General features: G+C 53.3%; 55 protein-coding genes and 2 tRNA genes (2 of these 57 only partly in view). 23 read left to right on the forward strand and 34 right to left on the reverse strand.

The features are described from left to right. The 3 genes from GOX75_RS12335 to GOX75_RS12345 all read right to left on the reverse strand — a co-directional run. Positions 1 to 662 (reverse strand): IS3 family transposase gene (locus GOX75_RS12335; protein ID WP_171123504.1). Its coding sequence is split into 2 segments (ribosomal slippage): positions 1 to 398 and positions 398 to 662, totalling 1,128 coding nucleotides (it extends 465 nt beyond the left edge of the window); the frame shifts between segments, so codons are not numbered across the junction. A gap of 220 nt (positions 663 to 882) precedes the next feature. Further along, positions 883 to 1,896, reverse strand: coding sequence for a hypothetical protein (locus tag GOX75_RS12340; RefSeq protein WP_171123506.1), 1,014 nt, complete (start codon positions 1,894 to 1,896; stop codon positions 883 to 885). Continuing rightward, entirely contained in the window at positions 1,893 to 2,567 is a 675-nt protein-coding gene (locus GOX75_RS12345; protein ID WP_170778345.1) for a hypothetical protein, read from the reverse strand. Before GOX75_RS12345 ends, GOX75_RS12340 begins: the two co-directional genes overlap by 4 nt. An 867-nt stretch (positions 2,568 to 3,434) precedes the next feature. Here GOX75_RS12345 and GOX75_RS12350 point away from each other — a divergent pair. Then, complete coding sequence (locus tag GOX75_RS12350; RefSeq protein WP_171123508.1) at positions 3,435 to 5,021, forward strand: hypothetical protein; 1,587 nt, start codon at positions 3,435 to 3,437, stop codon at positions 5,019 to 5,021. Positions 5,022 to 5,347: 326 nt separating this feature from the next. Here the strand turns inward: GOX75_RS12350 and GOX75_RS20580 are convergent, their stop codons facing one another. The 4 genes from GOX75_RS20580 to GOX75_RS12370 all read right to left on the reverse strand — a co-directional run bounded on the left by GOX75_RS20580 (position 5,348) and on the right by GOX75_RS12370 (position 8,355). Then, the gene (locus tag GOX75_RS20580) at positions 5,348 to 5,719 is read right to left on the reverse strand and encodes a cupin domain-containing protein (RefSeq protein WP_171123510.1); all 372 of its coding nucleotides are present in this window, start codon (positions 5,717 to 5,719) and stop codon (positions 5,348 to 5,350) included. A gap of 157 nt (positions 5,720 to 5,876) precedes the next feature. Next, positions 5,877 to 6,167 carry a thermonuclease family protein gene (locus GOX75_RS12360; RefSeq protein WP_371808176.1) on the reverse strand — a complete coding sequence of 97 codons (291 nt, stop codon included), beginning with the start codon at positions 6,165 to 6,167 and terminating at the stop codon, positions 5,877 to 5,879. 128 nt (positions 6,168 to 6,295) lie between these two features. Then, entirely contained in the window at positions 6,296 to 7,075 is a 780-nt protein-coding gene (locus GOX75_RS12365) for a hypothetical protein (RefSeq protein WP_171123514.1), read from the reverse strand. Next, entirely contained in the window at positions 7,075 to 8,355 is a 1,281-nt protein-coding gene (locus tag GOX75_RS12370; RefSeq protein ID WP_152457318.1) for a hypothetical protein, read from the reverse strand. The genes GOX75_RS12365 and GOX75_RS12370 overlap by 1 nt, the downstream gene beginning before the upstream one ends. Before the next feature lie 391 nt (positions 8,356 to 8,746). Between GOX75_RS12370 and GOX75_RS12375 the strand changes: the two genes are divergently transcribed. The 4 genes from GOX75_RS12375 (at position 8,747) to GOX75_RS12390 (ending at position 11,552) form a co-directional block, all read left to right on the forward strand. Further along, on the forward strand, positions 8,747 to 9,367 hold the full coding sequence (locus tag GOX75_RS12375) for a thermonuclease family protein (protein WP_171123516.1): 621 nt from the start codon (positions 8,747 to 8,749) through the stop codon (positions 9,365 to 9,367). A gap of 253 nt (positions 9,368 to 9,620) precedes the next feature. Further along, positions 9,621 to 10,499 carry a helix-turn-helix transcriptional regulator gene (locus GOX75_RS12380; protein WP_171123518.1) on the forward strand — a complete coding sequence of 293 codons (879 nt, stop codon included), beginning with the start codon at positions 9,621 to 9,623 and terminating at the stop codon, positions 10,497 to 10,499. A gap of 358 nt (positions 10,500 to 10,857) precedes the next feature. Then, positions 10,858 to 11,352 (forward strand): single-stranded DNA-binding protein, encoded by a 495-nt coding sequence (gene ssb / locus GOX75_RS12385; RefSeq protein ID WP_217354432.1) that lies wholly within the window; start codon positions 10,858 to 10,860, stop codon positions 11,350 to 11,352. Between the two features lie 20 nt (positions 11,353 to 11,372). Then, the gene (locus GOX75_RS12390; RefSeq protein ID WP_141138502.1) at positions 11,373 to 11,552 is read left to right on the forward strand and encodes a hypothetical protein; all 180 of its coding nucleotides are present in this window, start codon (positions 11,373 to 11,375) and stop codon (positions 11,550 to 11,552) included. 3 nt (positions 11,553 to 11,555) lie between these two features. Here GOX75_RS12390 and GOX75_RS12395 read toward each other — a convergent pair whose 3' ends face one another. The 3 genes from GOX75_RS12395 to GOX75_RS12405 form a co-directional block, all read right to left on the reverse strand. Beyond that, entirely contained in the window at positions 11,556 to 13,007 is a 1,452-nt protein-coding gene (locus GOX75_RS12395; RefSeq protein WP_171123519.1) for a DUF2779 domain-containing protein, read from the reverse strand. Between the two features lie 238 nt (positions 13,008 to 13,245). Further along, complete coding sequence (locus tag GOX75_RS12400; protein WP_171123521.1) at positions 13,246 to 13,500, reverse strand: hypothetical protein; 255 nt, start codon at positions 13,498 to 13,500, stop codon at positions 13,246 to 13,248. A 39-nt stretch (positions 13,501 to 13,539) separates the two neighbouring features. Next, positions 13,540 to 15,339, reverse strand: coding sequence for an inositol monophosphatase family protein (locus GOX75_RS12405; protein WP_171123523.1), 1,800 nt, complete (start codon positions 15,337 to 15,339; stop codon positions 13,540 to 13,542). 108 nt (positions 15,340 to 15,447) lie between these two features. Between GOX75_RS12405 and GOX75_RS12410 the strand changes: the two genes are divergently transcribed. Next, positions 15,448 to 16,068 carry a recombinase family protein gene (locus GOX75_RS12410; RefSeq protein WP_171123525.1) on the forward strand — a complete coding sequence of 207 codons (621 nt, stop codon included), beginning with the start codon at positions 15,448 to 15,450 and terminating at the stop codon, positions 16,066 to 16,068. A 29-nt stretch (positions 16,069 to 16,097) separates the two neighbouring features. On the opposite strand, the gene GOX75_RS12415 is transcribed toward GOX75_RS12410, so the two are convergent. After that, positions 16,098 to 19,400, reverse strand: coding sequence for a hypothetical protein (locus tag GOX75_RS12415; RefSeq protein WP_171123527.1), 3,303 nt, complete (start codon positions 19,398 to 19,400; stop codon positions 16,098 to 16,100). Between the two features lie 418 nt (positions 19,401 to 19,818). Between GOX75_RS12415 and GOX75_RS12420 the strand changes: the two genes are divergently transcribed. Together GOX75_RS12420 and GOX75_RS12425 are read left to right on the forward strand one after the other, a co-directional pair. Continuing rightward, positions 19,819 to 20,502, forward strand: coding sequence for a ParA family protein (locus tag GOX75_RS12420; RefSeq protein WP_171123529.1), 684 nt, complete (start codon positions 19,819 to 19,821; stop codon positions 20,500 to 20,502). 10 nt (positions 20,503 to 20,512) lie between these two features. After that, positions 20,513 to 20,806, forward strand: a complete 294-nt coding sequence (locus GOX75_RS12425; RefSeq protein WP_171123531.1) for a hypothetical protein — start codon at positions 20,513 to 20,515, stop codon at positions 20,804 to 20,806. 174 nt (positions 20,807 to 20,980) lie between these two features. Here GOX75_RS12425 and GOX75_RS12430 read toward each other — a convergent pair whose 3' ends face one another. Beyond that, positions 20,981 to 21,985, reverse strand: a complete 1,005-nt coding sequence (locus GOX75_RS12430; protein ID WP_371808170.1) for a hypothetical protein — start codon at positions 21,983 to 21,985, stop codon at positions 20,981 to 20,983. 423 nt (positions 21,986 to 22,408) lie between these two features. Between GOX75_RS12430 and GOX75_RS12435 the strand changes: the two genes are divergently transcribed. After that, positions 22,409 to 23,503 carry a hypothetical protein gene (locus tag GOX75_RS12435; protein ID WP_171123533.1) on the forward strand — a complete coding sequence of 365 codons (1,095 nt, stop codon included), beginning with the start codon at positions 22,409 to 22,411 and terminating at the stop codon, positions 23,501 to 23,503. Between the two features lie 502 nt (positions 23,504 to 24,005). Here the strand turns inward: GOX75_RS12435 and GOX75_RS12440 are convergent. After that, the gene (locus GOX75_RS12440) at positions 24,006 to 24,425 is read right to left on the reverse strand and encodes a hypothetical protein (RefSeq protein WP_171123535.1); all 420 of its coding nucleotides are present in this window, start codon (positions 24,423 to 24,425) and stop codon (positions 24,006 to 24,008) included. A 166-nt stretch (positions 24,426 to 24,591) separates the two neighbouring features. Between GOX75_RS12440 and GOX75_RS12445 the strand changes: the two genes are divergently transcribed. Both GOX75_RS12445 and GOX75_RS12450 read left to right on the forward strand, forming a co-directional pair. Further along, the gene (locus GOX75_RS12445; RefSeq protein WP_171123537.1) at positions 24,592 to 24,999 is read left to right on the forward strand and encodes a hypothetical protein; all 408 of its coding nucleotides are present in this window, start codon (positions 24,592 to 24,594) and stop codon (positions 24,997 to 24,999) included. Beyond that, the gene (locus GOX75_RS12450) at positions 24,996 to 25,688 is read left to right on the forward strand and encodes a hypothetical protein (protein WP_171123539.1); all 693 of its coding nucleotides are present in this window, start codon (positions 24,996 to 24,998) and stop codon (positions 25,686 to 25,688) included. The genes GOX75_RS12445 and GOX75_RS12450 overlap by 4 nt, the downstream gene beginning before the upstream one ends. Here GOX75_RS12450 and GOX75_RS12455 read toward each other — a convergent pair. After that, a complete protein-coding gene (locus GOX75_RS12455) occupies positions 25,616 to 27,718 on the reverse strand; it encodes an AAA family ATPase (RefSeq protein WP_171123541.1) in 2,103 nt (700 codons plus the stop codon). The two genes, GOX75_RS12450 and GOX75_RS12455, sit on opposite strands and share 73 nt — an antisense overlap. Before the next feature lie 670 nt (positions 27,719 to 28,388). On the opposite strand from GOX75_RS12455, the gene GOX75_RS12460 reads away from it, so the two are divergent. The 7 genes from GOX75_RS12460 to brxL all read left to right on the forward strand — a co-directional run bounded on the left by GOX75_RS12460 (position 28,389) and on the right by brxL (position 41,837). After that, the gene (locus GOX75_RS12460; protein WP_171123543.1) at positions 28,389 to 28,769 is read left to right on the forward strand and encodes a hypothetical protein; all 381 of its coding nucleotides are present in this window, start codon (positions 28,389 to 28,391) and stop codon (positions 28,767 to 28,769) included. A gap of 242 nt (positions 28,770 to 29,011) precedes the next feature. Then, a complete protein-coding gene (locus GOX75_RS12465; RefSeq protein WP_171123546.1) occupies positions 29,012 to 29,596 on the forward strand; it encodes a DUF1819 family protein in 585 nt (194 codons plus the stop codon). Positions 29,597 to 29,598: 2 nt separating this feature from the next. Continuing rightward, positions 29,599 to 30,198 (forward strand): DUF1788 domain-containing protein, encoded by a 600-nt coding sequence (locus tag GOX75_RS12470; RefSeq protein ID WP_171123548.1) that lies wholly within the window; start codon positions 29,599 to 29,601, stop codon positions 30,196 to 30,198. A gap of 15 nt (positions 30,199 to 30,213) precedes the next feature. Next, a complete protein-coding gene (gene brxC / locus GOX75_RS12475; protein WP_254429641.1) occupies positions 30,214 to 33,726 on the forward strand; it encodes a BREX system P-loop protein BrxC in 3,513 nt (1,170 codons plus the stop codon). Next, a complete protein-coding gene (gene pglX, locus GOX75_RS12480) occupies positions 33,726 to 37,223 on the forward strand; it encodes a BREX-1 system adenine-specific DNA-methyltransferase PglX (RefSeq protein WP_171123553.1) in 3,498 nt (1,165 codons plus the stop codon). Before brxC ends, pglX begins: the two co-directional genes overlap by 1 nt. Positions 37,224 to 37,239: 16 nt before the next feature. Then, a complete protein-coding gene (pglZ, locus tag GOX75_RS12485; RefSeq protein ID WP_171123555.1) occupies positions 37,240 to 39,741 on the forward strand; it encodes a BREX-1 system phosphatase PglZ type A in 2,502 nt (833 codons plus the stop codon). A gap of 11 nt (positions 39,742 to 39,752) precedes the next feature. Continuing rightward, entirely contained in the window at positions 39,753 to 41,837 is a 2,085-nt protein-coding gene (gene brxL, locus GOX75_RS12490) for a BREX system Lon protease-like protein BrxL (protein ID WP_170385551.1), read from the forward strand. A 55-nt stretch (positions 41,838 to 41,892) separates the two neighbouring features. Here the strand turns inward: brxL and GOX75_RS12495 are convergent, their stop codons facing one another. Then, positions 41,893 to 42,471 carry a hypothetical protein gene (locus GOX75_RS12495; RefSeq protein WP_171123557.1) on the reverse strand — a complete coding sequence of 193 codons (579 nt, stop codon included), beginning with the start codon at positions 42,469 to 42,471 and terminating at the stop codon, positions 41,893 to 41,895. 451 nt (positions 42,472 to 42,922) lie between these two features. Between GOX75_RS12495 and GOX75_RS20585 the strand changes: the two genes are divergently transcribed. Both GOX75_RS20585 and GOX75_RS12505 read left to right on the forward strand, forming a co-directional pair. Beyond that, complete coding sequence (locus GOX75_RS20585) at positions 42,923 to 43,126, forward strand: DUF2779 domain-containing protein (protein WP_171123559.1); 204 nt, start codon at positions 42,923 to 42,925, stop codon at positions 43,124 to 43,126. Between the two features lie 21 nt (positions 43,127 to 43,147). Next, positions 43,148 to 43,438: a hypothetical protein gene (locus GOX75_RS12505; protein WP_171123561.1), complete on the forward strand. Its 291-nt coding sequence runs from the start codon at positions 43,148 to 43,150 to the stop codon at positions 43,436 to 43,438. 274 nt (positions 43,439 to 43,712) lie between these two features. Here GOX75_RS12505 and GOX75_RS12510 read toward each other — a convergent pair. The 6 genes from GOX75_RS12510 to GOX75_RS12535 all read right to left on the reverse strand — a co-directional run bounded on the left by GOX75_RS12510 (position 43,713) and on the right by GOX75_RS12535 (position 46,839). Next, positions 43,713 to 43,787: transfer RNA gene (locus tag GOX75_RS12510), tRNA-Phe, on the reverse strand. Positions 43,788 to 43,866: 79 nt separating this feature from the next. Further along, positions 43,867 to 44,049 carry a DNA gyrase inhibitor YacG gene (locus tag GOX75_RS12515; protein ID WP_171123563.1) on the reverse strand — a complete coding sequence of 61 codons (183 nt, stop codon included), beginning with the start codon at positions 44,047 to 44,049 and terminating at the stop codon, positions 43,867 to 43,869. Next, a complete protein-coding gene (locus tag GOX75_RS12520; protein WP_171123565.1) occupies positions 44,046 to 45,068 on the reverse strand; it encodes a ribonuclease E/G in 1,023 nt (340 codons plus the stop codon). The genes GOX75_RS12515 and GOX75_RS12520 overlap by 4 nt, the downstream gene beginning before the upstream one ends. Beyond that, on the reverse strand, positions 45,065 to 45,643 hold the full coding sequence (locus GOX75_RS12525) for a nucleoside triphosphate pyrophosphatase (RefSeq protein ID WP_171123567.1): 579 nt from the start codon (positions 45,641 to 45,643) through the stop codon (positions 45,065 to 45,067). The genes GOX75_RS12520 and GOX75_RS12525 overlap by 4 nt, the downstream gene beginning before the upstream one ends. Before the next feature lie 11 nt (positions 45,644 to 45,654). After that, complete coding sequence (infA, locus tag GOX75_RS12530) at positions 45,655 to 45,873, reverse strand: translation initiation factor IF-1 (RefSeq protein WP_005978431.1); 219 nt, start codon at positions 45,871 to 45,873, stop codon at positions 45,655 to 45,657. A gap of 90 nt (positions 45,874 to 45,963) precedes the next feature. Continuing rightward, a complete protein-coding gene (locus tag GOX75_RS12535) occupies positions 45,964 to 46,839 on the reverse strand; it encodes a carbon-nitrogen hydrolase family protein (RefSeq protein WP_171123569.1) in 876 nt (291 codons plus the stop codon). Between the two features lie 138 nt (positions 46,840 to 46,977). Here GOX75_RS12535 and GOX75_RS12540 point away from each other — a divergent pair, with 138 nt between their 5' ends. Further along, complete coding sequence (locus tag GOX75_RS12540) at positions 46,978 to 47,193, forward strand: hypothetical protein (protein WP_171123570.1); 216 nt, start codon at positions 46,978 to 46,980, stop codon at positions 47,191 to 47,193. Between the two features lie 15 nt (positions 47,194 to 47,208). Here GOX75_RS12540 and GOX75_RS12545 read toward each other — a convergent pair whose 3' ends face one another. The 9 genes from GOX75_RS12545 to GOX75_RS12585 all read right to left on the reverse strand — a co-directional run bounded on the left by GOX75_RS12545 (position 47,209) and on the right by GOX75_RS12585 (position 53,098). Continuing rightward, positions 47,209 to 47,808, reverse strand: a complete 600-nt coding sequence (locus tag GOX75_RS12545) for a GNAT family N-acetyltransferase (RefSeq protein WP_171123572.1) — start codon at positions 47,806 to 47,808, stop codon at positions 47,209 to 47,211. Continuing rightward, positions 47,801 to 48,199 (reverse strand): ketosteroid isomerase-related protein, encoded by a 399-nt coding sequence (locus tag GOX75_RS12550; protein ID WP_171123574.1) that lies wholly within the window; start codon positions 48,197 to 48,199, stop codon positions 47,801 to 47,803. Before GOX75_RS12550 ends, GOX75_RS12545 begins: the two co-directional genes overlap by 8 nt. 2 nt (positions 48,200 to 48,201) lie before the next feature. Then, positions 48,202 to 48,654: a low molecular weight phosphatase family protein gene (locus GOX75_RS12555; protein ID WP_171123576.1), complete on the reverse strand. Its 453-nt coding sequence runs from the start codon at positions 48,652 to 48,654 to the stop codon at positions 48,202 to 48,204. 3 nt (positions 48,655 to 48,657) lie between these two features. After that, positions 48,658 to 49,137: a UPF0262 family protein gene (locus GOX75_RS12560; protein WP_171123578.1), complete on the reverse strand. Its 480-nt coding sequence runs from the start codon at positions 49,135 to 49,137 to the stop codon at positions 48,658 to 48,660. A 185-nt stretch (positions 49,138 to 49,322) separates the two neighbouring features. Beyond that, positions 49,323 to 50,624 (reverse strand): histidinol dehydrogenase, encoded by a 1,302-nt coding sequence (gene hisD, locus GOX75_RS12565; protein WP_171123579.1) that lies wholly within the window; start codon positions 50,622 to 50,624, stop codon positions 49,323 to 49,325. A gap of 20 nt (positions 50,625 to 50,644) precedes the next feature. Continuing rightward, a complete protein-coding gene (locus GOX75_RS12570; protein ID WP_174825841.1) occupies positions 50,645 to 51,250 on the reverse strand; it encodes a GNAT family N-acetyltransferase in 606 nt (201 codons plus the stop codon). Then, on the reverse strand, positions 51,195 to 51,671 hold the full coding sequence (locus GOX75_RS12575) for a DUF2948 family protein (RefSeq protein ID WP_171123581.1): 477 nt from the start codon (positions 51,669 to 51,671) through the stop codon (positions 51,195 to 51,197). Before GOX75_RS12575 ends, GOX75_RS12570 begins: the two co-directional genes overlap by 56 nt. After that, entirely contained in the window at positions 51,668 to 52,936 is a 1,269-nt protein-coding gene (murA, locus tag GOX75_RS12580) for a UDP-N-acetylglucosamine 1-carboxyvinyltransferase (RefSeq protein WP_171123583.1), read from the reverse strand. The genes GOX75_RS12575 and murA overlap by 4 nt, the downstream gene beginning before the upstream one ends. Positions 52,937 to 52,942: 6 nt before the next feature. Further along, complete coding sequence (locus GOX75_RS12585; protein WP_171123585.1) at positions 52,943 to 53,098, reverse strand: hypothetical protein; 156 nt, start codon at positions 53,096 to 53,098, stop codon at positions 52,943 to 52,945. 83 nt (positions 53,099 to 53,181) lie between these two features. On the opposite strand from GOX75_RS12585, the gene GOX75_RS12590 reads away from it, so the two are divergent. Then, positions 53,182 to 53,256: transfer RNA gene (locus tag GOX75_RS12590), tRNA-Thr, on the forward strand. A 715-nt stretch (positions 53,257 to 53,971) separates the two neighbouring features. Continuing rightward, a complete protein-coding gene (locus tag GOX75_RS12595; protein ID WP_171123587.1) occupies positions 53,972 to 54,577 on the forward strand; it encodes a histidine phosphatase family protein in 606 nt (201 codons plus the stop codon). A 146-nt stretch (positions 54,578 to 54,723) separates the two neighbouring features. Here the strand turns inward: GOX75_RS12595 and GOX75_RS12600 are convergent, their stop codons facing one another. The 4 genes from GOX75_RS12600 to ugpE all read right to left on the reverse strand — a co-directional run. After that, entirely contained in the window at positions 54,724 to 55,173 is a 450-nt protein-coding gene (locus GOX75_RS12600) for an NUDIX hydrolase (protein ID WP_171123589.1), read from the reverse strand. Between the two features lie 105 nt (positions 55,174 to 55,278). Beyond that, positions 55,279 to 56,226: a glycerophosphodiester phosphodiesterase family protein gene (locus GOX75_RS12605; protein ID WP_171123591.1), complete on the reverse strand. Its 948-nt coding sequence runs from the start codon at positions 56,224 to 56,226 to the stop codon at positions 55,279 to 55,281. Next, positions 56,226 to 57,281, reverse strand: coding sequence for a sn-glycerol-3-phosphate ABC transporter ATP-binding protein UgpC (gene ugpC, locus GOX75_RS12610; RefSeq protein ID WP_171123593.1), 1,056 nt, complete (start codon positions 57,279 to 57,281; stop codon positions 56,226 to 56,228). Before ugpC ends, GOX75_RS12605 begins: the two co-directional genes overlap by 1 nt. Before the next feature lie 3 nt (positions 57,282 to 57,284). After that, positions 57,285 to 57,303, reverse strand: the 3' portion of a protein-coding gene (ugpE, locus tag GOX75_RS12615; protein ID WP_171123913.1) for a sn-glycerol-3-phosphate ABC transporter permease UgpE. It continues 818 nt past the right edge of the window; 19 of the gene's 837 nt are visible here — the last part of the coding sequence; the start codon falls outside the window, past its right edge — the gene reads right to left on this strand; it ends in the stop codon at positions 57,285 to 57,287.

The following is a 57,303-nucleotide window of genomic DNA, read 5'->3' on the forward strand; positions in this document are numbered from 1 at the left end:
ATGAACGAAGTCATAGCTCCATACGTGATTGCGATACTCCGGCCTCAGCCGAACACACGAGCCATCGTTCAGCCAGAGCCGTCCTTTCTTCGGTTGTTTCACTGGCACTTTCAGCCCCTCTCGTCGCCAAAGCCGTTCAATTCGCCCATCACTGACAGACCATCCAGCCTCTCTCAGCAGCGCGGCGATCCTGCGATAGCCATATCGGCCGTATTGACGGGTCAACTCAATCATGTCGGCCACCAATCGGTCTTCGTCTGCGCGACCTCTTGGGACGCGCCGTTGCGTGGACCGGTGTTGTCCAAGCACTCGGCAGGCGCGTCTCTCGGAAACTTTCAGCTGGTTGCGAACATGGCCAATACAAGCACGACGACGAGCGGGGCTCAGTAGTTTCCCTTGGCCGCCTCCGTCAGGATCAGCTTGTCCAACGTCAGATCGGATACCGCACGTCGCAGTCGCTCATTCTCTTTCTGAAGCCGTTTCAGTTCTTTCAACTGATCTACGCCCATTCCGCCGTACTTCTTGCGCCAGCGGTAATAGGTTTGTTCAACAACGCCGATCTGCCTGATCGCATCAAGACGGGACATGCCTTGCCCCATTAGAACTTCAACCTGCCGTAACTTCGAGACAATCTCTTCGGGCTTCGGTCGCTTGTTTGCCATTCGTGGTCCTCCGTTTCCTAAACATAGCGGTGGACCAGTTCAGTTGGGGAGGCTCAACCTCAGCGAGAACTCCGAACGAAATACCCGTCACAATTGCGGTGAGTGGAACCGTCACGTTTTTCCGTTTCTCTGATATTGTTCGGATCCAGGCTCGCATCACCGAAACCAAGCTTGGCACGCCCCCCCGAAAAAACTGCGGGCACACTCAGCTTCTCAGGGATTAACCTGGCAAATAGAGCAAGGGGGCTTCAGTTTCCGTTTCCAACTCCTCGAGATATTGCCGCCCTGATGCTCCGCGCTCGATGAGTATAGATGCAAGTGATGCCTGACTTTCTGCCTGAATTGCAGACTGCCGTAGCCCTCCAACCAAGACTTGAGCTGCTGGTAGGGCCATATTTCGCATATCGCTCATCATTTCGACGTTCTCGGCGGATTGGGCACAAAGCCGTGCCAGGCGGTCAGCTGACAACGGCGCACTGAGTTGAGCAAATCGCTCGGCTTGTTTTCTGGCAATTTCACCAGCTACAGCCAGTTCATCTATGTGAAACAAAGCTTTAAAGCTTGCGTCGGAGCATAGCCTTATTGCTGCGGCCAGTGACCATAGCAAGTCCAAGTCTTCATTAGTCATGTCCTCGTGATTCTCGGATACGCGTGAAAAATGAGGCTGTAGCCGAGAAGCTGAACGTGAAAGGGAAATCTGAACCTCTTCAGCGACCCGGCTCGCATCTCGCCGGGCATGCAGAGTATCGACGGTTTCCAAGTCGGCCGTAATAACCGAAAAAATTCCCTGTATGTCGTCACTTCGCCGTTCAGCAGTGGCTAGGTCTATCCGTTCCTTCAGATCAACCAGATGCGCCTCAATGCCCTTAAGTCTGTGTAGCATCATTGCAAATCCGGCAACCGAAACGCCCAGGCCCAAGCCAGAGACTGCCAGCGTGCCGATCTGAAGGTTCTGCATCAGGCCCAACGAAGTTTGGATATTGGCGAGCCGAGACTTGATCTGCTCATTCTGAACCGCTGTGAGCACACCTAACGGGTTAAAGCCCTGGGATATAGTTGAGCTGACACCTTGAAGAGCGCTCCCAAGTATCTTTTCAAATGCACTGGTCGGCTGTACATGAGCCAAAACTTGGCCGGTTAATTTGTCTTTTATCAGGGCTCCCACAACTTTGGCTTGGCCGCCAGAAACTTGAGAGACAAATTTCTCGGGAATTTCGTAGAGAAGAGTATTCATTGTGGGTCCATGCTGTTGGCTGCCGCATTAATGGCCAGCGTTTGAATGTCTTCGAGAATTGTGCGTTGGTCCACAGGTGCGCCCAAGCCAAAAACTATCTCACCTGCGTGCGTGTGTGCACGAGCGCGTAGTGACTCCCTCCAATTCTCGACCGCGGTATCGAAAAGACTTCGACTTACTAGTGCGGTCGCGCCAAGCGCCACCGCGCCGACAGTGAAAAGAGGCCAACTGACATAAGAAACACCTACAATAGCCAAGACGCTGGTAGAAACAGTAGCAAATGAAACAACCGTTGGGATGGCGGCGATTGATGCCGCAGCCAAGCCCGCGCTCGCGAGAGCGGGTGCAATCGCTGCCAATCGGTCGTTTAGATCGGGGTCGCGCGTAAATTCAGGGGCAAGTTTTTCCTTTAGGTCACTCAATGCTTCTTCGGTGTGGGCGAGGGCTTTTTGGGCCTGCTCTTCCGCCCAAGTGCTACAGATTTCAGAAATTTCGTCACGGATTTTAAATTCGGACCATGCAAGATCAGTCGTGCCAGCTTCGTCGATCTTCGCGTCGATGGTTTTGAGCAGTTTAGGAAAGGCCGTTTCCGCCTGAAGCGTGATCTCTTCCAGCTGCGAGTCACGCCAATTTAGAAAATCCACTCGGGTGAAAAGATCGCTGCCTGTCATTGGGTGCTCAAATCAAATTGACGTGCGGTCCAAGGATGAAGCATTTTCGAAGATCTTTGAAGCCTCTGAATGTTGTTTTTCCGCTGGCCTGTTCAACAATCCTAAGTTTCCGCCACGGTTTCAACTTTTTTGGTGGACCAGAGCTCAGGTGGGAGCACTGAGAAGAGTTTAATCCACTTCAGTTTCTGAAGAAAACCTTATCATGCCGCATCTTACGGATGCCAGCTTGAATGTGCTGCCGCTCAAACCGGACGCAAAAAACAGACCAATCGGATGGGCCAAACGAACTTTACGATACAAGTCCACGGTGAAGATCCTCCCCCCCCCTCCCTCCTTCAAAAGAAAGGGCAAAGATGGACGACTTTTACGCCGCCCGCAGCAGGCTCATCCCAGCGCTACCGTGGTCGACTTTCTCACCGCCGTTCTCAGACATAGCGGTCGTAGTTCCGCTCACCTGTTAGCTCGCACTCGACTGCTTTGCCGCGAAGGTAGTTCACCATCCAACGTCGTGCATTGCGTCCTGCTAACGTTCCCAGTTCAGGTGCTTCCACTCCCTGAAGTCGCACAGGCGTACTATCCACAATTATCGTGTCTGCGTCGCGAACCTGGACGCCGCTGGCCGTGGCGGTGGTGGCAAAGAACGCCAAACACTGACGGCCTGGACTATCCTTTGCAGCGTACCTTCATCGACGCAACCCAAGCGCGAACCCCTCGACCGTAACAAAATGCGAACACCGCAGTACGGGTGTTATGTAAACAACCTTAAAGCTGAGTGATTGGTTACAAGCAGCTTGGCCGGTCGTGCCTTCATGCCAGAAATCGACAGCTGTTAACCAGTCTTTAACGACATAGGCCCTGGAGCATGAAATGCCCTTCACATCATTATTTGAAGGACAAATCATGCCGACAGAAGCGTGCGAAATTGACAGACGCATTGTAAATAGAGCCGAGAAGATGGCTGAAGCCGGATATAACGGCACATACACATTCAAAGACTACGGTAAGCTGGGCTTGTTGTTGCGCGTGCGAGGCCATCGCGCCGTCTGGCTTACAAAATACAAGCAAAGCACCAAAACCATCGGGCAACTTTACCCGCGCCCCACAGAACGGCCGATCACAAGCGTGAAAGCCGCCCGGGAGAGAGCGGCCAACGTGAGGTCTGTACTCATGTCTCAGCCAGACAAATTTGATGAGTACATGACACATCGAGATCAAGGGCACGATCACGAGGCAGCGGTGGTAAAACTGGTGGAAATTCCATCAGGATGGACCTTGCGGCAGTGCTTTGAAGCAACTCTGGAAGACAAGCAATCTCTAAATGGCAAAAAACAGATCAAGTCCTCAACCGTCAAAGATATCAGATCCATGATGTCACGCCCCACCTGGGGAAACATCTTGGACCAGGAAGTCACCCGCCTCACCCAGGGCGATCTTGAGAAAGTCAGGGATGACACCCGAAGAGCTCACGGTGTTTCCACCTCGCTTAAAGTCGTGACTTATACAAGAGAAGCTCTCACTTGGTGTGCCAGGGAGCACAACGGCGCAAGCTGTCTTGGAGAAGTAAACCGTTGGTGGCCCAACTTGTCATCGCCAGTGATTGTGAAACCCAAAACTCGGATGCCGGCGCTGGACAAAGCGGTGAGAACCCTATGGATCGCCGAGCAGTTTCTGAACCATCCATTGCCCAAACGCCAATGTAGGAAAAATGGGGTACACCCTTGGACACTTGCCGCCTTGTGGTGGGCCGTCCTGACCTGTCAAAGAACCGGAGCGGCGTTCTCGCCGCTGAAAAGCGACCTCCTGACGGACACCTTTGCGCCGGAGAAATGGCAACTGGCGTCCTGGGACGTGGAAAGGGTTAAAGGAAAGCAACGCGTCATCCTGCCTGTACCGAAACAAGCCCTTGACCACCTGAACAGGTTCTTGAGGATGTCCAAACATTACGATGGCTCCGCAGTGTTTCTGCCTTCCGCGCAAGACCTGACCAAAAACGTCACTGGGTCAGGGGCGTATCAAATCCTGTCCCGCCTGGCCGGCAGAGACCGAAACAAGCCCGAGACCGATAGACGGGTGAGCCCGAAAAGGGAGCCCTGGCCGGATTTGCTGACGGAAGAAGGGATCGACTGGTGGTCGCCACATGATATCAGGCGAACCCTTTCGGACTTTCTCAGCGACGCAGGATATCCCGGTGGCGCCTCAGCAGTTCTGACACATTCCATCAAAGATCCCGCGATCCTCGCTTTCAGCCAAAACGACCAGCGTGTTTTTGATCGAATGAGGCAAAGCCCGGCAAATGTAACCGAGAAGTCATATGGTGCGCATTCAGCTTACATGGAACTGAAGAAAGACTCGATGGAACTCTGGGTCAATGCCGTCTTGCAAACCTACGAGGAGCAGAAGCAAATTCCATGGAAAGGGACGTCTCTAAAGAAGATGCAGAAATCCCGAAAATAGAGACCACTTGACCTAAGAAACTCTTTCAGTGCTGTCGTATGGGTTGCAACGTGTCGCCCAGATCCAGTTTAAGAACCAAGTGTAACTCCCTTTGGCCATCGCGAGAGGAGCCTTGATTGAAGACCAAACCTGACCAGGTCAGTCGAGATGCATAACGGCGCGTTTCACAAAGGCCCGTTTGAAGGCTTTTTGTTTGAGTTGGTCCTAGAGATCCGTTGCTTTCTGCAAATTTCAACGTGAGAAGCGCCGCCAGCAAAAAGGGAAAACGCCAAAATTGGGGTAATCATTGGTCTGCTGGCGAAACTCGATCACATTCGATGTGCGCCTCAATACCCATCCGTTTTATGTCCGAAGAATACCTTTGTCACATCCTCGATAATGTGCCAGGTAACACGGCTTCCATCCCGAACGAAAAGACTGTCTCCCGGTTCAAGCACACTGACCTGACCGCTCTGCATATCAATCAAACGACAGCTCCCGGATAAGATAGTCATCAATTCATCCCCCTGTTCCGTGCACTCAAAAGAACCCTTTGTGCATCGCCAAATACCGGCACGGGTCGCATGTCCAGGACCTCCAGCATCCACACGACCTGAAGCACGTGGGTGGCCTTCCTTGATTTGATAGTCACTAAGAGGGTTATCGAAGGGCCAGTCATCTAGGTGCCCCACATCATCCCCGGGCTTGTATTCAAACATCTCTAAACCCAATCGTCCTCATGTCCTGCTCCGGATATCCAATGTAAGTTGCACTAGGTCGCGCACTTCGTTGTCGGTTAACAATGGTCTTGTTTGTCTGTGACAGTGGCGTTACGTGCTTCGGCCAAATGAGCGCTCCCCACGGCGCGCTTGCACATTACCGGCAATAACCGGCCCGCTTTAGACGCGACCTCGCCGCCGAGGTCTCCAATTGCCTGTAGCGCCCTTTCGAGTACCTCGCGCAATCCAGAGCATGCCCAGCCGCTATCACGGCCGCCCCAATGTCTTCCCCGTCCGCAAAACAAACACCGACCCAGCGATCATGCGTGCGCTCACCATTTAGTTTGCACTCTACGTCCTTGCCTCGAAGGAAATTTACCATCCAGCGTTTTGCGTCTTGACCAGAACGAGTGCCAAGTTCGGGCGCATCCACGCCGTTCAAGCGCACGGGAGTGCCATCGACAACAATTGTGTCTGCGTCACGTACTTGGAGACCACCCGCAGTGGCAGTCGTAGCGAACAGCGCCGCGGCAATGGTTAGCTTCTTGAACAAGGCAAAGTCCTCGGTGTCTGGTGTTAATCGATTATTTGGGTTGCTATGCGGGTATCTACGAGTTCATCCTCGACAAGCGCATAGATCTCCTCCGGAGGAGTATTCAGCGAATACAACATGAGCGCCGGTTCCACACCCATGTCGATGAGATGCTGCATAGTTTCTCCTTGCCCTTTTTGGATACCCTCGACGGCGAAAACGACTGGAATCAGGCGGGGCTGCTCGTAGTAGTGTTGGTGCATACCCACAAGGCCGCGCAGCGAGACAATGCGATCTTCTCCGCCTGCTAGGATGTAAGGGCATGAGGACACGCACATCGCGCCAGCGAGAACGGCAGAAGCCAGCTCAGCCTCTCTAACTTTCTTACCGATGGACAATGCCTCTGAAACCACTCCTCCCGGGCTGTGAAGAGCTACCAGGTCAGGCTTCTCCTGCATGTCCGACAAGTACGAAGCGAAGCGAGACGAGTCATCCACCTCTATCTGACCGCTGAGTAGAAGTACCCTCCCCAGTCCTTCGACTTCCTGAACCGTGAAGTCCAATCGGCTTGGAAATGCTTCAGGTACGGGGACGTCTAGTGGCCCGTCTTGAGGCACAAGCGATGGATCACTGCGGTCAGTGCGATACTCTCGACGTTGATCGCCGGGGGTTATCGGACCAGTCGGGAGTTGAACACGCTTCTTGAACGGGCTTGGTATTACACCAAGAACGTCCGACGCTATCAGAACGCCTGCAATAGCAAGCTGTAGGATGAGAACGTAGCGCAGCCCTGAACGAGGATCGAGACGACTTAACAGGCTCATCACGTTTCATCTTTTTGTGGAGTGGCGCGGTTGAGGATAGCTGCGTCTGCCACGCCCATAGTCGCCTCTACGTCCTTCATGGCGTTCATTGCCGCTCTAAGGTCAGAAAGCGTCAGAGTATCCTCAATGCTCATGCCGTCCTTACCACTGCGGATTGCGGCTTGAGTGATAGCCAGCACAAACACCAACACGGCGGGCAACAAGTCGATGGCTATGGCTCCAGCCCAAGAAGGTACGAAGTTGTGCGCGTACTTGATTACTGCATCGGCGCTGGAAATCGGGTTATATGCCGTCTCGATGGGCGGCTCCATGTCCAATACCTCGTCAGCGGCGTTCTTGAGTGTCTTGCTGCGCTGGTCCAGCGCATTCAAAACGGAGTTGATTGTGGACGATTGCGCGTCTCGCACGTCGGAACTGCGCCCATCAAGCTCTGGAAGTACGACCGAGGATGGCAGGTCCTCAGCAGCACGAGCAACAAGTGGTGCTACGCTGTACTGGTTGAGGCGCGAGATAACACCCGCCAGCTTCACGCTTTCCTCGGAAAACTGAACCGAACGGCGATCCACTGGACCGGGGGCTACAGTAAGCTCGCGCATCTTTGCGAGGATTTCGTTGCCTTGTTGGAAGGCTTCCTCGATAGGTTCTTGCTGCGCCGCGATCTGCTCTTCAAGGTTCCGCAACTCCTCAGCTTTTTGTGTCAGAACACGAAACACGGCACCCCGACCGGCGGTGCCTGAGAGGTCTCCGGACTGCTCGAGTTCCGCCAGTTCTTCAAAACTCTGGCGGGCGCGTTCCACTTCGCGACCCAACGCTTGACCGCTGAGGGCTATGTCGTGGGCTTGCTCGAGAGCAGCTTGGTAGTCACGAACAGTATTCTCCAAGTGTTGTTCGACTGCCGCCGAGCCTGCGAGTGCGGCTGCGTTCAGCCAGCTAGACATGGCGATAATTGCGACAGAGCCAACAATCGTGGAGATCGTCAAACCAATGAAGCCACTAGCCGTACGCATTGAAGGCAGCAGACGGAGCATGTAGCTCCAAAACACGAAGATGCCCACAGAGACAGCGATTGAGTACGCGACCGCAGCGAAGAAAGAAACCGCACCGTTGTCTTCGAGCAATGAGGACACGCCGAGATAGGTGTAGATACCAGATGCGATGGCTAGGACACCCAAGGCTGCGGGGGTAAACGTGTCCAACCACGCAAGATGACCTTCTAGTTCTTTTGCGGTCCTAAGTCCCTTAGCTTCCTCAGCCGTCAAGCGATCCTTGTTCTCCGTCATACTACAACAGGCTCCACACTCATCACGCGATAGTTCGTCACTTAATCATTTATTAAGACTTTTCACCCTGGGTTGCACATCTGGACGATACGAATTGATTGCTTTTGCGAAGCTGCCACTCTTCTGCGATTTTCTGCCAAACTGCGCCGCCAGCTCTAGAAGACGAGAAAAACATCAACCAATTGAAATTCCGATAGCCATTCAGGGAGTGGCAATGAGCATGGATCATATGCCTCGTTGTCACACGCGTGAATTCGCTCAGCGGGGTAAATCCGTCACATCTCCCTGCGTGAATATGATGTGTCCCTAGCGTATCAACCCGAACGTGTGCTTGGTTCGATCCTGATCCAGAGCAAAAATTTGATTGACCTAACTCTTGGAGACCTAGCTCATGGAAATCTTGATAGTTTTGGGTTTGGTTTTGGCTGTTGCAGTGTATTTGGCAATTCGCAGTAACAGGCCAGGCGATACAACTACTTCGTCGAGTCAGTCAGGTGTGAATGAGAAACCTAGATTGACCACGAACCAACGGCAGCGCACAACGCCGCCACAGAGTTTTGATCCAGACCATACGCTACCGAAACCCGACGTCACGATACTGGCGGGTTCAGCGTACGTTGTAGATGGCGATACATTGGTCATTAAGAAAACACAGGTCCGTCTGTTTGGTGTCGATGCTCCCGAGATGAACCACCCCTATGGCAAGAAGGCAAAATGGGCGCTCGTTTCGCTCTGCAAGGGTCAAAAAATTAGGGCGGAAGTGACCGAGCAAGATACCCACGGACGGACTGTTGCAAAGTGCTACCTCGAGGATGGCCGTGATCTATCCGCAGAAATGGTCAAACTCGGCCTAGCGATAGATTGGCCAAAATTCTCAGGCGGAAAGTATCGATCAATGGAAATGCCTGATGCCCGAAAGAAGCTGTGGCTGGCAAATGCACGGCAAAATGGACACATGGGTCTGTGGAAGCAATATGAAGCAAAGCAAATGGCTCGGAAGATGAACGATTGAAACTATCTGCCAGCAAACCTTAACGCACAGCGGTCACGGCACAGAATCACCGGATGCAAGCTTTTCATTGGTTCTCTGCTTAACAAAGCTGGCAGCATCGCGCGATCTAAATTTGCCCTATTTTGCGTCCTATTTTCCCCGAATTAATGCAAGTGGCATAGCTTAGACGACAAAATAGGGCAAAATAGTGCCATCTTGATACACCAGGATATGCCCTTCATTATATGTCCAATAGGTAAGCAAAGGACAATGTATGGCACTCGATCACAAGCTGCTGAAAGAAACACTAAAGAGCAGAAAACTCACGCAGTCTCTAATTGAAGACTGGACTGGGAAAAATATCCGAACTGTCAGGAGGTGGTTGTCTGGGCAGAACCAACCTGGAGAAGAAGACATCAGGACAATTGCGTCCAAACTAAATATCGAACCCGAAAAACTCGACCCTCGGCTGGAAGAGCAAAGTGCTGGTAAGATTCAAGTGAGCGCCAGGCTGTCTGTGGCTTCCCACAATGCTTATCAAATATTGAAGAACCGTTACGGCGTAAGCCAGACGGAAGTAATCGAGTTGGCACCCATAATGTTCGCGGCAATCGCAAAGTTTTCTGACACGCTTGCAAGGCAAGAGGCCAGCGAACTCGAGAAGGTGAGCCAACGCTACCCGATTGATCCAAGTTCTGTACAACATGTCGTGGTTGAACTGGCGTTTGCAGAAAGCGGACTGATATTTGGAACGGACAGTGAAACCGGCGACTACTTAGACTGCATTGGAGTTGGTAACCCGTTCGCGAATTGCATTGACTATTTGGCAGGTGGTTCGTCTAGAACTCGGGTTACTCCTCTGGGTGAATGTCCTGGAAGCAAAGACTTTGTTGTCGACGAAACCGCTCTCCTTGAATTGACCAGCGGAGACAAAGAGCTCGCGACTGCAATAGCAGACGGTAAGATTAGGCTCGATTTGATGCACAAAGATTTGTGGAACGAGAACCGCACCGATGAAAGGTTAAAGTGGCTGAAGGACAACTTGCCGCCCAAGGCCGACATGAAGAAATTCATTGAGCGTTTTAAAGACAGGGACCCAAAAGCAGCGGCAACATTCGAGAATTTGCTGTTTGAGGAAGGGGATGAAGGATGAACCACTCACGCTCAAATCCAATTGCCCTCACAAAACACGCAAAACAACGTGCTGCTCAACGCTGTATAACAAGCAAAGCGCTTTTGTTGCTGCTCAACTTCGGGGACGAATCTGACACACGTGACGGCTGTTATAGCTACAGGCTGAGCAGAAAAGTGGCGAGAGAATTGGTTGCGGAAATGGCAGACCAAGCTGTCCTTGATGAAGCATGCAAGCTGCGAGTGATCGTGTCACCATCCGGGGACGTAGTCACTTGCTACCATTGTTCTGAGCGCACGCTGCGCGCGCACAAGCGTCGTAGCAGGGTGGCCAAGCGCAAGCGAAACTTGCGCTAAGCCCAAAACCTACAACGAATTCAATGAAATACTTCAAGGGCGGCGCTCTGCGTGGTCAGGAGACAGGTATGTTCCGGGAGGAAAAAATGTCATCAAGTAACAAAGCAATTCTTATCGGAAATCTGGGTGCAAAGCCTGAGGTCAAGATCTTCGAAAATGGCGAATCCATTTGTCGGTTTTCGCTCGCCACGAATTCAAGCTGGAAAGACAAGAAAACCAACACGTGGCGAGAGCTGACGCAGTGGCATCAAATCGTTCTACGAGACGAATACCTGGTGGACCTAGCCAAACGGCGGCTAACCAAAGGTACGAAAGTGTATGTCGAGGGAGCGATTGAGACGCGTACCTGGGAAAATCTTGAAGGTCAGACCGTGCACACCGTCGAGATAGTTCTCCGAAAATTTCGAGGCGAGATGAAAGTGCTGAGCGGAGGTATTCATCAATCGGACCTAGTGAGCGGCTGGCCTAAGCCCGCTGACTCACCAATGCGTAACCTGGATGACGACATCCCTTTCTAAGTTCTAACAGGTGGAGAACAATGGCTAAACTGACCCAAACGGAAAAACAGGCTATTGCAGAATACGAAGCAAGCCATGAGGTGAAAAAACTACCAGACGGAGAAGCGGACTGCGCCAAAGCATTGAGAAAATGGAGAGTTTGGCCGCTTGGTGGAGGATGCGTACCATCTTACAGAGAGGAAATAAACGATTGTCACTAAACCTCACATCGCCAGCAATTCCCGATGAATTGCGACCATTGCCCAGGTGTCGCGCGTGCAATAGGCCACAAGATCAGAATAGACCTTCTCGCGCGCTGGATCGTCCGGTTGGGTCAGTGTCACTCCCTTCCAAAGACGAGACGCGCTTGCCCCCTCTTTGATATCCAGATCATCGTATGAAAGTTCTGGCAAAAACGCAGGAAGAACGGCCTTGATAGAGGCGCTTCCCTTGAGCGCGGGATCGTTGATCACTTCATCCGCAAACGGCTTCATCAAATCTACAACACGAGCATTTAGGCCTTCCAGAAACTCAGCGTGCTCTGGATAAGTTTCCGCCATTTCCGTATTGCGCGATTTTTCGAACGGCGCATACCAAACCACAACGGAGCCAACGTCACCCATGTCCTCACGAAGTCTTTTAAGCAAGGCTGGCATCGGATTACTGGAGGCGCGGTGGAGATATTCCCTGTGCTCGATTTCTCCGCCAGGCTCATGCTGGATATGCAAGGAATACTGGAAAGCCACTTGCTGATAGGGACGCGTTCCGTCCCAGGGTGGCAGCAAACTCTGAGAAGTCTCGTAGTCAAAATAATAAACCGGATAGACAATCTCGCTCAGAAACCTGCTTAACTCCTGATGATCGATAGTGCGTGCACCGTTCGCCACTGCTCTCAAGTAGCGTTGCGTCGACTTGCCCAACACAGATGGATCACTGATCTCGTCAATCTTTGTGATCCCGTCTGCGATGAGTTCGGAGGCTTTTTCCGCGTTCATGAACGGAAGGCGGTGGATGCTGTCCGGCGCGATTGGAGGGTCTAGCTTCTCGCGGATCTCCAGCCATTCACTATAGGATTTAAGGCGCGCACGTTCGGGGGACGGATCAGGCATCGTACCGCTGGCAACGACGCTCAATGCCTGATCGATACGCGTGCGTGTTTTTTCGAGCTGCTCAGTCACAGCATCCGTGATGTCAGTGATGCCAACAAGCTCTTGCGGATTGATTTCGCCGTTTCTGACGTAATCACGGTTCACATGTGCCACTTCGCAGCGCGCAATGGGGAACCCGGCCGCCTCAAGCACCACACGCTGGAATGCGAGATCAAACGCATGTTCGGGCTTTGCAGAAGTCCCGCTCTTGATCTCTGTCAGAACGTACCCATCGTCACTGCGGCTCACGATGTCGGAGATGCAAGTTAAGGTTCCATCTTCAAAGCGTCCCTGCGCCACGGCGTTCGCACCATCTCTCCAAGCATCCAGAGTACGCGCGGGCAGAGCCTGGTATTCTGAAAAATCTGAAAAACCGAGGCGAACGAGATCACCAAATAGCTCCTCTGCATAAGGCTCAAACGCGTGCCCCTCGTCAAAGCGTGCTTGCAATGAGGGGTCAATTGGCGGCAACAGATGCCTGGCGTGTTTTTTGATCCATAGCCAGGCGGGGTGCCTGAGAAACATCATGTAATCTGATTTGGATAGCATCGTATTATTTGCATTCCAGAGTGGGCCCTACAGGTAAACGAACACCATAACCCTCATTTGTCTACGCCTGGCTTTTCGGAGCGATACCGCGACCACGTTCGTTCCTGAAGGAAATAGCACTCAATCACACCAACGACCGACCGAAGTTCCTCCTAACTTTCGAGACGGCTACGCATTACAGCGGAAAACAGTGATTTCTTTAGACTGCAAAAAGCCGTCAGTGGGTTGCGACGCGCGCGTGGTGTTCGGGAAAGGCACTCTTAAATGCAGCATCCATTAGGAGGCGCGCCTTGTCTTTCTCAATAGACTGCGCCGCCATCTCCCTGATCAAACCCTGTGTGGTGAGAAACACTGCTTCGCTCAAACCAATGTTATTTGTTTTTGCGGCCAAAATGGCCGCTTCGATATATCCATCAATTTTGATTTTCAGCAGAGTCTGGCGCTGCTTGTTCAAGTTTTTGAAGTCGTTCATCGATCAATCCTCCAACTTTTGCTCAATTTCGATTTGCAATCAAATTGCATCTTGGTTGGCCGCCGCGCCTGCAACTAACAGCGCCTCAGCAAGGTCTAGTGCATCGTCCGGCCAATAGGTTTTGGCTCGTGGGTGATGGATGTCATCCGCTATAACTGGTCGACAGGTCAAAACGGCATTTCGCCATTGCAACGGTACGGCATCGCGTCCCTGCAACGCTCCGACAAGAGCACCGCAAATTGCAGCATTTGTATCGGTGTCTCCGCCACAAGCGACAGTTCCAACCACCGCATCCCGAAGCGATTGCTCGGCCATCAAGCAATAGAATGCGTTCTGAAACGCCGTGAGTACCCAACCCATTTGATGCTGGAACTCGGTGGGACGTTTCGTTCGTGCTGCCAGAAGCCGGCCGCGTACAATAGCCGCGCCTTCATCTTGACCCGCATTGGCATAAGCGGACGACCACATGTCTTCCTTGCTCCCTCCAGCCACTCCCGTAGATACCGCCGCAGCAAAGGCAGCATTGGCAGCAACGGTCACCTCATTCGGATGGGTGAGAGAAGCGTCTTGGCGTGCGATCTCTGCGGCCAGCGCAGGCGTTCCGCTTGCAAAGACCCCTATAGGGCTCACACGCATCAATGCCCCGTTTGCTTGGCTATCTGAGGCGACGGGGTCACCTTGTGCCAGCGCAGATATTGCACTGCTGGTTGTCATTCCAATGTCGAAGGGTCGGGACGTCCGCCATTCGACATAAGCATTCGCCACGTGATCTCTGTCGAAACGATCCATTGCGCACAGGCTCCGGGCCAGTGCCAAAGCCATTTCACTGTCATCTGTGGGTTGGCCAGCAATCAGGTTCCAAGTGCCGCCATCCTGAAGACTGTCGACACCACCCGGATGCCTGCGGGCAATCGTTTCTGCCTCCTGAAATTCCACGAATGACCCCAACGCATCGCCTGCCAATTGTCCCAACAAGACACCATGTGCACGCGAGAGGCTAACGGGCAGATTTGTGCGTTTGCAGGGAACGGCAGGGCAGCGGGCGGATTTCGGGTGCGCGGTCATTTGGGCACCGGACAATCCGCGTACCAAAGCTTCCGCGCCTGCGACAACACCATCGAAGGAGGTTTGACTGTAGTCGATAGGACTTCCGTTCCTCTGTGCGATGACCTTGCCAGCACCAATTATCAGGGCGTGTCCACCAGCAATATCCCAAGAAGACAACCCACCTACCAAACTCATGGCAGCGTCGAGCTCCCCTACAGCGGCGAGCGCCAATCTGTAGGCGGGGCTAGGCAGTGTGCGCACACGGAGCCCTTTGAGGCTAACGTGGTTGGCCAGGGCAAAATCTGCTGCGTCTGCATTTAGTCCAACAATTGGCTTATCTTGGGAACCGGACGGATTGATAACCTTTCCATTGCGTTTCAGGTTGCCTCCTTTTGCCCACGTGATCAGATCGCCCGCATCGTCCGGAGCTGTGGGTGCATACACCACGCCCAGTATGGGCGTATTGTTTTCAAGCAGCGCCACGGACACAGCGGACCCGCGCAAGCCCTTCATAAAGTCCGCCGTCCCGTCATGAGGATCAATCACCCATGTCAGAGACCCGCCGATCAACGAGCTTTCAGTCTCTTCTCCAAGCCAGCTTGCCGGCTGAAGGCGCATCAGATTTGTTTTCAAAAAGGCTTCTACTTCGGCGTCGACGATGGCCTTGTGAAGGGTTCCGCGCGGCCCCTCTGGTCGATGAAACTCGGCTCGGATCATTGCACCGGCCGTTTTTACCAATTGGATGATTGCTGGCAGTTTTTTAGAAATCGGGTTTTTGGTCTTATTGATCATTGAAGGTTCTCCGTGGATTCTTTCGATTGACGCCAACTTAACCAACCGTCAGACCTGAATTTGGATCCCTCGGGATTTTGCGGAATTCGAACTAAGGGAGTGTAACGCTTGGAAAACGCTGTAGGTTTCTATTGGACACTACCTGTTACTTGGGCGCATTTTGTAGAACTACCGAAAGATATGGAAGCTGCGGCCACTGTCAGCAAAACTATTCGCTATCAGATGGAACTGATCAGACGATACGCGAAAAACCATGACTACAATCTCATACATGAAGAGATTTTTCTCGAAATCGAACCTGACAGGGGCAGCGTACATATCCAATCAGCTCTGGACTTCATTGAGCGCACGTGTCGAACCAGTAGTGCAACCATTCTAGTCGTCGATTTTTCAGTTGTGCAGAACTGGCGTCGGAATGGGTACATGGACGAATGGTTTGAAAACACTGACATGCCATTTATTCGCATCCCACCTGATCCGCTCCTGTCTGCTGAATGGACTTTCGATCCCGGCCAGCATTTTGGCGATTGGCGCAAGCGGCACTCGGACTGGATGAACTCCAAGCGTGAACGAGAAGCGTTTGCATTGCGTCGAAGTTTAAAGCTTCAGGAAACCGGTCTGAGCGTGAACGCAATAGCCGAACAATTGAACATGGAAAAAACTCCCTCACCAACAGGGAAACCATGGCGTGAGAGCAATCTCAGAGCCTTCATGAAAAAGCACAAATGAGGTTGCTCCCGTTCTTCCTTGAGTCGGAGTTAAGCGCCATAAAACTTTTGAAATGATGTCAGGGGTCCTGTGACCGCTTCCAATTTTGCTCGTGCCTTTCTGTCGTCGCCGAAAACCAGGGCTGACTTTTCCCGCGATGTACGCCCAGCATTGTTTTTTAATCGAAACGTGACTTGGATCGCGCACTTACCGTCAAAGCCCCCACCATAGATAAATCTATATGGGTCTTTTGACATTTCTTTCGCGGTGGGGAGGTCTTGCGCAGCGAGCTGTTTGGAAGCCCAGATATCCGGCATGAACCTGGCACAGTCAGTCGGTGAAAGAAATATCACATCATGGGATTGAACGGCACGTTGGATCCGTGTGCCGCCCTTTTTGAAACTCCGCCATTGTTCAATGCGGTCAACAGTGGCATCCACAACCACGGGTGAAAGCAGATACACGTTTTTGGGGCATTCATTGTGGATCAACCGGATGCGATCCATCGCCTGTAATATCTCCATTTCCCGGATTTGCCTGAGAATCCTATCCCCCCAAGCATCGGGATGTGCAACGACCTCTAAGGGCGAAACCCCTCCTTTCAGCCGGATACCTCTAGATACTTTAGTGTACTCCCCACTTTGGAAGGCATCACCTGTAGCGGCAGCATAGGCTCGCGCGATGCGCTCTATGTCCTGACAAGCCGGTTGCTCACGGCCAATTACAAGTGCTGAAGGGCAACCCTCCCATCTGTTCTGCCCCCTTAGAGCACCAAAGTGCCCTGCTCGTTCGGTGTTGATACTGTCGAGTGACTGGAGAACACTTTTGTTTGCAAACACCGCGGCGTTAGGCTGGCGTGCAATGACTTGTTCAACCCAGGCTTTGAGTCTTTGGTTTTCTTCTAGGATCTTTGAGCTTAATCCTTGCCGAACTTGGCTCACCTCACACAGTCGACGCTTGGAAAAATTGCATCCCACAACCTGAGTAATTTTGGCGTTTCGCTCCACCGGATGGTGATGGCATTCAAGATCCGACCCAAAAGCTACACGAGACAAATCTTGATCTGCCGTTCCATCAAGGTACAGAAAGGGGACGTCGTCTCCATGCTTAAGCGACTTAACCCTAACAGCTGTCAAACTCGGCTCGAGTTTTGGGTCGCGCCAATCAGGGCCTTGTTTGAAAACGCCCACGGCTTCTTCAAGACCATTATCGATTTCGGAGCGAAGGCACTCGAGCAAAAACTGAAGCGACTGAGCTTCTTCGGTGGGCAGTCTTTGCAGCCTATTGCGCAAGCGCGCAATGTCCCGCGTGTTCCATGTTTGAGTGCCATAGCCCAGAGCCTTTCGAAGAATCACTGACACCGATTTCGAGTTAAAGGCTTCGAGTGCCGCGATAGCTTGTTCGAGGAGTATGGACGTTATGCCAGAGGCTCTGAGTGCATTCAGAGACACACTGAAAGACTGCCCAAGCGAACTTAAAAGGGCTCGTTGAACACGGGTAACGGGATGCTCATCGACAACGGGAGCAACTCCTTTCGTAGCGCCGCGTTCTTCCGAAAATGACCGGGCCTCAGGAAGAATGAAGTCACCGAGTTCTTCCAATGTGACATCTACACATTCAACGGCGAAATCTCTCGGGCGCTCATCAAAGATGACAAGGTCAGGTTTCGCTTCACCAGGCAGCGGCAAATAGCCAAATTCGTGTGGGGCAAAGATAATTAGACCGGTCTTGTCCCTCAAAGCCCGTTTGATCTCGGCCTCTTGGCGAAGATATCCGCAAGTGTCTTGATGTGGACATCGTTTGCACAGTGATGAACGAACCGACCAACCTCGAGCCGACACGTGCCGGGCTGTCTCAAATACCCGGCACATTTTTACCCCGTTTTCCATTGGGTCGGGCTGACCCCGCCCACGTAGGCCTATCACGAGGGGAGCACCAGCCGGCGCATTGACGATATAGTCGTCGAGCGCTTCTTGAACTTTTGCATGATCCGGCAAGAGCATCAGTGAAACCAGGCCATGTGTTTTGTGAAGAAAGCCTGGCGCTCCCTCTCTGCCAACGAGGAACGCTGTCTTCCCAACGCCTTGCGCCCCGGACAGAAGAACACGCGGCGCTGTTACAGGTTGAGGGCCATCTGTGAATTGCCAAGACTTGGCATGGTAAGCCAAGGCTTGTCTTCCCCAGTCTTCCAAAACCTGGGCATGCTTTGCGATGGCCTCTTCACGATGGAGGGTCGGCGCTGGATAGAAAGGTACTGTCGCGACTTTAATGTCGCTTTGGCCGAGCGGCCGCTCCAAGCCAGTTTTGAGACCGTTCTCAACTACTTCGTCCGCACGTTTGTATCCAACAGATCGCGCAGCTTCGACAAGGCTTTCTCGAGCTTCGTCGAAGGAAATGTGTCCACCTGCTACGTAGCCGCCAACGAGTTGAACTTCGTCGAAAATCCGAGGGTTGGATGCCCCCTTCAGCACAATTCGTTTGCAGGCCTTGGACAACTGCTGTCGTCCAAAATTGGATGTCGATGTGCATCCTTTTGAAGGCTTGGTAAGAGAACCCTTGTCGTTTCTTCTATTGGACTGCCTTGGATTGGCATGCCTTTTCTTGGCTTTGATTGGGAAGGCAATGACTGAGGCATCGACAGCATCTTTGTGCCCTCTAAACACTCCTGATCTGGGGCACCCTGCGAGTGGATCAGATACGCCCTGAAAGATCGGGAAGGCCGTATAATTGGGTTGAGCAATGCCCGCAAGAGATTTGTCGCTTCCGGCATGTTCGAACAAAAATCGACGCTCGTGTGCAAACAGAGGACGGTCTGCCAAGCACCAGAAATGAAACTTGGCCAAGTCATCTTTCCCGGGGGCTGCCGCGCTGGAAGACGCTTGCCAAACTACGGATACGCCTTGCAGCACAGGTATTTTGCGACAAAGTTCGCTCCAGGCCCATTGCGCTAAGGCCGCCGGATCTTCCCATCCCAAATGGCCGGGACGTACCAGATCATCCACATCGAAATGTAAAAGACAGGATCCTCTGTCTTCGAGCGTCGCAGGCACCCCGTCAAGTGGATTGGCCAATCTTCGTATTTTCTGTTGATTGCGGCATACCTCGGTGACAGAGCCCATCACGACCACTTTGGACGGCTCGTGAGCCAGCTCTGCGAGCAAAGCTGCCAGACCATCAAACCCTGAGATTTCGGCTTCATGAGGTTTGAAGTGTTTTGCTCGACTGCTGCGCTCCACCCCGCCTGGATGAAACACCTTCGTTTGAGGTTTGTTGGTGCTGGCCTCTAAGACAGTTACTTTGAAGACATTAGTTTTGGCGGCGACCTTAGTTGTCCGCTTGGCATCAATTGCCATATTTCTTTCTCCTGGAGCACTTGGCCAGGCGCGTTAAGTTTCCGCAAAAGGACTTTCAAAAAGTCAGTCGTACCGCTCGGACCCAACCTTTGTGGCTCTCTTCCATTGGCCAGCGAAATTGCTGACATGCGGAGTGTCCCGACCTTTGGTTTAGCGGTGGTTTCTAAATCCGACATTCAAGGCTGGCGTTCAGGTTTCGTTAACTTCACGCAACACCAAGGCTTACCCGAGCTTAGGAAGGGCTTGGAAAGGCAAACCTAAAAAAGCCAAGTCTTGGTATGGCAATCCTCGTAGACCCAAGACAAGGAATGCCAATCTGAGACTTGGATTCTTAATTCTTGGTTTTCCAAAGCATCCTTAAATTTTCCGAAAGGTCGATCTGCCAATATGGAACCAGGCAAGAAAAAGGAGTCTATAAGTGCCTGTTATTTCGTTTCTTTCTGCAAAAGGCGGATGTGGAAAATCAACCACCTGTGCGTTGATTTCACAAGAACTCTCGAGGCTAGACCTGTCCTCAATCATTCTGGACACTGATCCAAAACGTTGGATTTCCAGTTGGGCGAACCTGAAACCGCTAAACCGCAATATCGATGTGCGCCCCATTGACCAAGAGAACCTTACGGATGCCGTCTTCAAATCCGCGGTAGAGGCGGATTTTGTACTGGTGGATGTTGAGGGTTCAAATGATGCCAGTTTGATTGACGCAGTCTTGGTTTCTGACTTTGTAGTTGTACCATGCCGGGCAAGCAGGATGGATGCGTTAGGAGCTGTACAGGTTCTCAAGCAAGTAGGTCAAAAAAGCCAGGTTCTGGGTCGGAAAATTCCGGCTGGTGTACTGCTCAACCAGACTGAACCCGGGGCAGTAGAGTTCCGGATCACAGGCGCTATTAAGGCCATTCTCGAAGAAGCCGGTGCGCCAATTTTCAAAACGCAATTGGCGGCTCGACCCGTTTTTCAGGCGATGATGAGTCTGGGTGGAGACTACGTCGATCTACCGCGTGCGTTTCAAGGATCCTCACCAAAATCAGCTTACGAAAATGCGAGGGCACTGGCTCGCGAGGTTCTACTGCGTGCCACAACACCTGCTTACGAATATGAATAAGGACCGCAAGATGAGCACGCACACAAAAGTACCAAGTATTGGCAGCATTCAGGAACACAGATCAGACGACATGACTTTCGAACGCAAGGCACCAGTATCGCCGTCACAGCTGAAATTGGCCCAGATGAGCCCGAGTCGACGAAGAGCAGCGCTTCGGACAAAGACGTTTACTTCGGATGTGAACCCAGCGCTTTATGCGGCATGGGACGAACTACGTGAGGCTAAGGAGCTCACCGTCGTTCGAGCTTTCGAGCTGTCCCTGATTTCTTTCCTGAATGACAGCGGCACAGATTTTAAGCTGTAATTTCAATCTCCGGAGCTTTCTGCTTCGGAGATCACTTCAGTCGGTCGCAACTACTCTTCTGAACCCGCGCATAAATTTTTGAGTAGAGACATCTATAGGGCAAGGTAACGCCTCGAGGAGTGACCCTGCTTACGCGACATTCCATCGAGGCAATATCTTAGGGTAGCTATTCAATTATGGCACACGCCGTTGAAGAGTCCTGAGCAAAGCAATTGCTCCCACAAACAGAAGGACTGGCATTATGAGCAATCGCAGCGCGAAGATGCCAATTATAGTCAAAGACGCTTCGAGGATGGTGTCTGCTTCATCAACAAAGACTTGAGCTGCGTCCAAATACTGAGTGCTTTGTTCAAATACGCTGCTCACGCCATCGCGGACCCCCGCAAACTGATCACTCAGCCAAGCTAAAACTCCTGTAGCTTCGGCGTCCGCTTCAGAAATCTCCTGTGTATCGGTCGCGCCCGCCCCTATGAGAACGCTGGCTTGTCTGGCGACGGAGTCAAGCTCCTCCACGGCCGCATTCATTTGTGCCGCAGTTGCTCGTTCTCCGATCCAAACGCCGAGTACAAACATCAAGGGTATGGCGAGGCCGACAGCGAGACCAATTGTTACTCCTTTATCGCATATGGGTCTCAACACCCTTGCAAAGGTGGGATAATTTCGGAAGCCAAGTTTTCCAAGCAGTCCGGCTCCAAGAACGATCAACCCTACAGATACCACTGGGGCCAATCCGACTCCCGCGAGTGCTGCCCCGGTTGCCACGAGAAACACGACATCAGCAACGCGCTCTACCGTATCATCGACGGGTTCCAACACCTTAAGTGGCTGGAGGCTGGCCTGCCCAACAACTGATGCGCCCACCTCGATTTCTTGGGCAGTGGAAAGTGCTGCGTTGATCGCCCGCAACGAAACATACACGCCAATTGAGGCCTTCGCTATATCTTGCGCAGTTCCCTCAGCCGCTGAAACAAATGGGTTCCAATCGCTTTTCCCAAACAAGCCAAAAATTCCAAGGAGTATGGTCAACAGCCCTGCAATCGTAAAAGCGACGATTCCAATATTTTTTCTCTCGGAACTATCGGTGGGATGGGCCATTTGTCGTATACCATACTCCAGGTGCGCATTAAGCGGTTTCAGCACTTTGATATCATGGAAAGTCTTGGGTGCAACAAGGCCCACAACCTGATGCGGATCTCCCGGGCCGATGCGGTTCTTGCAACCCCTGAAATTTACTTGTTTTGGGATGCGAAGGGCCGTTTCTAAAATATCCGCCGGAAGTGCTATGCTGTGCTTTAGTTAGTTGCCTTGCGTCTTCCCAAGCACCCAGAGACGCGCAAGAAGGTCATCGCTAAAAACAGACAAACTCTGCTCGATAGCGATTTTCCGAAAAGGTCAGAATCGCGTCAATTGCCGGCTAAGGACGTTCTGCGGTGACTCCCTGGTAGTCACTTTTAGCGTTCTAGAAAGACTTGACGCAGGGATGCTTGAAAATCAATTTTTGTTCCTGACAGGACTTAAGGTCAGAGCGGCTTTGTTGCATCAATCACGACGGAGATTCTCTTTGTAAAGCCAGCAGTAAACTATTCTCGAAAGTGATCGCACGTGAGCAAACCCAAATTTGACCTTGATCTGGATGCGGTTAAGGAGCTGTCTCTTTTTGTGTTGAACAGCCTCGCAGATCAGCCAAAAGAGTGGGTAGCGGTCGGAAAAGCTTACCAGGAACTGCACGGCTTTTTCGAAGATCCGGTCTTCAATAAAGTCTTCGTGCGCCTCTTCACAGTGATGCGCGAAGAAATGTGGGTCGACTCTGCAAAGGAAGGTCCAAAATTCACGGTTGGCTTAACTTTCAAAGGGCAAACCGTGATCCGCCATCCAGCAGAAATAGACGCAATCTTCCGACAGCACTTTCGTTTGCTCGCCAAGAGTATCAAAGCAGCTGAAAGAAAGCAGCGGCATCTCAATCAACAGAGGGCAGCCAAAGAGAGAAAAGCCCAAAAAATACTGGAGAAGCGAAAAACAAAAGAAGCTCGAAGAGATGAAGAGCTGAAACGGCAAGCACAAGCTCGGGAGAAGCAAGCACAAACCCGTCAAAAGCGAGAAATGTCGTCGCTAGTTGCGAGTGGAAAAAGAATTCGCTCTTCCCTATCAAAGTCCAATAATGAGCAACTCCTGAATTTGTGGAAAGCGAACACATCACGCGCAGCTAATTCGACAGGTCAAAAGAAGCATGAACACCTTTTGATTGTTACCGCTGTTGAAAAGGAGTGGCGGCGAAGAATCCGTGAACTACCCGAAGTGGAAGCCTTTAAATGGCCCACCACAGATGCTGGTAGTGGTCACGGTGGCGGAGACTTTGAAAGGGCTGACGAGAGCTTTCTAAAAGTACTCGGATACACCGTCGGGAAAACAAACGGCTTACCGGCGTCCACGCGGCAGTTAATCCTGGATCGCTGTTTCTCGGGGCATCTCCCGCCAGTCGAGGGGATTTTAGCGCTTCGAACATGGGGCGAACCAAATTCGGCGTTGAGACTTAGAAAAATCGCCTATCACATTGCGGGTTTGGCTAAAAATTTCAAGAAGATGCAGTCACGCGGCTATGAGGATGCGATTTCCGATTGGGAAGATGATCTGAAGTACATGCATGACAAACACTACGTCCGGCATTTTGGTTTCAGTTGGCCAGTCCGTGGTCGCTAGGTCTGTTTCCCGACACGCCATCACCAAAAGCGCAGAACCAGTTCGGTTGCTAGCATAATGTCCTCACTGCCGTGTTAAAAAATGCTGTGCATAGTCCAGCGGCGTCAGACGCGATGTTGGCTCAGCTTCAACACAAAAACACATCTATATTTTCTCTTTTCTACAGTTTTTCATTTCTATCTTTTTTGCCTTACGGATTCAGATTTGACCACAAGCGGATATCTTAAAAAATATAATATTTTCAATATGTTATGTCGTTTTTTCGTTGACATGTAGTTTTAGACATGTCAAAAGAACCGCGTGATAACAATCAAATGGAGATGCTCATGCTTGAGTATATTCGAACCGCCTACCATCAACTTCACGTCGCAGCAGTTATCATTCATGTTCTGCTTGTTTTCGGCGAACTGCTTCACATTCTGCCACATGCATAAGGACCCCCAAGTGACCTGTACGCACTTTGATATAGCCATGCAGGTGCAGCCTCTCCTTCGACACCGTATTATTTCAGCCTAACGGGCTTGATACGCGGTCGGCGTCGAATGAAAGGCTGCACCTGCTTCTGCTCCTCGATCATAGAAAAAGTCAAAAGAAAGTACCTTTTCCCGTTCGTATCGCGGCACATCCAACATCCGACCGCAAAGCGTTGCTGGTGGATTATTGCCACTCCAAAAAGGTGTGGCTCGCTCTCCTCGGTTCTTTTGTGAAAGACCTCAAGCTTTGCTTTTTGGCTGGTTCGCACACCAGAGCGCCTTTCATGAATCTCCAAAAAAAGTGCTGCGTCGGATGGAGAAAAAATCTCTACAAATCCTGTAACAAGATATCTTTTGCCGCAAATATCCAGCACGCCAAGCCAAGCAGAGCATTCATTGTGATTGGGGATCCCATTTGGGTACAGCTTTGCAGATCCTGTCTTTGTCATATTGCATAACCTCATTTGCTCGATGGCAAATGTATGTGCGGACGCAAGCAACAACGGCCCGTCCCGCGGTTGTTGGTAAGTTGTTTGTTGCAATGTCGTTACCAAACTTCTGGCTACGCGAACGTCCAACAACAAGTTGTGCCGCTAGCCAAATGGAGTTTACGCGATGGGAAAAGCTGCCCGGAGTTCAAAGACCCGACAAACTGAACTCATTGGAGTTAGGTTGAACTCGGATTTGAAAAGCCTGTTGGATGAACGGGCCAAGGAAAATGGTATCTCACCTACTTCACAGGCTCGCGTCCTGCTTGCACGTTCACTCGGGTTCTCAAACGAAGTGGAAACGCGGCCACCATCTCGGCGTTGCAGTCAAAAAACGATCTCACAAGATCTAAAACGCGCCGTCTGTTTTCTGGATCTTTTGCAGGACATGCGCAGGGAACTTCAATACCTCGCGCATACCCTAACGCGCACTCATAACGATCCTTCTGAAAGCCGCGCCATTGCTGCTGCTCTGGCCAAAATATCTGCTTCCCTACATGGCATCCAAATCCACGTGACAGGAGGCAACACATGATCATCAAAACATTTCGTGTCCCTACCGGTCATACCAACAAGATTGCCAAATACCTTGCCGCCAAAGGCGAAAACGAGCGGGTTGATTGGCTTTGCGGTCATCCCGATGACATCCAAATAATGGGTGAGATTTCGAAGCTCTCGGGAAAAGCTTTTTCCGCACGACACGTGGTTCTAGCACCCCAGGTCCGTTTAGATCACACTCAGCTCGCGCAAGTGATCAAGGCATATTGCCAAGAGTATCGAGTACCCAATTCCAGCGTAAGACGCCTTTGCCTGATCAGGCATATGAAACCGCGTGCTTCCATAGAGTGCACAAATGTTCACTGGCATCTTGCGATACCGGAGACAGATCCCCTCAGTTTGAGAGTACTCAACAGTTCCTTCACGCGAATCCGAGACGAGAAGTTGTCCCGAATGTCCGAATTAATGCTCGGCCACCCTATTGTGCCAGGGCGTTTCACAAAGCAGGTTTCGGAAGCTTTGAAGAAGGAGCAGCCGAACCTTGATCTTGCTCCTTACTGGAAAGCTCTAGAAGGAATTGGTCGTGGCGCAAATTTTTCGATCATCCAAGACAAACCTATCGGACGCGCCCAAGACGAAGAAAACAGTCCGTCTCACCCCACCGGCACAAGCTTCGGTGAGGTAACAAGTGCTCCCGATTGGGACGCGACATGTGTCCCATTTTGACAAAAAACTGTTTCGATCTCTGCTTTGTAGATCTCGCGTTTCTCAACCAGAAGAGCGCTCAAATTTTCGATGACAGCTCGGTTTTTCTCAATCACAACTTTTGCCCGAGCACTGGCCGCTTCCAAACGTCGCGACACGTTGTGCCGAATTTGTTCATCCTGAAGGATGTTAGTGAGGTTCGTCACTTCGACTGGCCGCCACAGCAAAGGATTTGCGCCAAGTCCAAACATCTCTTCTAGGCGCGTCGCAAGAAGTGTCGCTTGCGCAAGGTCACTTTGCGCACTGCCGCCAGAGCCAGTAGAAACCGATCCAAGAAAAGCCATTTCCGCTTCGCGCCCTGCAAGAAGCATTGCCAGCTTCGCTTCAAGCTCAGCGAGCAAAGGAAATGGGCTCTTGTTCGCAAAGGACACGACCCCACCTCCAGCTCGGATCTCGGCACGATCAGGCACGCCAAGCCCGAGAACGCTCCCCGCAACAATGTGACCCGCTTCATGATAAGCTGCCCTAAGCAAATCCGATTGCGAACTCTCAGGTACAATATTCTCCGCGGCGGCCCACAGATGAGCATCTTCTAACGTGGCTCCGTTGTATCTCGCCAAACTGCGGGCTTGTCGCACAATCGCCGCCGCATCCGCGCCTGTGCAGCCAATAATATGTGCAGCCACGTCCTTAATCGTGCGCAGCGTAATTTCGTCGCCGCAATGATCCAATAGAATGTCGGCAAGTGTGTCTTTACCGGGCAGTGACATCTCAATTTTCAGATCAAAACGCCCCGAGCGCACCAACGCTGCATCCAGTTTTTCTGGATGGTTACACGCCCCAACAACCAAGACACCCTGACATTGATTAGCTTTATCCATTGCCTCAAGGAGGCCATTGAGGGCCGATCTGGTATAGTTTGCATTCTCACCGCTGGCGGTTGCACGATCCTCAAAAGAGTCGATTTCATCGATGAACAGTACCGTCGGCGACCTTCTGCACGCTTCATCGAAGGACTTGTTCATTGCCGCCAGAAAATCACCGAGGTGGCCATATTGCTGCCAGTCGGCGTAGCTCGTCGCAATGAAGTGCGCGCCGATCTGACTGGCAAGCCTCGAAGCGGCAAAAGTCTTACCTGTGCCCGGGGCACCAAACATGAGAACACCCCTGGGAATTTCCGACCAATCCAATTGACCGCCTCTCCATGTTTGAATGTCGGCAGACAGTTGCTTCAGAACCGCTTTGGTCGAACCCAGGCCCTTTACTGCGTCAAGCGCTGACTCATCGGCAGCAATCGAGTTGTCATCGGCAAATCGAACAAGCGCTTCCACCATCTTCTTGGTGTCCGACTGTCTCACTGCGGTGGTCAGCTGTTCCAGCGTCAAACACTGCAACGCCTGTGCTTGAGGCAGTTGCCCCAGGATCGGTTGGGATTCCGGGTTACAGCATGGACGGTGCAGTACTTGATGGAGTTTTAGAACGATTTGCTGAGAGACATCCGCTAGCCGCACAACTTGTGTTGCCGCCTGTCGGATTGTGTCAGGAATTTCCTCCAAACACTCGACAATGCACAGGAGCGGCAGTGGCTCCGCCATGCGATCAGACAAGTTTTTCTCAAACTCATCTTTTCCTTTGGCCCGGCGCGATGAATAGGTCCTAGAATTCCGAGTAACAAGGCTGATCTTTGGAAGGTGTTTCTGAGCTTTCTTTGTTGCCGGCATGAGGCCGCGTTCGAAAGCGTCCTCGACATGCTCAACCCATACCGGATCACCGGTTTCAACGACGGTGAAACCATAGGGAGCATACAAGCTTTCAATGACGGTCTTTTGGTTCTTGGGGAAGCTTGCAAACAGCCGGATCAAAGCTGCCGCAGTGTGGATATCGAGTTTTGATGAGCAAGCGAACCACTTCGTCCCCGCGCCCGCTTTTCCCTCATCTGCTCCCCAAGCATTTTCTTGAAAATCGGTAGAGCATAGTTCACGCAGCGCGTCATCGAACCAGGTGTTGAGTTGTTTTAAACAATTGGAAGAAGTCTTAGATCCTCGTGGCATCGAGCACCCCTTTTGTCGGATTCAATCTGAAGCAGCTTGGAACGGTCGAACTACGACCAGAGACTATCCAAGCGATATCAGCCGCACGCTGGGGCGGCAGAACAGTTCAGGTTGTTTCACAACAAAAGCCATCAATATTTCCAATTTTAGATCAGCAACTTAGCGCCGTTTTACAACGAGCACAAGACCCGATTAACTAACTTCTTCAGAGCTCGAGCTTACGGATTTTTGTCCATAATTTTGTCTCATTGTTTAGATACCCGGACATGGTGCCCGAACCAGGTTAACTTGGGATTAACGTTTTTAGCCGAGTTCGTCGTTGACTGTAGACAGAGGCGATAAGGCTCAAGCCTTTTGGGATGTTTTGAAGAAGCCATGCACAGCCCAAATGGCACTTCCAGTGTATACTTTTTATATAAAAACTATATAATATATTGCATTCAAATTTTCTCCGGCTAGTATCACTTCGAGATTGAAGGGTTGGAATCCTATGCCTACGGCCATGGTCATTTTTACAAGCAAGAAGCCAGAAGACGTCGCGAATTTGGGTGGGACGGGGTGGTGGAAAGTTGACCCCGTAAAGGCCAGGGGTTCAACGCATGTTGTCCTTACTCACAACGCCTTCGACAAGAGGCGACCTGGGGATCCAGAGCATCATGGTGAATCGTTCATGGTAGCAACGATAAAAGATGTCTTGCAGGATGAGGACGGTCGTTGGCTTATTCAGTTTGATCAGTATGCAATGACAAGTGCAGGGCTGAAGTGGCCCGGCTATAGAAACCCTGTCAACTATACGGACACTGAGATAATTCTCGATCAGCTTGAGATCGGCGATTGGCAAAAGGTGCAAGAGGTCTCATTTAAGGACGCGCAGGCAATAAGGCGGCGTGACGATGCCTCCGCGACGCGCATGCAAGCGAGGCAGGCTGCAACATCAGGCACCGGCGAGCTGACATTTGGCGAGATCATCGAACTGTACCGTGATCGTATTGCAGTTGATCTCGGTGTCGAGCCGACAGCCGTAAAAATCACGATAGAGACCTCAAAATGAACCACTTTGGCATAAATTCACAAGTTCCTGGCGTTAAAAAATACTCGCGGATCTCCTCCAAACTTATATCAAGTCCAACTTCTCATGATCCAACAACAAATTGGGTTATTTGAGGGCTCAAGCCATATCCTGCTGCTTCGGCGACGCCGCGGCATCTATGGCTTCTTGGTAGCGAACACCAAAAAACTGAAACGCATAGTAAAATTGTGAGGGAACGAGTGGAAGGACCAAACGACTACCGAATGTCTTTTTCCACAGGTGGGCTGTTTCTCAACGAAAGCGTTGAGTTTGCCTCGCTGCACCGTAAAGATGAGGCTTGGGAGGAAACCCAGGCACGGGCCGTGAAAGAAGGCACCACCCAACTGCCGAAAGATGCCTCCAATACTCGCAGCATTCGAGAAATCAAAAACAGGGTGTCTACCCTCACCGCCGAAGAGCTTGCCTACTTTGTGAATGAGGCCGACCGCGCAGACCAAAAGGCGCTTTTGTGGTTAGCCTGTTGCCGCGCCTACCGTTTTGTGCGCGAGTTTGCCGTCGACGTTCTTCAAGATCGGTATCTGTCCTACCAATTGGACCTGTCGCTGGAGTCGTTTGACATCTTTTTTGATGCTAAAGCAGAATGGCATAAAGAGCTGTCAGAACTGAGCACGTCCACCAGACTAAAGCTGCGCCAGATTCTGTTTCGGATGATGCGTGAGGCGGACATTCTGTCCGAGCACAAGGAGATCCAAACTTATCTCCTGTCTTCAAAGCTGATTGCAATGATCCAGTCTAACACCCCGGAAGAGCTAAACTATTTCCCCGGCCAAACATGGGAGGGATCGTGACGATGCGAGCACCCATTAGCCGTAAAGACCGCCTCGAGCATGTTCTGAACGCCATCACCAGCCCACGGTTTCTCGACATGCAGGGCTACAACGAGGTTCCGTTTTTCATCTGTGATTATCCGGCCTCTGACGGGTTGACGATCAATGAAGATCGCGAAGACATCATCAAGCGCGCAGGTCATGCTGGCGTTCGTGTGTTGGATTTGAACCTCTATGATCTGTGCCTTGAAATTCTGGATGAGCGGGACGTCCTCGATCAGGTGTTGGAAGCAGAGGCGGAGTTGGGGAAGTCCGAGCTTCTGGAATTGCTGCAAAACGTTCTGGATCCTTCTGAACATCTCATTCCCAAGATCGCTGGAAAGATTAAAGAAGCAGACCACGACGTCATCTTCTTGTCCGGAGTTGGTGAGATCTATCCCTATATCCGATCCCACAATGTGCTGAACAATCTGCAAAGCACCGCAAAACACGTGCCCACGGTGATGTTCTTCCCCGGCACTTATACACATGCCCTGGCAACCGGTGCGTCACTGGATCTCTTCGGATTGCTCCATGACGACAAGTATTACCGTGCCTTCAATCTCATGACTTACGAGGTCTGACCAATGACCACCTTGATGCGTGACATCTTCCAAAAACCCGTTGATCGCCCAATTGATGCAGTGATCAAGGCCGATGACGATGAAAGCCTGCTGATCGAGCTGGAAGAATACGTCATCACCGGCGAAATCGGCCAGCGGTTGGAGCGGTTCCTTGAGGAATACAACAACTACCAGAAGTCGAACGGTGTCTGGATCTCTGGCTTCTATGGATCAGGTAAGTCGCACCTTTTAAAGATGCTGGCGTTGCTTCTTGAAAACACCCCTATGAATGGCAAGACGCCATTGGAGATTTTCGAAGACAAGCTCACGGATCAACCGATGCTGGCAGGCGCGCTACGCAAAGCCGTCTCGGTGCCATCCAAATCGATCCTATTTAACATCGACCAGAAGGCAGACGTTATCTCGAAGGGCGATGTGGATGCGCTTCTGTCTGTGTTCCAGAAGGTGTTTGATGAGGCCTGCGGGTATTTTGGCAAACAGGCACACATTGCGCAATTCGAGCGCGATCTCGATGAACGGGGTCAGCTCGATGCGTTCAGGGTTGCCTATGAGACGGCTGCCGGGAAGCCTTGGGTGCGCGGACGCGAGCAAGCCGTTCTTGAAGGAAAGAACATTGGCAAGGCTTATGCGTCTGTTTCCGGAAACGATGTCGATGATGCGAATGGCATCCTGACGCAGTACCGCGCCGATACACGGGTATCCATCGAGGATTTCGCCAATCAGGTGAAAGCCTGGATTGATCGTCAGGGCTCGAAGTTTCGTCTGAACTTCTTTGTTGATGAAGTTGGTCAATACATTGCCGACAACGTTAAGCTGATGACCAACCTACAAACGATTGCTGAAAGCCTGAACACCAAGTGCAAGGGTCAGGCCTGGGTCATCGTAACCTCTCAGCAGGACATGGAAGCCATCATCGGCGACAACCAAGCGTTTCAAGCGCAGGACTTTTCCAAGATTATGGCCCGCTTTGATGTGCGGATGCCGTTGAACTCCGCGGATGTGGCGGAGGTCATTCAGCGCAGGCTCTTGGCCAAAACGGACGCCGGCACGATCACGCTTGGTCATCTTCATGACCGCGAAGAAAACAATCTCAAAACGCTCTTTGATTTCGCTGACGGCTCCATCAAGCTGAAGAACTTCAAAGATAAGGACCATTTCATCGCGAGCTATCCGTTCCCCGGATATCAATACGATTTGTTCCAAATGGCCATTCAGGGTCTGTCGCAACACAATGCCTTCGAAGGCAAGCACAGCTCGGTTGGGGAGCGGTCGATGCTGGGCGTATTCCAGGACGTCTCCAAAGCGATGGCGGATCAGCCGGTTAAGGGCTTTGCCACCTTTGACATGATGTTCGAAGGCATCCGCTCTGCGCTGAAATCCGCTGCGCAAAGCTCTATTCTTGTGGCAGAGCGTAACCTGACGGATCCCTTCACGGTGCGCATTCTGAAGGCACTCTTCCTCGTCAAATATGTGAAAGAGTTCAAACCGACTGTGCGCAACATCAGCATTCTGATGCTATCGGAGCTCGATACCGATCAAACCGTTCTGAAACGCAATGTTGAGCAGGCGCTGTCGGAACTTGAACGCAATACGTTGATCCAGCGTAACGGGGATGTGTACGAGTTTCTGACGAATGAAGAAAAAGACGTCGAAGACGAGATCAAGAATGTCGACATTGACCCCTCTGAGCTCTCCACTGAACTGGAAACCCTGGTTTTTGACTCAATCGTAAAGCTTCGGAAAATTCGGCATACGGCAACGGGGTTCGAGTATCCCTACACGCGCATGCTGGATGACAGCGCGCTGGGGCGGACATATGAGATGGCCATCAACGCGATCAGCCCTTTTCACGACGATGTCGACAACCCTGACGCCATTCGCATGCGCAGCATGGGCAATGACGAGCTTTCGGTGGTGATGTCCGCTGACCAGCGATTTATCCGTGACCTGACTTTGTTCAAGCAGACCGACAAGTTTGTCCGCCAGGCGCGCACTGGATCCCCGCAACCAGGTCGCGACAGGATCGTCAGCGACAAGGGCGAGCAAAACCGCCGTCGCCAAAAAGATCTAGAGTTGCGGTTGCGCAAGCTTCTCGGCTCTGCAAGCCTTTTCGTGCGCGGCGAAGAATTGGATATCGGGGGCGAGGAACCGCAAGACCGGATATTCAAGGCATTCCAGACCCTCGTCGACAAGATCTACGTCAACCTCGGCATGTTGCGCGGCGTGACCTATACGGAAGTGGATCTTAAGAAAGCCGCCAATCCAGATAGCTCTCTATTTGGAGAAAGCGGTGCAGGCTTGACCGAGGCCGAGCAGGAAATGCTGAACTTCGTTCAAGGACAAGCGCGCAATGGGGTGAAGGTTTCCGCCAAGTATCTCAGAGACAGATTTTCCTCCAAGCCCTATGGCTGGCCGGAGATTGCGGTAAATTGCATTGCCGCAAGCCTGGTGGGCAAAGGCAAAGTTGAAGCGCGCTCGGATGGAGTTGTCAAAGAAGGTGACGCTCTGGCGAGCGACCTTCAGAACAATCGCTTGCTGGAAAACCTGCTCTTCACGCCTCAAACCGAGTTCACACCTACTGAGCTACGCAAGGCCAAAGATCTGTATGGCGAGCTGTTCGATGCGCCTGCCGATGGATCAGATGCACGGAGCTTGGGCACGGAATGGTCCCAAGCTGTTCTGAAAATGAGTGACGAGCTGAAGGATTTGCTGCGCCAGGACACGCGCTATCCGTTCGTGGTCGCGTTGAAACCCCTTCTAGACCGTCTGGAAGCCATGGCGGATAAGCCGGCCACCTGGTTCATCACGGGCGTTGCGCCGCAAGAAGATGTCCTTCTCGATGACAAGGAAGATCTGCTCGACAAGATCAAGAGCTTCCTGGGGGGCAGCCAGCGGAGCATCTATGATGATGTTCGCCAGTTCCTGACCGATCAGCGGGCGAACATTGACTATGTCGATGGTGACGCGGGCACCCAGTTGCAGGCGGCGATTGATGATCCGGAGTGTTTCAAGGGTTCCAGTATTCAGAACCTGAAAAATGACTTCTATGCCTTGAAGGAAAAGATCGATCAGCAGCTTCTGGCGGAACGCAAAGCTGTTGAGGGCGAACTCTATACGGTGGACAGCAAAGTCAGCTCGCTGGACGAGTTCACGGCACTGCCAGAGGGTGCCCAAGCTGAGGTGAAACGTTCAATCGCAGCCAAAGCCGAAGGCTTGGACAAGATCGGATTGATCCCCACTCTGCGCGACCGCAAGAACAGCATCAGAAACGATCTGATGGCGGAAATGCTGTCTCTGATCGAGCGTCTTAAACCTGCGCCAGAAGTCTCCACTCCCGATGAAACGGATGATGAAGACAATCCACCGCCTGTGACACCGGTGGTCGTGCCTCCCTCAAACATCCGCGATGTGCCCGTCGCCTTTGACGACGTTTATCTGGCGAATGAGACTGATGTGGAACGCTATGTCTCTGAGCTCAAGAAATCGCTGCTCGCGGAAATCCGTGACGGCAAGAAGGTGATCGTCTGATGGACACGAACGCGCTCAAGAAGTTTGCCCAGGACGCTCGCATCCAGCTGATCGAACAAGTGGCATCGCGCTTTGACCTTGTGACCGCCGACAGCAGCGTTGAACGCCGCGAGCATCCCCAGATCGTCAAGGAATTGGACAAGGCCGCGGCCAAAGACGGCCGGGCTCAGGTGATCGACAAGGTCGCCTATACCTGGTTTAACCGCTTCACCGCGCTGCGCTTCATGGATGCCAATGGCTACAACCGCGTCCGTGTTGTATCGCCCGCCGATGGTGCCACGCGGCCCGAGATCTTGGCTGAGGCCGCAGCAGGCAACCTGCCAGACGGCGCACCGGATCGGATCATGCAGCTCTTGGATGGGCGCATCCCGTCCAATGACGCGCAAGGTGAAGCCTATCGCCTGCTTCTCGTCCATGACTGCAACGCGCTGCACAAAGTGCTGCCCTACATGTTCGAGGCCATCGACGACTTCTCCGAGCTCCTAATGCCAGACGATCTGCTCTCCAACGATGCGATCCTGGCAAAAATGCGCGCGGTCATGACCGAGGATGCCTGTCAGGACGTCGAGATCATCGGCTGGCTTTACCAGTTCTATATCTCGGAGAAGAAGGACGAGGTATTCGCTGGCCTCAAAAAGAACCAGAAGATCACCGCCGAGAACATCCCCGCCGCAACCCAGCTGTTCACCCCGCATTGGATCGTCCGCTATCTGGTGGAGAACTCGCTTGGGCGGCTCTGGCTGCTCAACAAACCGCACAGCGGGCTTGCTGCCAAGATGGATTACTACATCGCGCCCGAAGAGCCCGAGACGGACTTTCTGAAAATCACCAAGCCTGAAGAGATCCGCATCTGCGACCCGGCCGCTGGTTCAGGTCACATGCTGACCTATGCCTTTGACCTGCTCTACGCCATCTACGAAGAAGAGGGATATGACGCGACCGAGATCCCCGCGCTGATCCTGACGCACAACCTGACGGGGATAGAGATTGACGACCGCGCGGGTGCGCTGGCCGCCTTTGCGCTGGCGATGAAGGCGGCGGCGCGGCTGGGGCGGCGGCGGTTTTTGCGGATGGAGGCAAAGCCGGACATCTGCGTGTTGCAGAACGTGAGCGTTACCGAGACCGAGATGCAGTACGTAGCCAAGGTAGTGGGCGAGGATCTGTTCAATGATGAGTTGCGCGAGGCGCTGGGGCAGTTCGAGCAGGCCAAGAACTTCGGCTCGCTGATCGTGCCGAAACTAAGCGATCCGGCAGAGGCACTGCGCGTGGTCGAGGCGCAGGATTTTGGATCCGACCTGCTGCTGAAGGAGGTGCAGGAACGCGTATTGACGGTGCTGCGCATGGCTGAGGCGTTGTCGCCAAAGTATCACGTGGTGGTGGCCAACCCGCCGTATATGGGATCAGGAGGTATGAACAGCCAACTCTCCAAATTTGCTAGCGACCTCTATCCGTCCGCCAAACAGGATCTTTTCGCTATGTTCATGCTGCGTTGTGTGCCGCTGACAAGGGCTTTGGGGTATATTGGAATGATCAACTTACCGTCGTGGCTCTTTTTATCTTCGTTTTCAAAGGTACGTAAATACATTCTTAAGAAAGCAACAATTACGACCCTAGCACATATGGGCCGTGGCATTTTTGGTGTTGATTGGGGTTCGACAGCCTTTGTGCTTCAGACTGAAGCGAAGTCCAAGAGAAATTCAACGTTTTTTCGGCTTCACAAGAGAAATTTTCAGTTCTTGCGTCCCGATCATATCGCTGAACTCTTTCTGCGCGCCAAGTCTGATCCTAATTATCGTTTTGACTTCGATAGTTATGACTCTGAAGCAGATTTCAATACAAATCAGGGATCACACACAAATGGGGAGAGATTATTTTACAAATCTGATGTAGCAAACTTTCGGAAAATGCCCGACAACCAGATTGCATACTGGCTTAACAATATTGAACTATTTTCAGGAACTATTTTCTCTGAGCGTTTTGTTTCCGGCGGACGGACAAAGACACACGACAATAACAAATACCTGAGATATACTTGGGAAATTTCGTTATCTAGTGGCAGGTGGATCGGCTATGCAAATGGCGGGGACTTTAGAAAGTTTCGCGGAAACGAACACTACGTTGTTGATTGGTCCGATTCTGCAAAATACGTCTACGAGAGTCATGGAGGTCTAGCTAGCGAAGAATTCGAGGGGCGTTCGGGTATTTGTTGGTCCTTAATTGCTTCTACAAAACCCAGCTTCAGGAAAAAGCTGCCAGATCAAAACTATAGCTCAGGCTCCCCTACAATCTTTACGCGTGAAGACGGCCTTGCCGATTTTTCACTAGCATTTTTTAATTCGAAAGTGGCGAACTACTTTATTCTTGCCATTAATCCGACGGTAAACAACACTGTTAATGATATTTTGGCACTTCCCTTGCGGGAAACATCAAATACAACGGCTATCAAGCAGCACTCCCTTTGCTGCCAAGATCTATCTCAAACCGATTGGGATGACTTCGAAATCTCCCGAAATTTCCGATCTCTCCCACTGCTCTCGCCTGATCACCGGGCCGATACGCTGGAGGACAGCTACGCCACCCTGCGCACCCATTGGCAGTCCATGACGGATGAAATGCAGCGGTTGGAGGAAGAGAACAACCGCATCTTCATCGACGCTTATGGTCTGCAAGGCGAACTGACGCCCGAGGTCCCGATTGAGGAGATCACCCTCACCTGCAATCCCGCATATTCGATCAAGGGCGATAAGACGGACGCCGAGCTTGAAGTAGAACTTCGCAAGCGCACCATGGAGGAGTACCTCAGCTACGCTGTGGGCTGCATGTTCGGCCGTTACAGCCTTGATGCGCCGGGCCTAATCCTCGCCAATCAGGGCGAGACGCTGGCGGAGTATCTGGCCCGCGTGCCGTCACCCGCGTTCGAGCCCGACGCAGACAACGTCATCCCTGTGCTGAACGAGGATTGGTTCAGCGATGACATCGTGGCGCGATTCCGCAAATTCCTACGCGTGACCTTCGGCGACGAGCATTTCCAGGAAAACTTGCGCTTTGTCGAAGACAGCCTTGGCAAAGATCTGCGCAAGTATTTCACCAAGGATTTCTACAACGACCACGTGAAGCGTTATAAAAAGCGCCCGATTTACTGGATGTTCTCCAGCCCGAAAGGCACGTTTAATGCACTGATCTACATGCATCGCTATCGCAGCGACACGGTTTCGGTCGTGCTGAACGATTACCTGCGCGAGTTCATCAACAAGCTGCAAGGCGAACGGGCGCGGCTGGACAAGCTGGCAGATGATGCCACCGCCACCCAAGGGCAGCGCACAAAGGCGCTGAAAGACAGTGCCAAGATCGCCAAGCAGATCGATGAACTGACGGAATGGGAACGGGATGTTGTCTTCCCCCTCGCGCAGCAACGGGTCGAGATCGACCTCGACGACGGGGTGAAGGTGAACTATCCCAAATTCGGCGCAGCGCTGAAGAAGATCGCAGGTTTGTGATGAGAGGGTTGAGCTAATGTCGGATCGTGTCTCAACCACGTTGGCAAAGATGTTCGAAGAGGAACGGATTGTCTTTTGGTATGATGCCGACCGCGACATGCGCGACACGTTCGAGGCGCTAGCCCTGACGGGTGTGGAAAAGGTTGAGATCAAGGATAACGAGTTCGGTCTGAAATACCGGATCCTGCGCCAAGAGCCGCACCAGAAGTTCCTGATCTACAATCACGGGCCTGAGCCTGCGATGAAGGATAACTGGCTGCTGGACGTGCAGCTGGCGACGGCGATGTTCAAGGCCGACCAGGCGGCCATTTGGGTTCAGGAGCTTGGCATTCCTACGCAATACGATGCAGCCGTGCGCGACCACATGGAGTTTTATCGCTCCCAAAAGCGTCTGGACCGCCTCAAGCAGTTTGAGGTCGACAAATCATCAGCGAGCGTCTCCGAAATTCGCCGCAAGATGCTGGCGGTTTGCGCGGACGCCGATGGAGAGTTGGATACCGTCGTTGAGGCGCTGCTGGAGGACCTTGCATTCGGACGCGATGCCAGATTGCGAGTGATGGAAAGGTCGGGCTTGCTGGGCTTTTTCTGGAAGCAGGTTGCCAATGCCTATGGCTATCAGCCTGAGCAGCCAGATTTTCAGGACTTCTCTATCGCCTTGTTCCAATCCGCCTACCGGCGAGCGATTGGCGAGGCAGGCGATCTGAACGGTGAGGCTTTACTGACCTTCCGGCGCTGGAAGAACAGCCGTCACAATGGTGAGGCGTTTGAGCGGTTGTCCGAGATCTATCAGGAGATCCTGAAGATCCCTGAAGATCTGGAACCGCGGGATGTCCGAGCGGTAGTCTCTATCGACCATTTCGAGGAAATCGACCGGCACATCGTTCGTTCCATCGTGGGTGCGATGTCAGAGCAATCCGCAAACAGCGTCGATGTTCTGAAATGGGTGCGAGAACGCCGCCAGAGCCATTGGTATCGCAAATACGCCGATATCTATCAGGCCATCGCCTGTGCGACCGAGTTCCAGCAGGCTCTGGCCAGCGCCGAACTCGTCATGCATAGTCCCGAAGACGCGGTCAGGCGCTATGCGGCAAGCTGGTTCAAACTGGACCAGCTCTATCGGAAGTTCCTCTATCACATGCAGAAAAGCGGGCAGGCGACATTGTTGTCGAGCCTCTATGAAAGCATCGAAAACCGATATGGCACCAACTTCGTCCTGAAGATTAATGACCTCTGGCAGGATCAGATCGCCGGTTTGGATGAGTGGAAAATCTCTGGCTTTGAACGCCAGCAGGACTTTTTCAGGCTTCAGGCCGACAGGTTCAGAAGCAAGGACCAAAAATTCGTTGTGATCATCTCGGACGCCTTGCGTTTTGAAGTAGCCGAAGAATGCATGCGTGAGATCCGGTCGCTGGATAGGTTTGATGCCGAATTGACCCCCATGATCAGCGCGCTTCCAAGCTATACGCAGCTCGGCATGGCGTCGCTTCTGCCAAACAAAGATTTGGAGATCACGGACAAAGGTGATGTGTCCTCATATGCATTGCCGACATCGGGCACGAGTAATCGGGGCAAGGTGCTGGATATGGGCCGCAGTGAGGACCGCACCAAGGTCCTGAAGGCAGAAGACTTCATGAACATGCGCACTGACGAAGGCAAAGAGCTCTTCCGTGACCATGATGTCGTCTACATCTTCCATAATCGCATCGATGCGGTGGGCGACAAGCTGCAAACCGAAGACCGGCTGCCAGAAGCCGCTGAGGACGCTGTCGAAGATCTAAAAAAGATGGTCCAGAAGCTGAAATCGGCCAACTTTTCCAACATCGTCATTACGGCAGACCATGGTTTCCTCTATCAGCATAAACCCCTGGATGAGAGCAGCTTCTCGGTCGCCGAACCCGCAGGTGAAAGTGTCACGACAAAGAACCGCCGTTTTGTGGTTGGGCGCGGCCTGCAACCCGCAGATGGGTTCAAACTCTGGGATGCCAAGCAGCTTGGTTTGTCGGGCGATCACCAAGTGGCCATTCCAAACTCAATAAACCGATTGCGTGTGAGCGGCTCGGGCGCGCGCTTCGTCCATGGCGGTGCCAGCCTGCAAGAAGTTGTGATCCCGGTACTGCGCGTTGGCAAACAGCGGGAAACCGATGTCAGCAAAGTAGATGTCCGGATCGTTGTCTCCGGTAAGAGCCTGATCTCTTCGGGCCAGACGGCTGTGATGCTCTATCAGGAACAGCCCGTCTCGGAGAAATGGCATGCCCGGACTGTGACGGCTGGGATCTATGCGTCAGATGATGAACTGATCTCTGATAAGCACGAGCTGACATTTGATTTCAGTTCCGAGAACGCCCGAGAGCGGGAAATGCCCATAAAATTCCTGCTGTCTCGTGCGGCAGATAATTACAATAATCAGGATGTCTTCCTAAGGGTCAAAGAGCGGATCGGCAAAACGGCCCACTCGACAGAAATCGCAAGCCATCGGTTTCAACTGCGCCGCGGGATCAAGACTGACTTTGACTTTTGAGGAGAGCCAACATGACTGCGCTTGATGACAAGATCAATGAGACCTTTGCAGGCTTTGTTGTGCGCAAGGACCTCGTGAAGGCAGTCAAAGGCAACGCCATCGTGCCCGGCTACGTGTTGGAGTATCTGCTCGGCCAATATTGCGCGACGGACGACGAGGCCTCAATTGCCACAGGGATTGAGACCGTCAAAGAAATCCTGCGCAAGCACTATGTGCATCGAAACCAGGCAGGGCTCGTCCAATCGGAAATCAAAGAGCGTGGACGTTACAAGGTGATCGACCGGGTATCTGTGTCCCTGAATGAGAAAACCGATGCCTATGAAGCCGTCTTTGAAAACCTGTCCATCAAGAAGGTTGCTATCGACTCCGGCACCATCAAGGCCCACCCGAAGCTGTTGGTAACCGGTGTCTGGTGCATCAGCGATGTGAGTTATGAGTTTGCAGAACAGGCCGGCGTGTCGCCTTGGACTGTGGATACACTGAAGCCCATCCAGGTCGCCGGCGTGGATTTCGAGATGTTTAAGACATCGCGGGATGCCTTCACCACGGATGAATGGATTGATGTGCTGATGCAGAGCATTGGTTTCAATCCAGATGAATTTGGCAAACGCAGCAAGCTGCTTCAATTGATGCGCCTCATTCCGTTTGTTGAGCGGAACTACAACCTGATTGAACTGGGCCCCAAGGGCACCGGCAAATCCCACATCTACTCCGAGTTTTCACCGCATGGACAGCTGATTTCTGGCGGTGAGGTGACTGTTCCCAAGCTCTTTGTGAACAACAGCAACGGTAAGATTGGTTTGGTTGGCTATTGGGATGTTGTGGCCTTTGATGAATTTGCCGGCCGTACCAAGAAGCCACAGAAGGCCTTAGTCGACATCATGAAGAACTACATGGCCAACAAGAGCTTCTCGCGAGGTGTTGCAACCATGGGCGCCGAGGCCAGCTTTGCCTTTGTGGGCAACACGGCCCACAATGTCCCTTACATGCTGAAGAACTCGGATCTCTTCGAAGAGCTGCCAGCCGAGTTCCATGACTCTGCGTTCATTGACCGTTTGCATTCATATCTGCCGGGCTGGGAAATTGAAGTCATCCGAAGCGAACTCTTCTCCGATGGCTACGGCTTTATCGTCGACTATCTCGCGGAAATCCTGCGTTATCTCAGAAACGATGATTTCGCCTTGGTGTATCAGGAGGCAGGGTTTTCCCTAAGCAGCCAGATTTCTACGCGAGATCGGGATGCCATCAATAAGACGATGTCGGGATATCTGAAGCTGCTGTTCCCCAATGGAGGGGCAATAAAGGAAGAGATCGAGGAACTTTTGACGCTGGCGATTGAAAGCCGCAAGCGCGTCAAGGATCAGCTCAAACGCATCGACAGCACATACCCGGAAACAAACTTCCATTTTGTGCGTCCGGATGGCGCCAAGGTGCATGTCACAACTCTGGAAGAGGATGAGTTCCCGAAATTCTACCACCGCAATCTTGCGCGTGACGAGGCCGAGGATGACGAGTCGCTGGTTGATGATGAAGACACACCAGTTACCGACTCATCGAATGTGTCCGACGCTCAAGAGACGAGCGCGCCGGTCAAAGATCCGGCAAAGGAATTGCCACGAGAAGGTCATGTGGTGCTCAAGGAAAACCGGAAAGGCGTGACCTTCGAGAAGATCTTTGGGCCCTGGATCAAGGGCGCCAGTCAGATCACTATCACCGACCCCTATATTCGGCTGTTTCATCAGGCGCGCAACTTGATGGAATTTCTGGAAGTGGTGATCCGCCAGAAGAACCCCGAAGATCAGGTTGCCGTTGAACTGATCACAGCCCCCAATGATGGCGACATCGCCAAACAGCGGGAGTTTCTGGATGAGATCGTTGCATCATGTGCAGCGGCCGGAGTCGACTTCAGCTGGAAGTTTGATGAAGCCGGCACAGCCCATGCACGTCACATCGTAACGGATACGGGCTGGAAGATCTCTCTCGACCGCGGGCTTGATATCTACCAGCACTTTGGATCCAGCGCATTTAGCCTCGCTGGGCGGTTTCAGGAGCATCGAGCCGTTAAGCAGTTTGAAGTGACCTATCTCAAGATGTGAGAGATAGTCCGAGATGTACGTGGTACGGATTCCCGAACATTTTGGTGCTCATCAGCTATGCCAACTCACGCAATCCCAAGAGTTCGAAGTAATGAGCTTTTCGATAGATATGCTCGGGGCTTGGGTAGAGACTGTAAACTCCTTCGAGCATCCTGGGATACTCAGATGGCGAGACGTCAACACTTGAGTAAATCGCCTCCGTCGCCGCTCGCCAAAACTCTGGCGTCATTGCTGAAAACCTAAGCGCAACCTCTTTCATCGCTGTCTTGTCCACAAGGCTCAGATAGATTGGCCATGTGAAATCGTCGTTCAGGTCACTCACATTCAACAAGGCATCCAAAATTAGCGCTTTATTTTGCTCAGACTCCGGGCCCAAAGCAAACGGACATGCAAAGCATCCGCCATCGAATTTAAAGGTGAAGAAAACAACGTTTCTGTCGTCTTGCCCAAAGACTGATATGCCTACATGGAACATTCTATCTTGCCAGCCATCAATCTCTTGAGCCGATACACTTGACACGCAATTGATGGCCGAGCACTCGAGCACACCGTTTTGGCTGGCGGTGATGTGCAAACTACCCCCGTCGTTTAAGAGAGCCGCATCGGGAACAAATACATCATCTTCGAGCTTCATTTTTTCAGTCCTTAGAGTGGGGTTGGGCAATCCGAGCAAATTGCACCGCCAAGTCGAGCGATACGTCGAGCCGAAGTTCCCAGGGAGCAGTTGTCAGATACAAGCAATCTCATCGCATCGCAACCCCAATGCAAAAATTTAATATTTATTTTCAATATGTTACGTGGTAAGTTTTCAGTAAGTTTGTGGTAAGATTCTAGTAAGGTCGAAGGCACAGCTGAAGATTGCACCGCCAAGCATCACCAAACGCGTCCATCACTTTTGGAAGAAAATGCGATTGAGAATATGGCAGTGCAAATACAGCTGACAGAGTTGGTCGCCACAAATCGGACCAGTGTTTGAGGTGGATCGCATGACGAAAGAGACGATCCCGAATGGCCAAGAGAAAGAACCACTCGCCTGAATTCAAAGGTAAGCGCGCGATTGGCGCCGCCTGCCTGAGTTTGGGTTTTTGCATGAGTCTCGCGGCGACATTGAACACCGGGAATTCCTGCACCGGGGCGCCGACAGTCCGATACCAGCCTTAATCAAAAGACTTCGTGAAGACATCGGAGACGCCGGTTCGGTGCTGGCGTGGTATGTGCGGTTTGAGAAATCGCGCAATAAGGAAATGGCAGCCGCTTACCCAGTACATGCAGAGTTTCTCGAAGCGTAGAATGCGCCCGCCGTCGACCTGATGAAGCCGGTTTCGGATGAAGTGATCAGTGATCCAGCGTTCAAAGGCAGCGCATCAATCAAGGCCGTTCCGCCAGCGCTATTACCTAAGCTTTCATGCGACGATCTGGATATGAAAGAGGGGGCCAGCGCGTCTCGCCTTTGGAAGGATGTGACACTAACGAACCCAGACGATCCAGCCCGCGATAAAGTCTATGCGGGTCTGGTTGCGTACCGCATACGTGACACTTGGGTGATGGTAGCAATTCATCGTGAACTTCTGGCGATGCAGGATCATCTAGCCCAGCAGTAGCAGAAATTAACCGGTACGCTGCTTCTTGCATCGGTGTTGAGACGCAAGGCGCAGATGGAAACGTGGGCTACAACGTTTCGTGACGTTCTCCCGGATTCGCCAAACCGATATGCCGGAGACCAGTTCTGGGTAAAGCTGCTCTTCGGGAGCTTTTTAACAAATAAAAACATGGGTTAAAGTGAAGTGAAATGGTACAGAGATGGTACACCGACAAAAATCAAAGCGAGTCATTAGACCAGATCTCGAGAAAATATAATATTTTCATACAATTAAATGGTGCCCGGGGGCGGAATCGAACCACCGACACGAGGATTTTCAATCCACTGCTCTACCCCTGAGCTACCCGGGCACGGGAACGGCGACTGCCGTTGGGTGGAGGCGTTCTATGACTTGCCACTGGCAGTGTCCAGAGCCTTTTTCACATTTTTTCAATGTGGGCGGTGCGGCCCTTCATCTTCCGGCGATAAGTCTGTTTCGACATCCTCTTCACGCTGGGACGGAACGGAATATGACCCATTCAGCCACTTGGCCAAGTCGATGTCGGCACAGCGTTTTGAACAGAAGGGGCGAAATTTCGTAACGGTGTCATCTCCGCAGATGGGACAGCTCATTTCAGAACCTCCGAAAGCGGGATTCGGGCTCGTTTGCGCTGTAGCTCAAAATGCCCAAGAGGAGTCCAGCCGGCCATTGTTGTCGCGATCGGGTCAGCCTTCAAAGCAGCGCGCAAGGCGGATTCAAAGCCACGGCGATCTTTCTTTGGCATAGGGGCCAGATCCACGGTGATTTGCCCGCCCAGACCGCGCACGCGCAATGCGCGGGCCAGTGCCTTGGCGCAAGCGAAGTTGGCTTTAGTTCCCGCCGCCAGCGACGTGTCGGCACCAGTATTCACATCTACAGCGATCAAGGCGCGGGTGGGCTGGATATAGAGATGACCGCCCCCCGGCAATGGCTCAGATACCCCGCAGGCAACATCCAAAGCGTCAAGCACCCCGTGCGTATCAAAGCCACCGGTCTGCGTTACAACCTCGGCCGGTTCCGTCCAGTCGCGCCACGCAAGAACATGCGGCCCATCGCCCTCCAACAGAAGTTCGGGCTCGGTCCCCGGATCATTGATAACCTGATCCGCATGAGCCAACATCGCGTTGATGTCCTCGGCGATCTCACCCGCGTCTTCCCCGGCGCAGCACGACCGCAGAATCAATCCGTAGGAACTGCCATCCATACACTCATGCGCAATTTCCAGGAGAAGGTCACGCTCATCCTCGTCCCGGATGGAACGCGAGATGTTCAGACCCGGCGCGTCGGGCGTCACGATCGCATAACGACTTTTGAACAGCACCCGATCAGTGACCGGCAACGCCTTGCCCGGCTCGGCACAGCCGCTTACTTGAACCAGCATCAGGGCACCGGGTGACAAACCTTTGACCTGACGCAGAAAAGCAGGCCCATCCGGCGTTGTCAGGAACATGCCACCCTGCCCCTTGACCGGACGGTCTGCGCGGGCGCGATAGATTGTTCCGGGCGCGGGCGCATCCCCAGCAATCAGGAAATCGTCAAGTTTTCCGTCAACCATCAATGCCGCAGCTTCGCGGTCGTCGATGTGGTCCAGTACGATGGTACGGCCTTTCATGATGCCTCACGATATAGCGGGTATCCGATGCCCTGCAGCAGAGCAGCGGTTTCAGACAGGGGCAAGCCGACGATACCGGTGAAGGAACCGGAAATCCACGGGATGAATGCGCCAGCGGGGCCTTGGATTGCGTAGGCACCTGCCTTGCCCTGCCAATCGCCGGTCGCCAGATAGGCGTTGATCTCAACGTCAGAAAGGCGTTTGACCTTGACCTGAGACACCACATCGCGCTGCAGCACACGCTCGCCACGCCGAACCGCAACTGAGGTGATGACACGATGGCGCCTGCCTGACAAAGCGTGAAGAAACTCGGCCGCCTGCCCAGCGTCCTCGGGCTTGCCCAATATCCGGCGACCCAGTGCGACCGTGGTATCGGCGCAAAGGGTGATATCATCGCTATCGGCCTGAACCGCCTGCACTTTTGCCCGCGTGATGCGGTTGCAATATGGGACGGGCAATTCGCCCTTCAGGGGCGCTTCGTCGATATCGGGGGCGCGAATGGCATCGGGCTGCACGCCAAGCTGGGCCAGCAGGTCCAGCCGCCTTGGACTGCCCGATCCTAAGATAAACGCCATTGGGTTGGGCGTTACTTGAAGCGGTAGTTGATCCGACCCTTGGTCAGATCATAGGGGGTCATCTCGACCTGAACCTTGTCGCCGGCCAGAACACGGATGCGGTTCTTGCGCATCTTGCCTGCCGTATGTGCGATGATCTCATGGCCGTTTTCCAGCTCGACCCGAAACGTCGCATTAGGCAGGAGTTCCTTCACGACACCGGGAAATTCGAGCGTATCTTCCTTGGCCATGTTGTCTCCACATTTACGTTGCACTCGCAGAATCTACGAGGATGTGCGCCTAAATGAGCCTATTTTGGGCTTATTTCAAGGCCGGAATCGCTAAAGTCGGGATAATGTGACGGATTCGACTCGGGTGGTCTGCTCGTCCCAATGGCTGCGGTTCAGCACGCGTCCGTCCGCACGAACCGTCGCGATAGCGCCAAGGTCGATTTCCGCGAAGGTCCAGCCGGGCTGATTAAGCGCGCCTTCCGCCAGCACGCCAGTTGCGGGGAATCCCTTGTCAGGCGGCCCGAAAATACCGCCGGTGCCGGTGTTCATATCCACAGCCTCGGACCAGTCATTGCTTCGCACCAGGGAGGCCATCACTGTAACGCATTGATTTTCCAATGCTCTGGACATCGCGCCAATCCGCACGCGCCAATAGCCGGACAATGCCTCGGTGCAGGACGGTACAAGGATCAAGTCTGCCTCGCTCAGCGCGCGGCCCAGCAAAGGGAACTCGCTGTCGTAACAGATCAGCACGCCGATCTTGCCCAGCGCAGTGTCGAACAGTTTCAGCGGGCCGCCGGGGGCGATGTCCCACTGCTCGCGCTCGAACCGGGTCATGATCTGTTTGTCCTGATGATCCTGTCCGCCATCCGGCGCATAAAGCTCAGCCCGATTCACTGGGCGCCCCGGCCCGCCCACAACCGGGGCCGATGCCCCCAGAATATAAACCTTGTACTCACGGGCCAGTCGCTGATGCAGGGTGTGCACGTCTTCCATCCGGTCGGAAACTGCGTGGATCGACCGCTCCAAATTGCCGGCTACCTCTGCCCCGTCCAGCGTCGACAATTCCATCGCGCCGTATTCGGGAAAGACCAGCAGTTCGGCCCCTTGCCTAACCGCATCGCTGACCCAGCGATCCAACTTGTCCTCATACTGTGCCCAACTGTCGAGCCAGTCGAGGTCATAGGCGGCGGTTGCGACTTTCATCTGAGGTATCCTTCGGTTCTGGATTGGTGCAACACTAAGTCAGGAGCGCGCGATCTGTATACACCCCGACGCGACCCGACAGGAAAGTGAATTGGCATAAAGGCCGCGACTTGGTTCAATAGGGAAAGGAGGACGCCCATGCAAAACCCTGAAAGCTTCGAAAAGTTCTACTTCGCCAAAGTTGGCATGGGCGAGGTCTGTGGCTGCGCCGAACGCGTCATCGACGTATTCGAGTTCAATCGAAAAGGCGGGGCGCAAACTAAGTCCGAAGTTCAACAGGAAAAGCCCAGACGCCGGTCTTTTCGAGGGTGGGCGGTGAAATATGGTCTTCTCAGCCGCAGACAGACCCGTTGATACCTGACAGCGCAGCTACGCGTTCAGATTCCTGATCCAGAATTGCAACGGTTTCTTTGTCTCGGCCTCTTCGCCGATATCCTTCCACGAAAACTGCGCAACTACACCGGGCATAGGCTCATACCCGCGCGCGCGCCAGAACGCGTCCAGCGGGCGGTAATTATCGGGCCGCATCGGATGATCCACCGGGCGTTGGACCGCGCAGAAGGCACATTTCTTGAAGCCCAGTTCACGGGCATGCGACTCGCGTAGATCGAAGAACTTGTGGCCAACACCCTGCCCCCGATAGTCCGACAGCAAAACGGATTCCGCACAGTAGAAGATTTGCGACAGGTCCAGACCTGCGCCCTCAAAAGCCGCTGCGAAATCGTCGGAATGGTCGGTCAGAGGGGCACCAGTGGATGCGCCGATCAGCCGATTACTATCAAAGGCACCTACAACGATGGACTTGTCGCTATCACGGTAGGATTGCAGGTATTTCCGTTCGTAATCCAGATCGCCATCATAAAGGTAAGGCCACGCCCGAAACACTTCGATCCGCAAGCGCGCGACATCGTCCAGAGCGGCCTCCAACGCCGCTCCGGTCAGGGGGCGGACGGCTGTAACCTCAGCCATTCGAGACCTGTTTGGTCCAATCAGCGAGGTTGTAGAAGGTCGTAACGCGGGTAATTTTTCCGCTCTTTAGGTCAAAGAACGAGCCCGCAGGAAGGCGATAGGTCTGCCCATGCGCTTCGGGCAAGCCTTCATCAGTTTCCAGATAGGTGCCGTTCACGGTGAATTCGGCCGCCGCGCGGGTGCCGCCTTCGGCGTCGAACACCACGATGTCGGTCAGGTTCTCGCGGTAGCAGCGATTCATATGGGCGCAAAAGGCTGCGAACTGTTCTTTGCCAAACCGAATTTGGCCTTCGTTCACATGGTGGGCCACATCGTCGGACAGGCACGCCAACATGCCCTCCACATCACCTGCGTTGAAGGCGTTGAAATAGGTTTTGACGGTCTCGTTCATGATCACTCCGTAGGCTCGCCCCAGCGGTCTTTCAGATGCTTGATGATCTGATCGCGGGTCTGTCGGTAGTGATGTAGCTTTTCTTCGCGGTTCTCGCCCAGTCCAGTAGGGTCCATTATTGGCCAATAATCGACATCCAGATGAAAAATCCGGGTTAAGTCCAGCGCCCGGCGCTGGCTGGCGGGCGACAGCGCGACGATCAGGTCAAACGAGCTGAGGTCGTCGCCCCATTCCTGCATCTCATCAAACGAGCGTGAACGATGGCGGGACAGTTCAACACCGATTTCCTGGCACACTGCAATGCAGAACCCGTCGATTTCCAAGTCATTGTGAACACCGGCGGACTGGACATATGTGCCGGTGCCATAGAATTTTTTCATGATACCTTCGGCCATGGGTGACCGAACCGAATTATGGTCGCAACAGAACAGGATGGACTGCGGCAGAGGCGTCACCCGTCACCCCCCGAAATGCAGCACGCAGATCAGCGTGAACAAGCGGCGGGCGGTGTCGGTATCGACTTCGGCTTTACCTTCCAGCCGCTCCTGCAGGACCCGGCTGCCCTCGTTATGGATGCCGCGCCGTGCCATGTCGATGGTTTCGATTTGGCTGGGCGGCAGAGACTTCACCGCATCAAAATAACTTTCGCAAATCTGGAAGTAATCCTTCACCACCTGCTTGAACGGCCCCAGCGAAAGATGGAATTCGGCCGCTTTCTCCTCGGCCTCGGTCGCGATGTCGAATACCAGCCGTTTGTCGCGGATCGACAACTGCACATGGTAGGGACCGTCTGGCACAACCCTGTCCCCGCGTTTGGGCAGGACAAACGAGTTGTCTTCCAACAGATCATAGATCGCGACCTTGCGCTCCTGCTCGATCTCAGGGGTCGGCGGAGGCAGATTGCGGTCATCCAGTTCGATATGCGAAATGCGGGTCATGTGTGTGCAGTCCGTTCAGGTCGGATCAGGCTTATCGCAACAGAAATAATTGGACAACGCGGGAATGGATCAAATCGACGGCTCCGCTGGGTCAATTTGCTCTTTTGTAGCAATGGGTCGGCGAACATACCGGGATGCCAGTGGGTCAGATGCGTGTCGGGTTCCAACTTTGGGCCGCCAAGCTTTCACTCGTTCAGCCGTTTGAGCCGTGCCGTGACGGACAGACCATGTGCCTCAAGGCTTTCTGACTGGGCCAGTTGCTCGGCCGCGGGGCCAATTTCGCGCAATGCCTCGGGCGTCATCTGGCTAAGGGTGGTCCGCTTGAGGAATTCCATAACGCTAAGGCCCGACGAAAAGCGCGCTGACCGCGCCGTGGGCAGCACGTGGTTGGGGCCGCCGACATAATCTCCGATCGCTTCGGGGGTGTATTGCCCAAGAAAGATAGCACCTGCATGGACCGTTTTTTCACTAAGCGCGACTGGATCAGACACGCACAGCTCTAGATGCTCGGGTGCGATTCGGTTGGACAACTCCGCCGCCTCATCCAGATCGCGCACTGTTATGATCGCCCCGAAATCACGCCAACTGGCACCGGCGATCGCGCTCCGCTGCAGCGTTTCAAGCCGTTTCGCCACGGCCTTTGCTACGTCCTGCCCAAACGAAGCATCGTTCGTGATCAGGATCGACTGCGCGCTTTCGTCGTGCTCGGCCTGACTCAGCAAGTCCAGTGCAATCCAATCCGGGTCGTTATCCTTGTCGGCAATCACCAAAATCTCAGAGGGCCCAGCGATCATGTCGATGCCGACCTTGCCGAAGACACGACGCTTTGCGGCGGCGACAAAGGCGTTGCCCGGTCCGGTAATCTTGTCGACCGGAGCAATCGTGCCCGTGCCATAGGCCAACGCCGCGATCGCCTGTGCTCCGCCAATGCGGTAAATCTCATCCACACCCGAAAGTTGCGCCGCCAGCAAAACCAGCGGGTTCACTTGACCGTCCGGCGTCGGCACGGCAATCGCCAGCCGCTCAACTCCTGCCACCTTTGCCGGAATGGCATTCATCAACACAGAGGACGGGTACGAGGCCAAACCACCCGGCACATACAAGCCAGCCGCCGATACAGCAGACCAGCGCCAGCCCAATGTCGCACCGGTTTCGTCAACCCATTGATCATCAGACGGCATCTGCCGTTCATGATATGCCCGAATTCGGTTTGCGGCTAATTCCAAGGCGGCGCGATCATCGGGCGTGACCTGTGCCACGGCTTCGGAGATTTCAGCCGCTGAAAAAGCCAATGTATCGGGCGTTAAATCAAGCCGGTCAAATTTTGCGGTCAGTTCTATGACTGCCGCGTCACCACGGGTGCGCACATCTTCAATAATCTGTGCCACAACGGCGTCAACGTCGGGACTATCCTCGCGCTTGGCGGACAACAGCGCCTTGAACGCCGGTTCGAATTCGCGCGAGGTCGTATCTAGAAAGACGGGCATATTGTGCACTCCGGGGCGTTTCACCGGGACATATCGCCCGGATGGGCTGGCCTCAACCCTTCAGCAGCAGGGTGCAGCGATTTGCGCATCGGATAATGCGGCATACCAAGCCAGTTTGTCGGCGCGCCTACATCTAACCACCCATAGCGACGATAGAACGCGCGGGCAGTTGTCGTGGCATTCAGGTGCGCCGTCGTGCATCCCTGCCCGGCTAACTCATGCTCCAATCGGATCAGCAGCGCCAACCCGATCCCGCGCCGCACATAGGCGGGGTCGACGTAAAGCAGCGAGAGTTCCGCCCCGTGGCGCACCCCACCGACACCAGCGACGACGCCATCTACCTCGGCCAGCCATAAGGTCGCCCGCGACTGTATCCATCGCCTTATGGTCTGAGGATCCTTGTTACCCGTCCACGCCGCCAGCAGAGCGGCGTCTTTATGGTGGTCACCAGCGCAAAGATAGGTGATCGACCGGGTCAGAACCCGGCTAATCTGAAACACGTCAAACACGGTCGCGCGACGCAGCTCCAGACCCGTGGATGGCCCAGAGAACGCCTGCGCTATGCCGCGCTTATTCCGGATGGTGCGGGGCCTGCCCGGATGGAGCCTGATACGGTCGGGTGACATCCTTCAGGGTGGCGTCCAGCGCCTCGACCGTCAGGCGAATTGCGCCATCTCCGGCCAAGGTTAGCAAGACCTGACCTGCACCATCCTCTGCGGCCTCGAAATCGACCGACAACAGTGACATGACCATGTCCTTGTCGCTGCGGTCGATACCCTGGCTGGCAACCGAAAGGACCGAGTCAAAGACCAACACCGACTGCACCCGCTCGAATGGCCGATCGCGAAGGGTAGCAGCCTCCTTGTCTTCCCACCGAAAACGATTGAGCAGCAGTCCAAAACGACGTTGCGACGGGCGCCACGTCATCTCTGTGATCGGAAACACCGCGTCCTGAGTGAGCGTCGAGATCACCTGTAGGTCGTCAGGGTCCTGCGCGCCCAGGTTCAGAGGGGCCTCGCGACCGTCGTGGAAACTTGCATCAGTCATTGGTTCTTGATCCGTTCAATCTTGGCACCCACGCCTTCGAGCTTGCGCACCACATGTTCATATCCGCGATCCAGATGATAGACCCGGCTGACCGTCGTTTCACCTTCTGCCGCCAATCCCGCCAAAATCAGCGATACCGACGCACGCAAATCCGTCGCCATGACGGGCGCGCCTTTTAACCGCTCGACCCCTGTCACGGTGGCCGTGCCGCCATGCACTTCGATGTCGGCCCCCATACGCACCAGTTCGGGTGCGTGCATGAACCGGTTTTCAAAGATACGCTCTTCTAGAACAGATGTCCCCTCGGCCGTACACATCAATGCCATCATCTGCGCCTGCAGGTCCGTCGGGAAACCCGGGAATGGTTCGGTGACCACATCAACTGCGCTGACGCGACCGTTCTTGCGCGCGACTTTCAGACCCTTATCGGTTTCGGTGACATTCACACCTGCGGCATCCAGTTTCGCCGCGAAGCTTTCGACCAGAGACATACGGCCACCCAGCAATTCGACCTCACCTCCGCACATAGCCGGAGCCAGCATATAGGTGCCCAGTTCAATCCGGTCGGTCACAACCTGATGGGTCGCGCCGTGCAAACGGTCGACGCCCTGAATTTCGATGGTCGACGTGCCCTCACCGGCGATCTGCGCGCCCATCTTGCGCAGGCATTCCACCAGATCGACAATCTCGGGTTCGCGCGCTGCGTTTTTAAGAACCGTGGTGCCCTTGGCCAATGTCGCTGCCATCACGATGTTTTCGGTCGCACCGACGGATGCAAAACGCATCTCATGCACAGCGCCCTTCAGCCCACCTGAAGCCTTGGCATGTAGATAACCGTCTTTCAACTCGATCTCGGCACCCAGCGCCTCAAGCCCTTCAACGTGCAAGTCCATTGGTCGCGCACCGATCGCGCAACCGCCGGGAAGCGAGACCACAGCCTCACCAAACCGCGCCAGCAGCGGGCCTAGCACCAGATTCGAAGCCCGCATCTTGCGCACGATCTCATAATCGGCCGTATGGCTCGTCAGGTCATGGCTGGACATTGCAAGCACTTGCCCGTCCTGCAGCGCCGACACCTCGGCGCCCAGCGATTGCAACAGGGCGGTCATGGTCTTGATGTCACTCAGCCGCGGCGCATTGGTAAGCGTCAGCGGTTCATCGCTTAGCAACGTGGCGGGCATCAGGGTCAGGCACGCATTCTTGGCCCCCGCAATCGGTATCTGACCGTTCAGCGGCCCGTTGCCCGTCACCAGAATCGAATCCATCTGCTCTTATCCCTCGTCCTTGCCGGCCTTGTCCCCAGATGTCGCACGCGCCTTGGCCTGCGCCTTGCGCCGCGCCATATTCGCCTTAAGCGCGGCCTTCAGCCGTTCCTCGCGTGCGTCACCGGGTTTACCGTGTTTTTTAGGTGTATTTCTATCTGCCATAGTCTTTCTCTATAGGAGGCGAAAAAAACCGTCCAGACACCCTTGCGCACCGTTTCGTTTGAGTCTAATCACCCGCCCACAGCGCTGCTGTAGCTCAGAGGTAGAGCACTCCCTTGGTAAGGGAGAGGTCGAGAGTTCAATTCTCTCCAGCAGCACCATCTAATCATAGACTTAGAGGATTGTTCCGTGCAAATTCTCTTTTAACCTCTTGTGGGACATCGCGGACTGCAACGCGTGCAAGCCGCCGTCCCATCTTCACCATCCGATTGCGCTCATTGGTAGGACCTGTAGGAGGGTCGGGCTTTTGACGGGCAGATTTATTACGTCCTCCAGCCCCATGCATCCGACATACGGTCCACCCAGGACGACGACATCGTTTGCAGCGTTCGCCACTACGTTTGCTGGTGGCAGTGCATTGTAGGTGGGGATACTTCGATGGAGAAAATCTAAACTCGGTCAATTCGCGATCCAACGTGTTGTCTGCGCAAGAAGGCTACCACATCGCTTGGTGACCAATAAGTACGATGTCAATAGAACTGACGCCTGTTGGAAAGTGAACAAGTTGAACACGGAGTACTCACCGACCCAGGTAATTCGAGTGCCGATTGCGTTGGACAATCAACGGCAGTTTAGTCCGCAGAGCAGACATTCGCCGCGATTGAGTGAATGACTGCTTCGAGCCCAATGCGGAACAAGTGCAGCGACAAAGCACTGGACGCGAAGATTGTATGACCACGTTGTTTTACGCCCTAGACTTAATCGCACAAATCCGAAGCTTCTATTGAATTCTGGGGCTTCCGTTTAAACTTGCACTGCGTGGAAGATAAATCAGGTTTTTCGGTTTGCTTCAGTACAGGAAGGCTTCGATACGTTTTGAACCAAAAACTCAACCCTACTATTTTCTTGCTTCGCCATGGTGAAACCGAATGGAATTTTCAAAAACGACGTCAAGGTCGGCAGAATTCGCCCTTGACCAAGCGAGGGGTCGCTCAGGCAGTGGCGAGTGCAGAAAGACTAAGGCACCGCCTATGCAGCCGTCACCCTCTGACGGTATTTTCAAGCCCACTTGGTCGAGCGGCACAGACGGCTTCCATCGTTGTCGAGGAACTTGGCCTCCCCCCGGAAGCCATCGAGTATGAAACCAGTTTGATGGAATGCAGTTTCGGGCGATGGGAAGGCTTGGCGGAAAACGAGATCAAAAGACGATTTCCCCAAGAATGGGAGGCGCGTTGCGCTGACCGTTGGAACTGTTCCGCACCGAGCGGAGAGTCTTATGCTGACGTACATGACCGGGTTTCTTCTTGGTATTCCAGCAAGTCTTTTGAGGGGGCTGTCATAGTTGTTGGCCACGGCTTAACCCTGCGCGTCTTTCGAGGGATTTACTTGAACTTGCCTTCAGAAGAGGTTTTTGAATTGAACGAACCTCAAGATGGTTTCATCGAGTTGCGATGCGGACATTCAACCTTCGTTGAAAACTGAGGCTTTGATGTTTGGCGCTCGTCCCAAGAGATCAGATTTCCGCTGGTTTCAAGCCTAGATAGCAATTTCTGAATGAAAGGGTTAGGTCGGTTTTCCAGAGCAAAGTAGCTATCGACCTGAGTCTGGATAAAGTACGCGGTATCGGCTCAAGGTAGCAACTCGCGGATTGATTTGTTCTTTCTAGGATTGCTTTTTAGTTCGAGGAGCAAGTCTTCCAGCTCTGGCTGTTTGAGTGCTTTCGCAGCACCCTTGGGCGAGAACCAATGCCTTTTTCTTTGGTGCCTTTCCTTCCACCGGCGCTTCACCTTATCGACGTAGAGAGGGTAGACCGTGGCTTTCACTTGGACACTGGTTCCGTCGTTAAAAACCTTGGCGTACTCAAACTCACCGATCGGCTTGCGGGAAATTGTACCTTCTACCCCAGCCTCCTCCAACGCTTCAATTTCCGCCGCGCGCCAGTCTTGCTCGCCGTCCATCGGCCAGCCCTTGGGCATGATCCAGCGCCCTGTGTCACGTGACGTTATAAGGAGCACCTTGAGGCGGCCGCCGAACAATTGCAGAGGCAATGCTGCAACTTGTTTTGTACGCTGATCCACTATGGTTCTCGCCCTCCACAGCAGGTTGAAGTGATGATGTGATCGATCCTTTCCGATTGTGACTGGCAGAAACACAAAAAACGTCACGAATTAGCGACGCAGAATTCACCCGTTTTCGATTTGCCATCCCAGGCCTAAATCCGACAAATGCCTTTGAACCCGGCCGGGGTAGTCAGATACGATTGCATCCACGCGCAGGTCGATCATCCTGCTTATATCTTCGTGCTCATTGACCGTCCAAACGGCAACACATAGGCCCAGATCTTTTGCGCGCGCCACATTTTCAGCTGTTGCATCAGCGTAGTACGGGCACCAAAGCGAACCGCCAGTTTGCTTGACCAAATTTGGAATTTCATCGCGACGACCGCGAAGGTCTGGGCAAACCGCTTTCGAGGAATCCTCGCCCACATCGTCCTCGTTTTCCGGAAGCTGCGTAAGGTAAGAAGACGGCATATCCGGAGCCTGTCGCTGGCATTCTTCTAAAAGGTTCCAGTCAAAACTGTGCAAAACCGCGCGCATAGATAGACCTTTGGCGCGAACCTCTTGGAGAACTCGCCCAACAAAGTTCTCTCGATACACTGCATCGTGAGCCAGGTCAGGATCCGACTTCAGTTCAAGCATCAGATAGGCATTGCCGTATTTTGGTTCGGCGACCAAATCGAGCAAATCTATCAGCCTTGGGACACGAACACCGTCCAGTTGCGCCTGATCTGGGAAGCGTTGACCATAGTCAGAATGCCCGTCTAACCGTCCAATATCGAATTGCTGGATTTGGTCGAAAGTCAGAGATGAGACTTTCGGCTCCTCTCCAGAAAGAAACAGGCCATTGGCGTCGCGAAAGCCAGATGCGTGCAGACGATGATTGTGGGTAATAACCGGAACGTCATCAGCCGTCAGAACGACATCGAATTCAAGAAGCGGTACGCCAATGGACAGCGAGAAGTCGAAGCCAATCATGCTGTTTTCAGGCAAAACGCCTCTTGCCCCTCGATGGCCCACGACCCGGATCAGGTTTTCTCCACCACGAAAGGCTTCGACTTGAGGAAACGCCATTAGCCGTCCAGCCTTTCGCCGGTTGATTGGTCAAACAGATGCATGTGTTCTGGGTCGACCGAAAACCGCATGTTCGGATGCCTGCCTTCGATCGGATGGACGCCTGGAAGGCTTATCGTGATCGCTCCGCCGACGCCCGCGAGTTGACCGTGCAACAGAGTGTTGGCCCCTAACGGTTCTGCCATCTGAATCGCTGCTTCCAGCGGACCATTATCATCCAACAGCAGATGCTCTGGGCGAATCCCCAGATTCAACGCGGTATCAGGACCAGCAGATCGGCCGACTGAAATTTCACCGATCTTGATCGTCCCGTTTTCACGCAAGGCGTCAAACACATTCATCGCAGGGCTGCCAATGAACTGTGCCGCGAACAGAGTTCTGGGCGTTTCGTAAACCTCCAACGGCGTTCCAATCTGCTCGGCAATGCCACCATTCATCACGATCATCCTGTCGGCCATCGTCATGGCCTCGACCTGATCGTGGGTCACATAGAGCGCCGTGATCCCCAGCTTTTCTTGGAGTTCGCGAATTTCCAGACGCATCTGGACCCGCAGCTTGGCATCAAGGTTTGAGAGCGGCTCATCAAACAGGAAAACTGCTGGCTCGCGGACAATAGCCCGACCCATCGCCACCCTCTGACGCTGACCACCTGACAACTGTCTGGGTTTGCGATCCAGCAAGGGTTCCAGCTGCAACAGCTTGGCGGCCTCGGTCACTTTCTGATCAATCTGGACCTTCGGCAACCCGGCGATTTTCAGGCCATATCCCATGTTCTGACGCACAGACATATGTGGGTAGAGCGCATAGTTCTGGAAGACCATCGCGATGTCACGATCCATCGGCTCTCTGTCGTTGGCTCGTTCCTCTCCAATTCGGATTTCGCCATCAGTCACGGTTTCAAGTCCCGCAACCATCCGCAACAGCGTGGACTTGCCGCAGCCCGAAGGCCCAACGATCACGATGAACTCACCATCAGCAATATCGATATCGATGCCGTGGATGACGTCCGTTGGGCCAAAGCTCTTTTTGACGTTCTCTAGGGTTACTGTTGCCATTTCTTACTTCTCGCTATCGACA

It is taken from the genome of Ruegeria sp. HKCCD7251 (assembly GCF_013031165.1).
Classification (GTDB): Bacteria; Pseudomonadota; Alphaproteobacteria; order Rhodobacterales; family Rhodobacteraceae; genus Ruegeria.

Coding starts and splice junctions, on each gene's coding strand:
- GOX75_RS12340 (WP_171123506.1), bottom strand. CDS start 1,896: ATGAATACTCTTCTCTACGAAATTCCCGAGAAATTTGTCTCTCAAGTT.
- GOX75_RS12345 (WP_170778345.1), bottom strand. CDS start 2,567: ATGACAGGCAGCGATCTTTTCACCCGAGTGGATTTTCTAAATTGGCGT.
- GOX75_RS12350 (WP_171123508.1), top strand. CDS start 3,435: ATGCCCTTCACATCATTATTTGAAGGACAAATCATGCCGACAGAAGCG.
- GOX75_RS20580 (WP_171123510.1), bottom strand. CDS start 5,719: ATGTTTGAATACAAGCCCGGGGATGATGTGGGGCACCTAGATGACTGG.
- GOX75_RS12365 (WP_171123514.1), bottom strand. CDS start 7,075: ATGAGCCTGTTAAGTCGTCTCGATCCTCGTTCAGGGCTGCGCTACGTT.
- GOX75_RS12370 (WP_152457318.1), bottom strand. CDS start 8,355: ATGACGGAGAACAAGGATCGCTTGACGGCTGAGGAAGCTAAGGGACTT.
- GOX75_RS12375 (WP_171123516.1), top strand. CDS start 8,747: ATGGAAATCTTGATAGTTTTGGGTTTGGTTTTGGCTGTTGCAGTGTAT.
- GOX75_RS12380 (WP_171123518.1), top strand. CDS start 9,621: ATGGCACTCGATCACAAGCTGCTGAAAGAAACACTAAAGAGCAGAAAA.
- ssb (WP_217354432.1), top strand. CDS start 10,858: ATGAAATACTTCAAGGGCGGCGCTCTGCGTGGTCAGGAGACAGGTATG.
- GOX75_RS12390 (WP_141138502.1), top strand. CDS start 11,373: ATGGCTAAACTGACCCAAACGGAAAAACAGGCTATTGCAGAATACGAA.
- GOX75_RS12395 (WP_171123519.1), bottom strand. CDS start 13,007: ATGATGTTTCTCAGGCACCCCGCCTGGCTATGGATCAAAAAACACGCC.
- GOX75_RS12400 (WP_171123521.1), bottom strand. CDS start 13,500: ATGAACGACTTCAAAAACTTGAACAAGCAGCGCCAGACTCTGCTGAAA.
- GOX75_RS12405 (WP_171123523.1), bottom strand. CDS start 15,339: ATGATCAATAAGACCAAAAACCCGATTTCTAAAAAACTGCCAGCAATC.
- GOX75_RS12415 (WP_171123527.1), bottom strand. CDS start 19,400: ATGGCAATTGATGCCAAGCGGACAACTAAGGTCGCCGCCAAAACTAAT.
- GOX75_RS12425 (WP_171123531.1), top strand. CDS start 20,513: ATGAGCACGCACACAAAAGTACCAAGTATTGGCAGCATTCAGGAACAC.
- GOX75_RS12440 (WP_171123535.1), bottom strand. CDS start 24,425: ATGACAAAGACAGGATCTGCAAAGCTGTACCCAAATGGGATCCCCAAT.
- GOX75_RS12445 (WP_171123537.1), top strand. CDS start 24,592: ATGGGAAAAGCTGCCCGGAGTTCAAAGACCCGACAAACTGAACTCATT.
- GOX75_RS12450 (WP_171123539.1), top strand. CDS start 24,996: ATGATCATCAAAACATTTCGTGTCCCTACCGGTCATACCAACAAGATT.
- GOX75_RS12455 (WP_171123541.1), bottom strand. CDS start 27,718: ATGCCACGAGGATCTAAGACTTCTTCCAATTGTTTAAAACAACTCAAC.
- GOX75_RS12460 (WP_171123543.1), top strand. CDS start 28,389: ATGGTAGCAACGATAAAAGATGTCTTGCAGGATGAGGACGGTCGTTGG.
- GOX75_RS12465 (WP_171123546.1), top strand. CDS start 29,012: ATGTCTTTTTCCACAGGTGGGCTGTTTCTCAACGAAAGCGTTGAGTTT.
- GOX75_RS12470 (WP_171123548.1), top strand. CDS start 29,599: ATGCGAGCACCCATTAGCCGTAAAGACCGCCTCGAGCATGTTCTGAAC.
- brxC (WP_254429641.1), top strand. CDS start 30,214: ATGCGTGACATCTTCCAAAAACCCGTTGATCGCCCAATTGATGCAGTG.
- pglX (WP_171123553.1), top strand. CDS start 33,726: ATGGACACGAACGCGCTCAAGAAGTTTGCCCAGGACGCTCGCATCCAG.
- pglZ (WP_171123555.1), top strand. CDS start 37,240: ATGTCGGATCGTGTCTCAACCACGTTGGCAAAGATGTTCGAAGAGGAA.
- brxL (WP_170385551.1), top strand. CDS start 39,753: ATGACTGCGCTTGATGACAAGATCAATGAGACCTTTGCAGGCTTTGTT.
- GOX75_RS12495 (WP_171123557.1), bottom strand. CDS start 42,471: ATGAAGCTCGAAGATGATGTATTTGTTCCCGATGCGGCTCTCTTAAAC.
- GOX75_RS12505 (WP_171123561.1), top strand. CDS start 43,148: ATGAAGCCGGTTTCGGATGAAGTGATCAGTGATCCAGCGTTCAAAGGC.
- GOX75_RS12515 (WP_171123563.1), bottom strand. CDS start 44,049: ATGAGCTGTCCCATCTGCGGAGATGACACCGTTACGAAATTTCGCCCC.
- GOX75_RS12520 (WP_171123565.1), bottom strand. CDS start 45,068: ATGAAAGGCCGTACCATCGTACTGGACCACATCGACGACCGCGAAGCT.
- GOX75_RS12525 (WP_171123567.1), bottom strand. CDS start 45,643: ATGGCGTTTATCTTAGGATCGGGCAGTCCAAGGCGGCTGGACCTGCTG.
- infA (WP_005978431.1), bottom strand. CDS start 45,873: ATGGCCAAGGAAGATACGCTCGAATTTCCCGGTGTCGTGAAGGAACTC.
- GOX75_RS12535 (WP_171123569.1), bottom strand. CDS start 46,839: ATGAAAGTCGCAACCGCCGCCTATGACCTCGACTGGCTCGACAGTTGG.
- GOX75_RS12540 (WP_171123570.1), top strand. CDS start 46,978: ATGCAAAACCCTGAAAGCTTCGAAAAGTTCTACTTCGCCAAAGTTGGC.
- GOX75_RS12545 (WP_171123572.1), bottom strand. CDS start 47,808: ATGGCTGAGGTTACAGCCGTCCGCCCCCTGACCGGAGCGGCGTTGGAG.
- GOX75_RS12550 (WP_171123574.1), bottom strand. CDS start 48,199: ATGAACGAGACCGTCAAAACCTATTTCAACGCCTTCAACGCAGGTGAT.
- GOX75_RS12560 (WP_171123578.1), bottom strand. CDS start 49,137: ATGACCCGCATTTCGCATATCGAACTGGATGACCGCAATCTGCCTCCG.
- hisD (WP_171123579.1), bottom strand. CDS start 50,624: ATGCCCGTCTTTCTAGATACGACCTCGCGCGAATTCGAACCGGCGTTC.
- GOX75_RS12570 (WP_174825841.1), bottom strand. CDS start 51,250: ATGTCACCCGACCGTATCAGGCTCCATCCGGGCAGGCCCCGCACCATC.
- GOX75_RS12575 (WP_171123581.1), bottom strand. CDS start 51,671: ATGACTGATGCAAGTTTCCACGACGGTCGCGAGGCCCCTCTGAACCTG.
- murA (WP_171123583.1), bottom strand. CDS start 52,936: ATGGATTCGATTCTGGTGACGGGCAACGGGCCGCTGAACGGTCAGATA.
- GOX75_RS12585 (WP_171123585.1), bottom strand. CDS start 53,098: ATGGCAGATAGAAATACACCTAAAAAACACGGTAAACCCGGTGACGCA.
- GOX75_RS12605 (WP_171123591.1), bottom strand. CDS start 56,226: ATGGCGTTTCCTCAAGTCGAAGCCTTTCGTGGTGGAGAAAACCTGATC.
- ugpC (WP_171123593.1), bottom strand. CDS start 57,281: ATGGCAACAGTAACCCTAGAGAACGTCAAAAAGAGCTTTGGCCCAACG.